The following is a 57671-nucleotide window of genomic DNA, read 5'->3' as shown; positions in this document are numbered from 1 at the left end:
AGATTATTTTACACTCAGGGAGATTATGGTTTGTTTCAAAGTTTGAATCCGGCAATTAGGGAAAACTTTGATAATGAAGACTGGGTGATGAATGCCATGAAATCTCAGGGATTTGTTAAGGATGGGGATGGAATTTTTGCAATATATCCTGTTAAAAGAATCAGCCATATTGGAAGTACAGCGATACAGGGGATATGGGCTAAGAACATTGTTGATGTGATGGTTGAGATATCTGAAAAAGCCGACATGGAAGAAGTCGCTCACATTTTAGAGCAGAATGGATTTATCAGAATGTCCGATGAAAAAAGACGGATTTCATTAAATAAGGGATATACAAAAGAGGGCTTTGCGGATAAGGTTTATCACATTCATCTTAGATACACAGGAGATAATGACGAGCTTTATTTCCGAGACTATCTGAATGAGCATCCTCATATTGCAGAGGAATATGAAGCATTGAAGCTTGAATTATGGAAGAGATATGAGCATAACAGAGATGCCTATACCAATGCTAAAACTGAGTTCATCCGCAAGTGGACAGCAGAAGCCCGCATGAAATATGTCGACAGATACTTATAAATTCAGAATTTGTCGAGATGATCGTTAGAACATAATATTTGAAGTTATGATATGTGTGCTTGACAAAAATACTCCTATATCGTAGTATAAAACTACGATATAGGAGTATTAAATTATGAAGACAAATGGTGGATTTCTTGTTACAAAAATAAAACAGCTGGGTGATCGTATATTTGAAAGGATACTGGCAGAAAAAAACATTGATGCATTTAACGGAGCTCAGGGAAGGATTCTTTATGTCTTATGGCAGGAAGATGGTGTTCCTATTAAAATTATTTCCGAGAAAAGCGGACTTGCAATTACTTCACTTACGACCATGCTTGAGCGGATGGAAAAAAACGGACTGATAAGCCGCAAAACTGATGAAGCTGATAAGAGAAAAACTCTTCTGTTCCTCACAGATAAAGCCAAAGAACTTAAAGAAGCTTATGACTCCGTATCCAATGAGATGGGGAATATTTATTATCGTGATTTTACGGATAAAGAGATTCTTCAGTTTGAAGAGTATCTTAACCGCATCAGGGTAAACCTTGAGGAATGGAGTGACAAATGAGTATTTGTATTAAAGATCAGATTCAGAACATGAATCTTGTTATAGGGTGCACTGTTGGATGTCCGTACTGCTATGCCAGAAACAATACGAGGCGTTATCACATCATAGATGATTTTGAAAAGCCACAGTTTTTTCAAGGAAAGCTTCGTATGATGGAAAAGAAAAAGCCGCAGAATTTTCTGCTGACCGGCATGAGCGATCTCTCGGGCTGGCATGAGGAATGGAGAGAGGAAGTTTTTAAAAAGATAGCAGAGAATCCTCAGCACCAGTTTCTTTTTCTTACCAAACGACCGGATCTTTTGTCTTTTGAAACAGATCTTGATAATGCATGGTTTGGTGTTACAGTTACGAGAAAGTCTGAGTTATGGCGTATTGATGCACTGCGGAGCAATGTGAAGGCAAAAAAATATCATGTTACCTTTGAGCCTTTGTTCGATGATCCGGGTAAGGTTGATCTTACAGGCATTGACTGGATTGTGGTGGGAACCATGACAGGTGCAAAGAGCAGGACTGTTAAAACAGATCCCGGGTGGGTTTATTCATTGACAGAACAGGCTCATGAACTGAACATTCCTGTATTCTGGAAAGAAGATCTTGTTCCGATTATGGGAGAAGAAATGATACAGGAAATGCCGGATGCTTTTAACAAAGTGTTGGAGGAACAGAGGATATGGAACAACCAGAAATCAAAGTAAATCATATAGAAACAAAAAGTGTAATGACAAAATCGAATACTCCTATTGGAGGATATTCGGTGAATCCCTATGTGGGGTGTCCCCATGCCTGTAAATACTGCTACGCATCTTTTATGAAACGCTTTACAGGGCATACGGAGGAATGGGGAACTTTCATGGATGTGAAAGACTGGCCTGAAATAAAGAATCCAAAGAAGTATGCTGGCCAGAAGGTGATCATTGGAACAGTTACGGATGGTTATAATCCGCTAGAGGAAACATATAAAAATACAAGAAGACTTCTGGAAGAACTAAAGGACAGTGGTGCGGACATACTTATCTGCACAAAGTCAGACCTTGTACTAAGAGATCTGGATCTGCTAAAAGAGATCAATGAAAATAGCAGACTTACAGTTTCATGGTCAATCAATACTCTCGATGAAGAGTTTAAAGATGATATGGATGCGGCAGTAAGCATAGAAAGAAGGCTTGCTGCAATGAAAGAGGTATATGCGGCAGGCATTCGTACAATTTGCTTCATTTCACCCGTGTTCCCGGGGATTACGGATATAGAAGCAATCATAGACAGGACAAAAGATCAGTGTGACCTTGTATGGCTTGAGAATCTGAATCTTCGCGGAGGTTTTAAGGCAGATATCATGAAATACATTTCTGATAAACATCCGGATCTGGTGCCGCTGTATGACGAAATTTATAACAAAAAGAACCGCAGCTATTTTGAAGCGTTGGAAAAGAAAGCAGAAGAGCTGGCTAAAAAGTATGATTGCAGGTTTGTTGATAATGAAACTCCGTATGAGAGAGTAGAGAAAGGACATCCAACAATCGTAGATTACTTTTACCACGAAGAAGTAAGAGGAACTGCCAATAGTGGAAAGAGAAATGTAATACATAATCCTTGATGGAAGAATAAACCGGAAGTTAATCGCAAAACTTCAAGTTTGTGCATATAGAAACACTTTTGTAAAAAGGGAGATACATTTTTATGATAGAGATCCCGTAAAAGAAGCTGATTGTCGATTATGGCAGTCAGCTTTATTTTTTGCATTGATATGCACGCAATGACTACATTAAAATGAGGGTAGATAAATACACGCATTGACTACATTGATGGAGGTAGCCTATGAAGAAAGATATTTATGATGTAGAAGGCATTCAGATTGAAGTTGAAAGAACTGACAAGGATGACAAAGAGGCTGAGCGTCGTAGGACAGCTTACATGTTTAAAGTAATCAGGGAACAGTCCGGTATGAATCGTACAGAATTTGCCAAGTGGCTTGGAGTTCCTTATAGAACTATGCAGGAGTGGGAGCTTGGACGTAGACAGATGCCTGACTATGTACTTCGTTTGATTGCCTATAAGGTAGCAAATGAAAAGCGTGAGGGGAGGATCTGACATGAGTAGAGCATTAGTAAAAAACCTATTGGCACCGATAATTCTTCCAACAGAAGCAATTTTCCCTATGCCGGTATTACTGATATCGACTTACAACGAGGACGGCAGTGTAGATGTTATGAATGCTGCCTGGGGAACTATGCTTGCGCGAGACAGAGTAGCGCTCAATCTGACGGAGAGCCACAAGACGGTTCAGAATATCAAGGAAAGAAAAGGTTTCGTCGTACATATCGCAGATGCAAAGCATGTCGTAGAGGCTGATTTCTTTGGAATTGCAAGTGGTAACAACATGAAGGACAAGTTTGAAAAGAGCGGACTTACTACAGTCAAGTCTGACCTTGTAGATGCTCCAATCATCAATGAGCTTCCTATCGCCATGGAGTGTGAGTTTATCGAATATCAGAGTGACGAGACAGGAATGGGAGTTATCGGAAAAGTCGTAAAAACCTCTATTGAGGAAGCAAATATGTCTGGAGACAAGGTTAATATAGATTCTCTTGAAGCTATCGCCTTTGATCCTTACACACATGGTTATTATAAGGTGTCCGGAAGAGTCGGAGAGGCTTTTTCAGATGGAAAGAAGCTCTTTTGATGGACAACAATTTACAATAATGAAAAAGCTGAGGGCTCAACCTTCAGCTTTTTCTATTTCTTTAATATATTCAAAGCCGAAAAGTTCAATCTGATCCAAGACCTTCCTGAATTTTTCGCCCATTTCGCTAAGACTATATTCAACTCTGGGAGGAACTTCGGCATATACCTTTCTGGTTATCAGTTTGTCATTTTCCAATTGTCTTAACTGTCTGGTCAGCATAGCTCTGGTGATGTCCGGAATATTCCTTTCAAGTTCGTTAAAACGTTGTGTTCCTGTACTAAGCTGAAAGAGTATAACTATGGCCCACTTACCTTGAAGGACTCTTTGAGTTGTGGCATAAGGACATTGACCGTAAATGCTTTTCATTAAAATTTTCTCCTTGTATTTCCGCAATAGTATCAAAAATGTGACTATGTATTATAAATGTTCGTACTTGTTTGAAATTGCCTAAGGGATAAAATGATGATACAGCAAACAAAAACAAATATCAAATACATGGAGGAAAACAAAAATGTCAAATTTCAAAAAAGTAAACGTAACAGAGGCTCCTAGAACAGAACTTCATGATGCTCTTGGTTTAACGGGAGCAGAGATAAGTATCAATCATCTTCCTGCAGGAGCAGGTGTTCCCTTTGTACACTCACATAAAAATAATGAGGAAATCTATCTTATTCTTTCCGGAAAGGGTAAGGCTGTAATTGATGGAGAGGATGTTGAAATCGCTAAAGGTGATGTGGTTAGAATTTCACCTGAAGGAAAGAGACAGTTTCTTGCTGCGGAAGATTCAGAGTTAAGCTATGCATGTATCCAGGTCAAGGCAGGTTCAATTGGTGGATTCACTGCAGAGGATGCAGTGATGTACTGATCCTCAAAAGACACCAGCTTTTTCCATAACCATGGACGAGACTACGAACAGCCGACCGCCGTTCCAATGCTTACTGAAGCTTATAATCTTCCAGCAAAGAAAGTAATTCATATAGTAGGACCAATTGTTCAGTACAAACTTACTCCTGAATTGGAAAAGGATTTGGAGAACTGCTATAGAAACACTTTGGATATGTGTGCTGAAAATAGCTTGAAGAGCGTTGCTTTTTGCTGTATTTCAACAGGAGTATTTCATTTTCCTAACAAAAAAGCAGCTGAGATTGCCGTTGCGACTGTATCAGAATGGCTCAGTGATAATCTTGGTAAGGTAGAAAGGGTGATATTCAATGTTTTCAAAGATGAAGATAAGGCCATTTATGAAAAACTTATATGATGATATGCCTAATGGTTATCAGGAAACTATAGAGAAAGGGCGCTGCATGTCCGGTGGACATGCGTTTAGCGCGGACCGGAACGGAGTGGAGACATGAATGCTGTGAGATACTTTACTACAAGCATGTCCTATGGTAAGGGAAGCAAAGAAGAGCAAATAAAAAGGCTTTTGCATGAAATCAAGGAAGCAGAAGCAATTGTCATTGGAGCAGGAGCGGGACTATCAACATCTGCTGGCTTAACATATAGCGGCAAGCGTTTTGAAAAATACTTCTATGACTTTGCAAAAAGATTTGGAATAAGAGATATGTATTCAGGTGGTTTCTATCCGTTTCCGAGCGAAGAAATACGCTGGGCCTGGTGGGCAAGACATATTTATTTTAACAGATATATTGATGCTCCAAAGCCAGTGTATAGGGATATTCTTAAGATGGTTTCCGATAAGGACTATTTTGTGATTACCACAAATGTAGATCACCAGTTTCAAAGAGCAGGGTTTGACAAGAAAAGACTGTTCTATACTCAGGGTGATTATGGTTTGTTTCAGAGCGTGAATCCTGCTATTCAGAAAACCTTTGATAATGAAGAGTGGGTAATGAAAGCTATGGAAGCACAAGGCTTTGTAAGAGATGATCAGGGAGTATTTCAGGTACCGATTGATGGTTAGCTACTGATGGAAATTCCTTCTGAGCTGATTCCAAAGTGTCCTGATGACGGCTCTGATATGACTATGAATTTGAGAGCTGATGATTCTTTTGTCGAGGATGGAGGATGGCATAGGGCATCTGCGGCATATTCTGATTTTATTCGTAGACATGAGAATCTTCATGTTCTTTATCTTGAGCTGGGAGTAGGAGCTAATACGCCCGTAATAATAAAGTATCCGTTCTGGCAGATGACATTGGCAAATGAGAAAGCGGTATATGCCTGCTTAAATTATGGTGAATCATTCTGCCCAGAGGAAATTGCAGATAGAAGTATATGCATTGATGGTGATATAGGAGAAGTATTTGAAACGCAGATTTCTTAAATGTCTGCAAAATGTCCGCATAATGTCTGCAAAATGTCCGCTTGCTGTCTGTTTTCAGGCGTTTTTGAGTGTGTTATATTTACAATGGACAAAGAAATGAGGAAAACAAAAAGCACCTCACTTCCGAGTCCATTTCTTTTGCAAAAGAATAAAGGCATATTGAGCGTCAGCTCATGAGAATTAAAACTCATGGGTCTGGCGCTTTTCTTATGTCAGTAACCAGCCAGCGGATGACGATCCAAGGCTAAGCGCAAACAGAAAGGGAGTTTGACACCTGTAACGTTACAGGTTATCGATAAAGAAAATGGAGGATTGGTTATTTCGGTCTGATAGCACCGGTGCTAATCTTTGCTCAGCACTATTGTTTTTTAATTTAGCACCACCGATCTGCAGCTAAGCCCCACGAAGGGGTATGTTATACTTAATAATGCAAACAGACATTATCTTGCGGTTGAATTAGTGGGGATGAAAAGTGTAACTACACGTCGAATGCCACAAAGCAAATAAGGTCAAGTAGCATAAATTGCCATTCAGGCAATAACTACGCGAAAAATGGTCAAACAGGGATTTCTCGCGTAGGAAATGACCACCTAAAAGCAATCGACTACGTGAAAATTGCTTAGGAATAGATAAGACTCGTAGGAAAGAGCTAATACGAAGGCAGAAACTACTTGATAAATACTAAAACCCAGGCAGGGACAAGTAGAAAAGACAATATTGCTGCTAAATCCTACGCGAAAATAGTCGAAAGTAAGTATTTTTCAAGTAATAACGACCTTCCGGGAATGTTTCCCAGAAGAGTTATAGATGGAAATAATATCGCAATATATTTTCCTAAAAACAAAGTGGTGTTATTGCGTGAACAGATGGTGCTCAATTGAGAATTGGGTGGGCTCACAGTCCGAAATATTCAGGATTACGGATGAGCTACGAAAACGCAAAAAAGAGCTATGCTGCAATTGGTGTTGATACCGATGCTGCGATAGAGAAACTTAAAAAGGTGCAGATTGCGCTGCACTGCTGGCAGGGGGATGATGTCAGAGGTTTTGACACTGATCCCGAAAAGCCCCTTACAGGCGGAATTCAGACAACGGGCAATTACCCCGGAAGAGCCGGAACCCCTGAGGAACTGATGGCTGACATTGATGAAGTATTAAAGCTTATCTCTGGAAAGGCCAAGCTTAACCTTCACGCCAGCTACGCCATTTTTGACGAGGAGAACGGAGGATGGGTAGACAGGGATAAGCTTGAGCCTAAGCACTTCAAAAAGTGGGTGGATTTTTGCAAGCAGAGAAACCTTGGCTGTGACTTTAATCCCACTTTCTTTTCCCATCCCAAATGCGATCCACTGACTTTGTCTTCACCGGATGAAGAGACAAGAAAGTTCTGGATAGAGCATGGCAAGGCCTGCATTCGCATTTCCTCATATCTTGCTAAGGAGCTTGGGGAAAACTGTGTCATGAACAGCCCTGGATGGTTCCCGGGGGAAAAGAGATTGCTGTTGCCACCAGCAGACTGATGGAAGACTACGATGTTGCAATCTGGGCTCATCACGGAATGTTCGCCGCAGGAGAGGATTTCGATCTAACCTTCGGTCTTATGCATACCGTGGAAAAATCTGCAGAGATACTGGTTAAGACCCTCTCAATGACAGGGACCAAGAGACAGACCATCACCACCGACAATTTAAGACAGCTGGCAAAAGACTTTGGCGTTACACTGCCGGAGAAGTTCCTGTAAGGCCTTTTACCTGTTCCTACTGGATGCAGACTCCTTTCGATAAGCGGAAGGAGTCATTTTTGTGTGCTTTTTAAACTGGCGGATATAGTGCTCCGTGGTGTCATATCCAACAGCTTCAGCTATGGTGGCAACACTCATGGTAGAGTTGGCAAGAAGATCCTGACTCCGCTCTATTCGCACGGTCCTGAGGATCTCGGTGTAGGTCATTCCCGTAAGCTCTTTTATCAGTCTTGAGGTGTACTCGTTGGAATAATGGAATTTCTCGGAGAGGTCCGAGAGAGTTACCTCCTTGTAATTCTCCTGAATATACTGGATAAGAGCATATCGCTGTACATCTATACGGCTGTCAAACAGCGGCATCTGAACAGATTCCGAGTAGTTTCTTATTATCAGATAAAAATCAAGAAGCAGGGTATTTGTGATGGCCTGGTAGTGGTATTCCTGCCTGTTGAGGGATTCTGTCAGCATCCAGATAAAGGAAGTAGCTATACCATCATCGGAGCCTGTATGGAACATGATGTAGTCGTTGGCCTTCTTGGCATATATATTGTTCAGGAAAAAAGAGCTGAGTATATTCGGGGTGTTCAGGAAGGAATAGAACATGGAATGTAAAGTATCCCTTCTAAGCATTATGTTTATGACTATGGTGTCGTCAAACACGCTGATGGAATGTTTGATCCCGGGAGGAATAACGCAAAAATCTCCCGTACGCATCTCTATGGTTCTTCCGGAGATGGTCTGGGAGCACTTGCCGTCATAGACGTAGCTCAGCTCAAAAAAGGTATGACTGTGCTCAATGGCCGGTGAATACCTCTCATGTTTTTGTACCACTATACTGTCATTATTTGACAGATCGAAAAAGAAGGAATCTTCGAATACCTCTGGTATTGTCTCGGGCTTTTCCAGAACCAGAAGGTGTCTGTCTAGAACAAACTTCATATCAAGACCATTAAGAAAAGCCTTCAGGCTGTCTTTGTCCATCCTGGCAAAATAGTAGTCTCTGTAAAATTTCTCAACTTCGGTAATGTCGTATATGTGCTGCTTTACCGCTGTATGATCCATATCCTTAAGTCCCTTATATATCTGAAATGAACGTCTGATTAAAACAGCTAAATAATACCCCTAATGAAGGAAAATGTCAAAAAAGTTCATATTAGTATCAGAAAAAGTATATTTACATCATATTAAGTAAATAAAATTGAGCGATTATGTGAATTATGTAAAAGCCATTTACTCAATATAATGAATCCATAAACAAGCAATGTCTCAGACAGAAAGGATTCATTGGTTATGAATACTCCGATTCTGGAAATGAAAAACATAACAAAAAAATTCGGAAGTGTGACTGCTCTAAACGGAGTAAACCTTGAGGTTTACCCTGGAGAGATAAGAGGTCTCATAGGTGAGAACGGTTCGGGCAAATCCACCATATCATCCATCGCGGCGGGAATGCAGAAGGCAACCTCGGGACAGATGTTGTATGAAGGAAAGGCCTGGGAGCCCGAGAGCATGATCGATGCTCTGAACAAAGGTATAGGAATGGTGGTCCAGGAGAGCGGAACTATAACGGGGATCACCGTTGCGGAAAATATTTTTCTGGCAGAGATGAAGAAGTTTAAGAAGGGGCTTCTTGTGGATAGAAAAAGACTCTTTGAGGAAGCGGACAGAGCCCTTTCCAATATAGGAATAACCTCCATTTCCGGAAGGGATATGATGGACAGCCTTTCCTTCCAGGAGAGGAAGCTGGTGGAAATCGCAAAGGTCATACTTAAAAAGCCCAGGATCCTGGTGATAGATGAAACCAGCACGGCACTATCTCATGACGGAAGACAGATCATGTACGGCATCATGAAAAAGATGAAGGAAGAGGGCGGATCAGTAATTTTTATCTCCCATGATCTGGAGGAAATAATGGAGGTCTGCGACACTCTGACAGTCCTTAGAGACGGTAATCTTATAAGGACCTTCGCTAAAGAGGAATTTGATGAAGATCTTATAAGGACCAGCATGATAGGAAGAGAGATAGATGGTGATTACTACAGACCGGACTTTAACTGCAGCTTCCTTGATGAAGAAGCCATTGTGGTAAAGAATCTGTGTTTTAATGACAAGCTTAAGGATGTGTCTCTGACACTTCACCGGGGAGAGATCCTGGGAATTGGAGGACTTGCGGACTGCGGGATGCATGAGCTTGGAGAGGCTATATTCGGAGCGCTTAAACCCGAGAGCGGAGCTGTCATATCCCCAAGAGGAAGGCAGATAAAGTCTCCCCACAACGCAATGACTGACAAGATAGGCTATGTATCCAAGGACAGAGACAGAAAATCCCTTTGTCTTGAGGCCAGCATCAAGGACAATATCGCAGTTGCGGGAATGAACATATTCAAATCCGGGGCGGGACTAATAACCAGGTCCGCGGAAAGGAAATATGTAGACGAGCAGATAGATGCCCTGAGGATCAAATGCTCGGGGAGAGATCAGGTAGTAGCACAGCTCTCCGGCGGCAACAAGCAAAAGGTAGTCTTTGGAAAATGGATAGGTTGTGGCAGTGAGATCCTGATACTGGATTGTCCCACGAGAGGTGTGGACATCGGTGTCAAACAGGCAATGTATCAGCTTATGACAAAGCTTAAGAGCGAAGGAAAAGCTATTCTCATGATAAGCGAAGAACTTCCTGAACTCATTGGGATGAGCGACAGGGTCCTTATTATGAAGAACGGTGAAATAACAGGAGAATTTAAGCGAAGTAAAGATCTGTCCGAGAGCGACATCATAGGATGCATGATCTAGGAGGCAAAAGAAATGAATATAAAGAAAAATATAAACAGGCAGAATATCATAGCTCTTTTGCCCCTGGCGGCGCTGGCGGTGCTCTTTTTGGTCTTCTGCACCGTGGTGAATGCAAAGGGTTACAGACTTGATATGTATCTGAAGATTGTGTTCAATGAGGCGCTGGTTCTGGCGATCGTAGCGACGGGAGCAACTTTCATCTATACCCTTGGAACCTTTGATATCAGTCTTGGCGCTTCCACGCTGTTTTCGGCAACTCTCGGAGTAATGGTCTACAACAAAACAGAGAATATAGCGCTGATGATGGCGGTGATACTCCTTACGGGAATTGTGTGTTCGCTGCTTAATTCTGTACTGGCCTCAATCTTCCACATACCGGCCTTTGTAACCACGGTCGCGATGATGTCAGTACTGTCAGCAGTATCAGCTCAGATAATTACGGTGAACGGAGGAGCGCTGGGCGGGATAAACATTCCCAGCAGCGTAGTAAAGCCCTTTGACAATATGCCCTTCAAGATAGCGGTTCTTTTGCTGTTCTTTGCAGTCTCGGTCTTTGTATTCGAGTTCACAAAGGCAGGAAGAAGGATGAAGTTTGTGGGAGGGAATCCCCTCTGCGCCTATCTTACAGGCATCAAAGCCGACAAGTATACGATACTGGCTTTTGTGATGGCAGGTATCGGTATAGGGCTCGGAGCATTCCTTACTCTTGTATATACCCCTTCGGTCACTACGACAACGGCTTCAAGTATAGGAATGAATATCTTTATAGCCATAGTATTTGGTGGAATGCCCATATCTGGAGGCGCAAGATCCAGGATATACGCCGCACTGGTTGGAGGCTTCTCATATATGCTGCTTAACGACATTTTGGAGATTGTGATAGATTCCAGTGCAGCATACGGAATAACACAGGTGATCAGCGCAGTTTTCTTCCTGATAGTGGTGTATATCACAGGAATGAATTACAAAACCGCACTATTGCCTAGATAAAGAACTTTAGAAAAACGGAGGAAAAATTATGAACAGGAAAGTAACAAAGGTACTCGGAATTGCCATGGCAGCAGCCATGACCGTAATGACAGGATGTGGCAGCAGCGCACCTGCTGCGGTTTCAGACACAACAGATAACAGCACTGATAATGCGGTTGCAAGTGAAGCTTCCGCAGATCAGGGTGAAACTCGTAAGATTGGTGTACTTGTTGCAGACGTCAGCGGCGAGGAAGCACTTGGATTTAGAAACTACTACGAGAAATATATTCAGAACAACTATAACGTAACCTTTGATTATACAGATGCTCTTGCCAGCGCTGAGGATGAGAAGGCAGCCATCGAGAAGTTTGCATCAAAGGGATATGACGCTGTTATCTCACTTTCAAGCAGTGACAGAGCTCAGCAGATTGAGACCTGCGAAGAGTATGGTATCTACTATGCAGTTGCATCCGGCGTACTTGATGAGAGTCAGTATGAGACCTACAAGACCTATGAGCATTTTGTAGGCCAGGTTGGACCTTCAAACGAGACAGAGTTTGAAGCCGGCAAGGAGATGGGCAAGTATTTTAAGGATAAGGGCGTAAAGAGCGTTGCCATCTACGGAGCGTTTATCCCCAATCCTATGCACGTATACCGCGCAGCAGGTGTGATCGCCGGACTTGGTGATACCTACGGCGGAACAGATGATATGAACGGTATGATCGGACAGATATTCCAGGATCAGGGTGTTGACCTTACAAAGATTTCTGGAGATGTTGAGGTGGTAGCTTACCTTCAGGGATATGGCGACACAACCACCGACGAGCTCAATGCAGCGATCCAGAAAGCACCTGAGGCATTTATCTCAGTGGGAATGGCAACAACCTTCTTTGCCCAGACACTTAGTCAGGAGAACATTCCTTTTTCAGATATCGACTCCTTTACAGCCATGAACAGCGAATCAATGAAGAATGGCTCTCTTGAGTATCTTGCTGGCAAATATTCATCTTCCATCGGACCTGTATTCGCACTTGTAATGGATGCGATTGACGGAAATATTATTAGAGATCCCGAGGGAAATGCTGTCTCCTTTACACAGGGCTATCTTGTGGCAACAGACGCAGAATCCTTTGACAAGTACTATGTAAACGACAACGGAGATACACCTATTTTTGACAAGGCAAGTCTTGATGGCATTATCGGTCAGGACGTTACCTATGATGATGTAAAGGCACTTATCGAGAGTAAGTGATGAATGGAGGCAGTTCATGAGCACCCTTAAGAAAATTTTAAAGACATTGGCAATCCCTGCTGCTGTGGCAGTGGTATTGGAAGGAATATGCCTTGCAAACGGGCAGACTATCATATCGGGAGCAAAGAGCTTTGATAACTTTGTGGTGTATACCGCCATCGTTATGATCACCACCATGGCGCTCTCCATAAACTTAAACAGCGGAAGATTTGATTTTTCCCTGGGAGCAATGGCAGGACTCTCATCTGTGATAGGTGCAAAGATTACCTACAGTTTTCTCAAAGGGGGATACGGTTCTGCACTTCTTATGATGGTGATAACGGTTCTTGTGGGAGCACTGCTGGGACTTATATCGGGAGTCGTGTACTGCGCTTTGAGGCTACCGCCCATCATCGTCTCTCTTGGTGTGACCCTGGTATATGAGGGAATAATGTATACCATAACAGGCGGAAAATACCTTATGAGTGAGGTTCAGAACAGATCCATGGCAGGATTTATGGGGACCTGGGTCTACGCAGCCGTTATCATTGCGTCGGTTCTTATCTTTATAATCATTGTCTTTGAGCGGACCTCCTTCGGCTATGATTACAACGCCCTTAAGTCAGGACAGAAGGTAGCTGTAGCCACCGGCATCAATGAGGCTAAAAACGCCCTTATCTGCTACACGATCTGCGGCGGACTCATGGGACTTGTGGGTATGCTGAATGCCGCAAGAAATACCACTATAAACGGAGGTCAACTGAATTTCGGAAGTATAGCCATAATGTTCACGGCCTTCCTTCCAATGTTCATTGCAGGCTATATCGGAAGATTCGGAAATGAGAAGGTGGGCTTTTTACTTTCTGCTCTGTGTATGTCCCTTCTGAATTCCACCTTTGCGGTTTTCTCAAACCAGATAAATGCCACGACTCAGTCGATCATAAACGCAGTACTGCTGGTGATCTTCTTAATCTATTTAAACAATAATCATTTGATCAAGAGAATATTTGCACATGTATAACGAGAAATTATTAGGGGAAGCGACAGCTCTTTTCCCTGAAATAAAGAAAAATAAGATAAACGAATGTAAGTGTATCGACTTAATGAAGGATGGGGATGTCATAAAAAGAGATCCCCGTCCGGCATATAGGTCTATCGCACTGAAAAAAGACGACTCCATCATCCTGGATTTTGAGGACCACTATGTGGGGTACCTGACCCTGGATCTTGGCTATGAAGGGGCTCACCCCGACTCTCCGGTACTTCTGAGGATCCGTTTTGCGGAAAGAGAGATCGAGCTTTTTGAGGATGCCTCAGAGTATAAGGGCTGGGTATCACCGGCCTGGATCGAGGAGGAGCTGATCCATGTGGACATAGTGCCCTCTGTTGTGGAACTTGACAGGAGATACTCCTTCAGATACGTCAGGATAGAGGTGGTCGATATCAGCTCCAGATTCTCCTTAAGGGTAAATGATGCAGCAATCACAGCAGTATCCTCTGCCCCGGATGAAGCTCTTTTGCCCTACTACAGCAGTGATGAGCTGGACATGGAAATTGACAGGGTGGCTGTAAAAACACTCCATGACTGTATGCAGACAGTCTTTGAGGATGGGCCCAAAAGGGACAGAAGACTATGGATCGGAGACCTTCGAATTCAGGCTCTGGTGAACTATGTCACCTACAACATGAATGACATGGTAAAGTCAAATCTTTATCTGTTTGGAGCTTTAACCCAGGAGGACGGACGGGTGGGAGCATGTATATTCCTTGAGCCGAAACCTGAGGTCGATGACACGAACATGTTTGACTATTCCCTGTTCTTTATCGTGATTCTTCTGGATTACTACAAAAAGACCGGGGATAAAAAAGCTGTGCTGGATCTTTTTGATGTATGCAAAAGACAGATTGAGCTGGCTAGGCAATGCTTGGATGAGCGCTTTGTGGTAAGGGACTCGGATGTTCTTGGCTGGTGCTTTGTGGACTGGAATCTTGCCCTCAATAAGCAGGCCTCCGCGCAGGGAATTTTCATGTATGCTCTTGAGGCGGCTATCGAGCTTGCCCAGTGCGCAGGAGATGTTCTTGCGGAAGAGGAATATGCGCAGCTTTACCTCAAGCTCAAAGAAGCTTCCAACAGATTCCTTTTTGATGTTGAGAAGAAGCTCTATGTAAGCGGAGCAAAAAGTCAGATCTCTTTTGCCTCGCAGATATGGATGGTGCTTGGAGGAGCAATGGAAGGTAAGGCAGCAGAACGCCTCTTTGACAGAATGGAGGCCTGCCCTGAAGCGATTACCATGGTGACTCCCTACATGTACCATAACTACATAGATGCACTTATTAAAATTGGAAAAAAAGATGTGGCTCACAGGAAAATGTCAAAGTACTGGGGAGGGATGGTGGCAAATTCCGCCGATACCTTCTGGGAACTGTATAATCCGGAAAATCCCAACGAGTCGCCCTACGGGGGCACCATTGTGAACAGCTACTGCCATGCATGGAGTTGCGGACCGGCATATTTTTTGAGAACCTATTTTAATGATACAAAGGATGAACTGTAAATGAGCATAAAGTATGAAAGAAGACAGCGCAAGAAGCTTGAAGAGAAAATAAGTAACTAATGATTTTAGAATATATTTATTGGTTCTTTAGGTTGGATTAAGTTAACTCGTCTATAATGAGACTGTAAGTTGAGAACAGGGCACGTTTTGATCCAGTGAATATGCTTACTGCGAATGGTAGCTCACAATATAAAATACTCCAAAACTTTTATGATGAACAGGAACAAATATATGGAGGATTTTTATAATGTTCAAGAAATTAGCAACTATTTTGACAACCTGTGCGATAACCGTATCTGCAGTAGCTTGTGGAAGCCAGGCTCAGCAGGTAGACAGTATCCAGACCGATTCATCGGAAAGTACAGAGGAAGAAAGTGCTTCTTCTGAAGAGGTAAAAGAAGAAGCTTCAGATTCTGCTGCAGAAACTGAAACAACTACAGATACCGGTTCTGCTGTAGAGCTGGGACTTGTCAGTAACACACTTGCTGAAGATGAAGAGAGTCTAGTGGAAACATATACAGATCTTTTTGATCAGCTCACCTATACTGATGAAGAAACAGGTCTTTCTATTACATATAATCTGTACCTGCCTGAAGGATATGATGAAAATTCAGAATACCCCATGGTTGTGTTCATAGGTGATTCGACAACTACAGGAACCGATGCGGAGTATTCGCTTACACAGGGGCTTGGCGGCCTTGTATGGGCGACCTCAGAGTGGCAGTCAGTATATCCGACCATAGTAGCTGTACCAACATATCCTGAAACAATTCTTGATGACCATGATGGATATAGTACAACAGAATATGTTGAGCTCACCAAGAGATTTATTGATTATATGTCAGATGAGTACGCAGTAGATACTGATAGAATCTATGGAACAGGTCAGTCCATGGGATGCATGACGACACTCATACTTGCATCGGAATACCCGGATTTATATGCTGCGTGTATGTTTGTTGATGGTCAGTGGGATACGGAACTTCTTTCAAATCTGGAGGGGCAGACCTTAGTTTATTTTGCAGCTGAAGATGATACAAGTGCATGGACCGGAGCGCAGGACCTTATGGCCAGATATGACGCAGATGGCGTCACCTACACATATGCACAATGGGACGGAACATGGTCGGCAGATGAGCTTTCATCAGCTGCATCAGAATTACTCAGTGGAGAAGCTACAGGAGCATACTTCATATCCTGGAAAACAGGAACTATTGATGCAGGAACAGGCAATTCACCCATGGGCGGTGGAGATGGCAGCTTTGGCGAAAGAGGAAACGGCGGGCAGATGAGTCCTTCTGAAGAAGGAGGCCTTTCAAATCCCGAGGCTGCTACAGACGCTTCTTCAGATGTAAGTGAAGATAAGCCGGCAATGGAAATGACCGGCGAGAAGCCTCAAGGAATGATGGGCGGAAATGGTGGAGGCGCCGGAGGCGGAGCTTCATACCATATGGCTTCATTCGACTACGCCTATAACTGTATAGCAGTTATGGAATGGCTATTTCAGCAGTAACAGATCATAAGATTTTAATGTGAATCATTACAAAATTACAGCAGCTATGGAGAAATCTGTAGCTGCTTTTATTTAAGTAAGGTAAATTGTGATATCATTTTAGTATGAGTCTACAGGTGTTAGGAGAGCTTTGCTATGAACAAGAATGAGAGCAAGTATTTTAAGTCTGCGGAAAAAATGCATACAGCGTTACTGACACTTCTTGACAGTAAAGATTTTGAACTCATTTCTGTTAAGGAGATATGTGAAACTGCTGGCGTAAACAGATCCACCTTTTATCTTCACTATGATAATGTAAATGATCTTCTGCAGGAAACTGTGGAGGCTGTGTATAAAGATTTTTTTAGGCGCTTTGGTGCTGTGGGGCCGGGAGCACTTGATGTTGATGAAAAAAATGAGGATGAGCTATTTCTTGTAACACCCAAGTATCTGATGCCATATCTGGATTTTGTGGAAGAGAATCGCAAGCTCTTTTACCTGATGTATGAAAAGAATGAGATGATGGGCGCTGAAAAGACCTATGAAACATGGTTTAAAACTATATTTGGCCCCATTCTTACAAGGTTTGGAGTTCCCCAAAAAGAACAGCCACTTATCATGGTCTTTTATCTTAAGGGCATTATCGGAGTTGTCACTGAGTGGGTACGAGGTGGATGCACCGAGTCAAAAGATGAGATCATAAGCGTCATACAGAAGTGTATCATCAAGCCATAAAGCAGTAAAAACACTATATCGAATTTACAAATCAACACTTTTTACAAAACGTGTCGGGACCTGTACTCCCGAAATCAACACATTTTGCAAAAAGTGTTGTTCTTTTTGTGTGCTCATTTTCCTATAATGACTTCAAGCTAAAAGCAAAGAGCAAAAAAACAAATTGAGAATAAGAAAGGAAAAGATAAATGAGCAAAACAAATAAGATGTATCTGGTAACAGGAGCAGCAGGATTTCTTGGAAGCACAATGTATCAAAGCTTGTTTCAGAGGAGAGCGGTTGCAAGCAGATGAAGTTCTTTTTACCAATATCAGTAGCAAACCTGATTGCCGGGGTACTTGAGAAAAAGGCTAAGAAGACTGGAAAAAAGCCTCTTATGACAACCTTCTCTGTTTACAACCTGGCAAGGAACAACCGCTTTGATTCAAGCAAGGCAAGTAAGGATCTGGGTTATACCACAAGGTCATATAGAGAGACCATACGTGACGAGATCAGATGGCTTAAAGAAACAGGAAAGATCGCATAAAAAGACATTGAAGAAAAGGAGAAAAATACTATGAACGATTTAGATAAGGTTTATGCAGAAAGCGTTGCAAAGGATTACATGCCAAAGGAAACCAATAAAGTAAGGCAGCTTAAAAAGCTCGATGAAAGAGCAAAGCTTCCGGCATTTATAACAGCCATGACACTTGGAATTATTGGGACTTTGATCTTTGGCGCAGGGATGTGCTTTGGACTTAGCGTCTTTGGAACAGGAGTAATTTTCATGGTCATCGGGGTGCTTCTTGGAATAGTAGGTGCTGCTGTCTGTATCATCAACTATCCTTTATACAATAAACTCCTTAAAAAGGGTAAGGAAAAATATGCCTTTGAGATTCTGGAACTTGCTAAAGAGATAACAAATGATGAAATACTAAGATCAGATAGGTGAGGAGGAGATGTGGCAGACAAGGAGCCTTGAGAAGGCACTGATGCGGTTTTTCTGAGCAAAGCAATATCCGTGCATAATTGGACTTAATAAGTGTAATAGGAGATGCAGCGCGACTTGATATGTAATATAGAGTCAGATACATGTGGGACTTATCTGTGATTTGGTAAGTCCCGATTATTTGGCAATCAGACCGACAATCTGTAGGCGAGGGGGTAACGCATGGAAAAGCAAATGAAAAGGTATGTGGCATTAAGCTATATTGTGTTCTGGTTTATGGTGCTGGGCTTGTGTGGGACCGCAAGTATGGTGTTTCACTGCTCACCGGTTGTAATGAGAGTTTTGTCAAATGTCTGTGCATGGGCACCTACAATTGTGCTGCTAATAGGTTTTAAGTATTTCTGTCCGGGACAAACAATAAGTGAGTTTTATAAAAAAGCCTTTGGCGGAAGGATCAACATAGTTACATTAGTGGTTTCAGCCATTATAACTCTTGGGGCGACTCTTATTACGGTGCTTTTGCTATCTTTGCATCAGGGCAGAGCATTTAGTGAATACTGGAGCTTTGGAGCATATCCATTTTGGGCATCATTTCTTTTTTCAATAACGACAGGACCTACAGGAGAGGAATCCGGATGGAGAGGGTATCTTCGCCCATATTTGAACGGAAAGTACAGCTTTTTTAAAGCATCTGTGATCCAGGGAGTTATATGGGCATTCTGGCATACAATACTATGGTTTGTTGATTCAGATTACATAGGGATCCAGATGATTCCATATATCCTATCCAATGTCATCGTAATGACCGGACTTTGTTTTATCATGAACTATTTCATGGAGAAAAACGACAATCTGATTTATGGCATAGTGATCCATTTCTGTTTTAATTTCCTGTACTGTTTCCTGCAGGTTGATATATGGTTCTACGCCATCTTGTCAGTAGTGTATATTTTGATAATTGCGCTCATATGTTTAAAAAAGAAAGCTGAGGTAGGTCATGATGAAAAACAATTTGATTGATAGCATGCTTGGGTGGGCAAATGATAAAATCGGAGAAACAAAATACGCTGGATGGCTTTTAAATAGAACAATTATGATTGTGTAGGAGGTCACTTTGAGCAAACGAACTATAACTAAAGAGGAACTAAAGTCGGCATTGCAAAAGCTTGGAATTGAAAAAGGAATGACTTTGGAAGTGCATTCTTCACTTAGCAGTTTTGGAGAACTTGAAGGTGGTGCAGAGACAGTCATAGATACATTAAAAGAACTGGTTACTGAAGAGGGCAGTATCTTTATGCCTGCACTCAGGCTGAGTAAAGAGTTGGATCTCTCAGAGGAAGATAAGAAGCTTGGGATTACTGTTAAGATAAAGATATTGGAGGCTGATGCTGAAAAAACAGCGATGGGTATTGTGGCTGATACTTTTAGAAAGCTTCCTGACACTTATACCGGAGCAGATACTATAAGTACATCCGGATGGGGTAAACATGGCAAGGAAGCTCTAAGTGGCGGCTTGGATTATCCGATTCATAATGGCGGGAAAGCTCTTTTACTGGGAGTTGATATTTACAAGCTTACGGCAATGCACTACGTGGAAGGAATAACCCCGGATGATATAAATGATATCTATACTCCGTCAGAAGAAATTTGTAAAATCTATCCGCCAGATAAGTGGATGATAGAAGCCGGGCACCCGCCGGTGAAGGCATGGTACAAGATACAGGATATGGCCTATGAAAAAAAACTTATAAAAGAAGCGTTTATCGGTCCTTGTAAGGTGATGTTTTTTGATATATGGTCAGTAGTTTCTTTATATGAAAAAGAATTAAAGCAGGATCCATATGGACTATGGGGGTTGCGGAGTACAGAATGAAAGCTCCGATATATTATTACATTAGATGTTATAAATGTACCGATGAGTTTGTGAAATGGCCCTGGGTTCTTAAGCACTTCTACAGCCACAAGTGGGCAAGGAATATTACAAGAGAAGAGATGGACTAAATAAATTCAAAAAGGTACTATATATTTCTTTTCGAGCATATGATAACGTCATAATAGGAACACCTATAACGAATAAATAAAGCTTAAAAGGAGTATGCTTATGAAAAAGAATATCCGTACCGTTTTATTTGGAGAGCTTGTACTTTTCATCGTTGTATTTCTTATCAGTACCCTCGGAACCAGCTTTGGTTTTTCTGCTGTCGCATGGTTTCTTGATGTGCCTTCGCTGATTCTTGTTTTACTTATTCTGATTCCCGGGCTCATTATCATGGGTGAGTGGAAAGATTTTTTGAATTCATTCTCAGTAGGGATAAAAGATTACAGACTTCTTGAACTAAAAAATATTATAGAAGCCGTAGGCGCTGCCCAGAAGCTTACTGTATTTGGAGCTCTTTTTGCCATCATAACTTCAGCAATAATTCTTATGGGAAATTTATCTGAGCCGGAAACGTTTGGACCAAGCCTTGCTGTCTGCTTCCTTTCAGGCTTTTATGCAGTAATAATCGAGTTTTTTCTTCTGCCGCTTAAGTTAAATGCCGAGCGTAAGATGAATGAAGAGATGGACATGGAAGATGAATGATCCCGGAATTACAAAGGAGCAGTATCTTAATATAGCTCGTAAATTCGGATTTACGAAACGAGAGCTTGAACTCGGATACCTTAAAGTGTCGGGGTTTTCAAATCATAGAATTGCTTATATGCTCGGAATTTCTGAGCAGACGGTAAAAAATCATTTCACTCACATTTATGAAAAGGCGTGGGTTCCCGGAAGAAAGGAATTCCAAGAGCTGTTTACACAGGATGGATAGTGATTATGGAGAGATCAGTTAAAAGAGCTATCATAATAATTTTAATTGCAAACGTCATCCTGATAGTTGCTGCTATTTGCGGGAGAATACTGAGCAGATTCGTTTATGAAGATCATCTTGATGAGCCTTTGATCACAGTTGATGATACCGAGATTACCTTAAGAGAATTTGGATATTATATATATAAAGTAGAAGAGTTTGTGCAGAACCAGGCTCTTTTGTATGATCCTGAGAATCCAAAGCACTGGTGGAATACCCACTTTTCAGCCGGCATGGATTCTCAGTTTGTCTGTGATTACGCCAAGAAGGTGGCAGTTAACACTTGTATATCAGATGAGATTTATTATAAAAGAGCTCTTTCTGAAGGAGTTGTATTAAGTAGCGCGGAAGAAAAACAAGCAATGGTCGAAGCAAAGATGATCTTAAGCAGCATGACCGGGAATCAGCTTGCAAGAACAGGGTTGGATGAAAGCATCCTCACTAATATGCGGATAAAACATGCTCTTGCAGTAAAATATGCCAAATTTCTTGTAAATACCTGTGATTTAACAGGATATTCCGAAGACCCAGAAAAGCTTCTAAACTGGGACGGCGTGTATTATCAAGAAAAGATTCTACCGGAACATACAGTAAAGACTAATGATAAGGTTCTGGATAAAATAACGTTGGGAAAAATAACAGTGAATTATGAGTAATTCTATATGCCTTACAGAGGACCTGAGTATTTTCAGTCCGGTGAATATACTTATAAGTGCAGCGTTACCGGGGATTTCAGCTGGTTTCAGGGATGCGAGGAGATTTATTGCAACAATACCAGAGTTTATGAATGCTATTTCCATGGGGGAATAATGAAGTAGTCAGAAGGAAAAAAGACTTACACGAAAACAAAATATCTGCTATAATCTGCAATTGCTGATAAAAAATGAAGATTTCGAGGTATTATTGGAAACGCACATTCTGGCCGGGTGATAACGAACAACACGGAGGTCTTCCCCATTTAAGAAAGAGAGGAACCCCTATGTTACCACAGAGCAAATTACAGGATGTGTTTTTTACTGCCTTTATGGCATTTGTCATGGTTTATGCCATGATATGCTACAACATTTCACTGAATGTTGGCGGAATGCAGAACTTTATCTTCCTTGCAGCATTCAAGGAAATGCTTATCATGTGGCCGATAGCCATGGCGCTTGAACTTTTATTTGTAGGAAAACTGGCTCAGAAGCTGGCTTTTAGATTCGTCACTCCGGGAAAAGACCCTATGATAATGATCATACTTGCCATCTCATCAATGTCTGTGTGCCTCATGTGCCCGCTTATGAGCATGGCAGCGACAATCCTTTTTAAGGATGCAGGCAGTGAATTCGTGGCTGTATGGCTTCAGACGACAGCGTTGAACTTTCCTATGGCTCTTTTCTGGCAGATATTCTTCGCAGGACCGCTGGTAAGAAATGTCTTCGGATTTGTTATGAAAAGAATAAAGCAGAAATAAGAATTGATGAAAAACAGACTAAAATCCGTGTACGGAGCTGGTCTGTTTTTTATTTTACGTTAATATATAATTACAAGAGAGGATGACCATGAAAAAACTTACAGACTGCAAGAAGATCAGGCATTTGACCGATCAGATCAGCGTTGAAAAAGTATACCCGCTCTCAATATTAGAGGGGATTCAAAGTGGCGAGATATATCTAATGCTGATACAAGGGAACGAGAACTAAGGCCATATTTTAAGTTGAATGACCAGATACAGAAGATACTTGTTGTGAATAGACCGATTGGTGAAACATTTGATGAAAATGGTTTCACAATCATAGGAATTACTGATTTTTTACTGAGATACATAAGGTAGAGAAAGGCTTATATATGCGAATCGAAGTTTGCGGAGGATATTATGCTAAAAGATTATGAAATAAATAAACCTGTCCTTGAAACCAATGGAATATCGTAAGGCGTTTGACACAATTCCAGAGCAGTTTGATAAGTTCAGACCTCGTTACAGCCCTGAGCTGTTCGAATTTTTCATCAAGGAAGCCAACATTGGAGTTCAGACTAAGGTGCTGGAAATAGGTCCGGGAACTGGTCAGGCGACGGATCCGATTCTGGATACCGGCTGCGATTATAATGCCATTGAGCTCGGGGAGCATCTTTATGAAAAGATGAAAGAAAAATATGGAGCAAGACCGAATTTCCATATCGTGAACGACGACTTCATTACACACGATTTCGGGGAGCAGAAATATGATGTGATATATTCTGCTGCAACGATCCAGTGGATTCCGGAGAAGTTCGCTTTTTCCAAGACGTTTGAACTGTTAAAGCCTGGCGGAACGTTGGCGATGATGTTTCTGATTGGGGATTATAAGACGCCCAATGAGGAGTTGTACAGCAATATCCAGAAGGTTTACGACGAATATTATAAGCCGGTGACGGAATACAAGAACATGAAGGAGCCATTTGACTATCTTCATGCGACCGACTATGGTTATGTGGATCTGACGCGCCATGATTTCTATGGAAAACGCACTTTTTCTGCGGATGAATATGTGATGTATTGCGGCACGCACAGTGATCACATTTTAATCCCGGAACCTTATAAAACGAAGTTTTTCGAAGGGCTTCGGAGCGCGGCGCTTGCGGGCGGAGATAAAGTCGAGTTTTGGGATACCTATGTGCTGTATCTGACGAAGAAAGCGGCGTAAGCGCATGAAAAATCATCTCGGAATTTACCGAAAAATATTGGAGTGAAAAACAGACTTAAATCCGTGCAAGGAGAAGGTCTGCTAATGACAATTTGATTTTAATGTACCAAGACACAAATTAGATTTGTAGAGGAAAAATATTATGGAACACAAAGGAACAAAGAAGATAGAAACCGAACGATTAATTCTTCGACAGTTTACCAAAGAAGACGCAGAAGTTATGTTTAAAAACTGGGAGAGCGATTCAAAAGTTACTGAGTTTTTACGCTGGCCAACAGCAACAGATGTTAGTGAGGCGGAACAGGTTCTTGATGAATGGGTCCGGGGGTATGAAAATAATGATTTTTATCAGTGGGCAATCGTTTTAAAAGAGATTGGAGAGCCCATTGGTTCTATTAGTGTCGTAGATAAAAATGAAAACCTTGATATTGTTCATATAGGATATTGTATAGGCAGCAAGTGGTGGCATCAGGGAATAACAACAGAGGCATTTAAAGCGATAATTCCTTTTTTCTTTAAAGAGGTAGGTGTAAACAGAATTGAATCACAGCATGATCCCAATAATCCTAACTCGGGAAAAGTAATGGAAAAATGTGGATTAATATACGAAGGAACGCTTCGTCAAGCTGATTGGAGTAATAAAGGTGTTGTAGATGCTTGTATGTACAGTTTATTGAAATCTGAATGGAAGAAATAAGTTAATTCAAGTTTGAAAGAAGAAAAGATATGAGTGAATATATTTATGTTAATTTGAGAGAAAAGCAGGAATTAAGGGAAGAAGCAGCAAATTGGTTTCATGAAAAATGGGGAGTACCAACTGAAGCATATCAGGAATGCATTGATGCGTATATTGCTGGGGAAACAGAATATGGATGGTATGTGTGCCTTGATGGAGAGAAAATTGTTGGAGGTCTTGGAGTTATAGACAATGATTTCCATGACAGAAAGGACCTTACTCCCAATGTTTGCGCGGTTTATACTGAGGAAGATTATCGCTGCCAGGGCATTTCTGGAAAGTTGCTTAACATGGTAGTGGATGATATGAAGTCCAAGGGTATTACTCCAATCTACCTGGTTACAGATCATCTTGGATTTTATGAAAGATATGGATGGGAGTTCTTCTGCATGGCACAGGGAGACGGAGAGCCAGAGCCTACAAGGCTTTACGTCCATAGATAATGGGAAACTGTCCGTGGCAAAAGCGGAACTACACGTTGAATGTCACAATATAGTACAGAGCATGAAATATAGAGGTTGCAACAATCTCTATATTTTTTTGTTAAAAAAGATACGAAAAAGGATTGAATAGCTGTTGACTCTGATGTTAGGTAATAGTTTATAGTTTATTATAGCTTAAATAAAACGCTCAGGAGGTAAGGATGAAAGTCAACAGCGTATATTCGCCAGATGTTTATAAAAAGATAATGCTGGCTGATTCAGATAAAAAAGATGATATCTATCGCTATGATATGATGTTGCCCTTTCAAGGAAAATGGGAATGTTATCATATCCCCATGAAACCAAAGTTTCCAGGTGGATATGACATCATTATGGCTAACAATAGATTAGGAATAATGGCGCCATCTGATGTGGACAGCGACATTGCAGAGCAGATAGAGCAATTGGAAAATCAGGAGATGTGGGAGTCTTGCAATAGGGCTATAGAAGAAGCTCTTACCAGATTTGAAAATCAGGGAATAGAGCTAAAGGTGCAAGAATATCTTTTCACAATTCTTCTGGCAAATCCCCAGAATGCTTATACAATCATGAATGAAGGATATTGTGGTGACGGAGGAATCCCTGGATATATTATGGGATGGCTCGTTCCTTCAAAAGAGACCATCAAAAGACTTCCAGCCGCCCTTACACATGAGACTAATCATAATATCAGATACCAGTACATCAAGTGGACAAATGATATAAATCTTGGTGAGATGATTGTGAGTGAAGGATTAGCAGAGAACTTTGCCACAACAGTTTTTGGTGAAGAACTTCTTGGACCATGGGTCACCAAGACAGACATGGAGCTAATGCCCCTTATAAAAGAGATTATCTACGATGGTCTCGAAGTAACTGGTTTTGACAATATCACATCATATCTTTACGGCGATGAAATGGCCAGGATTCAGCATTTCCCGGAGGTTGGGCTTCCATATTGTGCAGGATATGCCACAGGCTATTATTTGATAAAGTACTATCTAGAAAAGACAGGGATTCCTATAGAAAAGGCAACGATAATTCCGGCAACTGAGATTTTGAATGAAGTAAAGGAATTTTGGAAATGAAAAAGCTGACTTCGTGGGGACGGGGTTATAGGGTCATAATAGAATACGATTAGTATTGAAGTGAAAAACAGACCTAAATCCGTGCAAGGAGAAGGTTTGTTTTTGTTTTGTGATACTTTTGTTTTAGAGTATTGTATTAAAATGAAGATATTACAAGAAGGAGAATGAAAAACAATGAGTAATTATATAATTCGTTTAGAAGAAAAGAAAGATTATAGAGAAGTTGAAAACCTTGTAAGAGAGTCATTTTGGAATGTGTACCGCCCCGGATGCAGTGAGCACTATGTAATTCATGTGCTCAGGGATGACCCGGCATTTGTTCCGGAGCTTGATTTTGTCATGGAGCAGGACGGAAGGCTTATCGGGCAGAACATGTTCATGAAAACTGTTATTGAAGCTGATGATGGCAGGGAAATCCCGGTACTTACCATGGGACCAATAGGAATCACGCCGGAGCTTAAGCGCAAGGGCTATGGAAAAGAACTGCTTGATTACTGCCTGGAGAAAGCAACAGAAATGGGATTCGGAGCAGTTCTTTTTGAAGGAAATATCGGATTTTACAGCCATTGCGGATTCGATTATGCAAGCAAGTTTGGAATTCGTTATCATGATCTGCCTGAGGACGCAGATTCATCATTTTTCCTGTGCAGAGAATTGATCCCAGGATATCTTGATGACGTAACCGGAGTATATCAGACCCCTCAGGGCTACTATGTTAAAGATGAGGATGTAGAGGAATTCGATAAACAGTTTCCACCCAAGGAAAAGAAAAAGCTTCCGGGGCAGCTATTTGACTGATAGAAATTGAAAATGATGATTGAAAAGACAGATGGAACACATATCGGAGAAGAGGGTCTCAGGTTTATTGTTTATAAGGAGCAGAAATAATGTATTTCAAGAAATATACGGATCATGATTATGAGGCAGTATGTGATTTCCTAATAGAACTAAATGATCGGGATACGAGCCATATTAATTGGAACTGGGCTAGGTTTGAGTGGATGTATGAGCATCCGGAATTTAATAAGGATTTATTGGAGGCCATTGGGCTTTGGATAGATCAGGAAAAGGTTGTAGGAGCTGCAATCTACGATATGTATTTCGGTGAGGGCTTCTGCGGTGTTATGCCGGAGTATAAGCTTCTGTATCCGGAAATATTAGATTATGCATGCGCTAATCTTAAAGATGATTCTGGATTTGCCCTTGCAGTCTGCGATGACAATAAAGATGAAATGGATATGGTCTTAAACAAAGACTTTACCAGGATTGATCAGACAGAAAATATTATGGAACTTGATCTTAATAGGGAATTTAATGCTACTTTGCCTGAGGGCTACAGCTTTGCAAATCCTGACCCGATAGAGGATCTTTATGAGCTTTCATGGCTATTTTGGCAGGGCTTTGATCACGGCGAGGATAAGACAGAATTTGAAAAAGAAGAACTATCTACGCCAAGGAAGCGTAAGCACTTTAACAGAGATCTTAGTATGGCGGCACGAGATAGTGAAGGTGAACTGGTTTCTCTCTGTGGACTGTGGTATAGCCCTAAAACAGACTACGTATATGTAGAGCCTGTCTGCACTATTCCCAGCCAAAGAGGAAAGGGTGTAGCCAAGGCTGTAATTCACGAAGCACTTAATAGAGCGAAGAAGTTGGGAGCTAAAAGAGCTTTTGTAATATCTGATATGGATTTCTATGCAAAGCTTGGATTCAGAAACAGATATCATTACACGTTTTGGAGAAAAATATAGCGAGATGAGGAGGAAGCCAACATTGAAGCGGATAGAGGAAATACGTATAATTTTAAATGTTGGGTATTGCATTTCCTTATTAGTTATTTAATAGAGACATTTGGGGAGAAAAGTATGAAATACGTTTTGTTATATGTTTTGGGATATGTGGTTTTGTTTTCAGTAGTATGGCTACATGAAGTTGGACATGCCATTTGGCATTATCGTTTTGGATTAAGAAACAACTGGTGGAAGGTTCAGGTTAAACCTTATATCTTTTTTTCAACACCTGGTCCAGTAGATGCCGATAAGTGGGAGAAGCAAAAGCCTATACAGCATGTGTTGGGTGCATATGGCGGAATTATGATGAATGCAATAATTGCAATCTTATATGTGTTCCTTCTGATTTTTGCGCCGCACGAGTTTAGGATGTATCTTGTCCATCTGCGGTATGCCGGGGACAATGATGAACTGTACTTCCGTGATTATTTGAACGAGCATCCTGCCGTGGCAAAAGAATATGAAACCTTGAAGCTCCGGCTTTGGAAACAATATGAGCATGACCGTGATGCATATACAGATGCGAAGACGGATTTCATCTCCAAATGGACGGCAGAAGCACGAAAGGAATATGGAGACCGATACTGACATATTTAATCTTGAGGAGGAAAAAATGATCATACTGATTACGGGTGCATCTCACACTGGAAAAACGCTTCTGGCACAAAAGATGCTCGAAAAATACAAATATCCGTATCTGTCGATCGATCACCTGAAAATGGGTCTGATCCGCAGCGGTAATACAGAATTGACGCCGGAGGATGATGAGGCTCTGACCGGGTATCTGTGGCCAATCATACGAGAGATCGTGAAGACGGCGATCGAAAATAAACAGAACCTCATTATTGAAGGCTGCTATATTCCATTTGATTGGAGACGGGATTTTGAAGAGCGATATTTATCGTCTATTCGCTTCATTTGCCTCGCTATGAGCGAGAACTATATTGAGAACCATTTTGGCGAGATTATTGGATATGAGTCGGAAATCGAAGCCAGGATGATTGATGCAGACTGTACGAAAGATAGTCTGAAAGCAGACAACAGAGATATCATCAATGGCTTTCAACATGCAGGGGAAAAGGTCGTACTGATATATTCTGATTATGAGCAAACAATAAAAGGACTTCTGGACCGACAATCGGGGTTTGGAGGACAGTCATGAAAGTTGCAGTATGCTAGGATACAGACTGGCTGCTATCAGAAGAAGCATACTCGATCTATGCTCCCTGCATGTATCATCCTACATGCGAGGACTATAGGACACAGATGGAAGGCTTTTTACAAGCTTCATCGGTGAAAGTATTTGTATGTGAAGATCGAAACAGGAAAGCCGGCATGATGGTTCTGAAGTTTTCAGAAGCCGCCGCGGAGATCATCGGAATTGCCGTGTCTGAAAAGCTCAGACGTCGGGGGATCGGAAAACAGCTGATCTTAAGCGCGATGGAGTTGGAAAGAATAGGAAGAATCGAAGCGCAGACGGACGATGATTCAATTGGTTTCTACCGCAGATGCGGCTTTTCTGAGGAGAAAAGCATCATTGATTATCCCGATGGGTCAGTCGTTCGTTATAACTGCATTCTGAACAAATAGACAAATTCCAGATGGATTCAGAATGATCATCGAGTATAAGAAATCCCCCATCGGATATGCACAGGCTTATCAATTGAGTGGTGAATTGTTCGATGAATATGACTATCCTGACGATGGACATATAGTGTTTGCTATGGATCAGTTTATAGGTGAGCCGAAATATTGGAGTAAGGGAATAGGCTCATCTTTTTTGAAAATGATGGCTTCTCATCTGAAAGAAAATATGGCTGCGGAACGAGTTCTTCTTGACCCGCACCAAGATAATAAAAGGGCTATAAGGGCATACGAGAAAGCCGGGTTTAAAATCATTAAATCACTTCCGAAACATGAGATGTTTGAGGGAGAAAAAGTAGATTGCTGGCTGATGGAATTAGCACTGTAGATTCCCGTTTGCAGAGATGCCGTTGGTAAGAGAGGTATGCCATGATACTTGAAACGAAAAGATTGATCCTCCGACCGTGGGAAGAAAGCGATGCGGAGAATTTATTTAAATATGCAAGTCATCCTGATGTGGGACCAATCGCAGGATGGGCGGTTCATACAAGTGTAGAGAATAGCCGTGAAATAATCCGGAGGGTTCTTTCAGCGCCGGAGACCTATGCTGTAGTATTAAAAGAATCAGGCCAGCCTGTTGGCAGCATTGGACTTATGCTTGGGAAAGCCAGCAATATTGGCCTTCCTGATTCAGAAGGTGAAATCGGCTACTGGATCGGAGTTCCGTATTGGGGACGAGGGCTGATACCGGAAGCAGTCAGGGAATTGATGCGCTACGGTTTTAAAAACCTAAAACTTAATAAAATATGGTGTGGTTACTTTGATGGGAATGAAAAGTCAAAGCGTGTTCAGGAGAAGTGCGGTTTTCATTATCATCATACGGTCTATAATGTGCCATGTGCCATAGAGGGTGTTCTCCGAACGGAACACATAACATGCCTTTCCAAAGAAAGAAATATGAAAAATGAAAACAAATACTACACACAAAAACTTTCTATTTGACCTCGACCAGACACTGCTTGATTTCAATGCATCCGAGCGTATAGCGCTGGAGATTGTGCTCAGGGCAGGATAGCGTCAACAGGCTTAGACAGATATATAGACGGAATCTTTATAAGCGAGGATATGGGCGTCCACAAGCCGTCAACAGAGTACTTCGATATGGTGCTCGAGGAGATAGGAGAGCCCAGAGAAAACTGCATCGTTATCGGAGATTCCCTCACATCAGATATGCTTGGGGCAAAGAACGCCGGCATGAGATCTGTGTGGTTCATGCCTTCAGGCGATATCGAGAGCGCCATGAAGGAATATGACATCGATTACTGCGCATCATCCTTCGACGAGTTGTATGAGATACTGAAGAATATGTAAATTTATTGAGACTGTCGCATATTGCGGCAGTCTTTTTGCCGTTAACGGTATTTCCTGACCGCTAAGTGGCATACAGAAAATATCATCCTTTTTGGAGTAATCCTGGATTGATTATCGTTTGAGTGCGGCTTGAGCATCGCGGGTGGATGCAACCGGTGAGGGCTGATTAGAGTATTCAGGCGTAATTCCGACTTGAGCATCACGAGTGAGTTCAACCTGTAGAGGATGGTCGAAGAGAACAGGCGTAACGCTTGAATATAAAACTTGACGTAATTTCGTTTGCGTTACACCGGTAAACATCATTACAAGATTTCTGACTGAAAAAAACAGGTGTGAAGAGAGTAAAATAGCATGTATGTGGGAATAATTCATCAAAAAGTTCAACCAGTCATATGGTGAGCAAGAATTCCGGCGTAAAGGGGATAAAAATGGTAGTCTGTTCTTCGTGAAGTGGTAAGTCAATACTGTTAAAAATAAGGTTTCTGATTGAAACAGTTAATGAAAGGCATACACCTGAGCGACAGAAGCAGTACCTGCAAAAGAAGATGGCTGCCGGAAGCGAAATATTCATGATGATCAGAGACATACCTTTGGCTGTCGTGACCATAAACAAAGATGTAATCGAGGATCTTTACGTGCTGCGGCAATCATAGTGGAATAGAGCATATTGTTACTGACGAAAGAGTATAAAGGGAGGCATGATATTCCCGCACTAGATGTCTTTCCATAAATCAATAAAAACAGATTTAATACTCTTTTTACATAATGAATAAACGTAAAATGATAAAATTATATTGTATTTCATCGTTTGATATTTTGAATGGTACACAGTATGAAAAACAGTACATTCTATCAACACTGGGAAAAATTGGGTGAACCTATCGGCAAGGGCAGGACCGCTGAAGTATATGCTATTGGAGAAGATAAGGTATTAAAACTTTTCTATCCGTTTATTTCATTTGAATCTATTAAAGATGAAATGATTCACACGCATGCTGCCTACATGTCAAAAGTTCCGGTAGCGGATGTCTATGAGATTGTTCGCGCAGGTGACAGATATGGACTTTTGATGGAGAGAGAAGAGGGAAGTAGTCTGGATCAGTTTATCTACGAGTACCCGGAAAAAAGGGTGGAGCTGATTTCACGATTTGCCAAAGCAGTAAAGGTGTTACATAAGATACCGATTACTGATCCGGGACTGCCTGACGCGAAGGAGCTGGCTATTTATTATATAGGCAAGCTCAATAAGGAGTACTGTTCAGAGGAGGACGCGAAGAAAATTCGCTCGATTTTTGAAAGTATTCCCGAAGCGCAAACCTTCGTCCATTGTGATTGTCATACAGGTAATGCACATATTGTCGGAGAAGAAATACGGTATTTGGATTTGATGTTTTCAGGAAAAGGGCACCCGGTTTTTGATCTGCTTGCAATGTATGCGCATTTTGTATTTCTTCCATCATTTAGTTCAAAAGAAGATTATAAGACAAAGAGTAACATGACGCAGGTTGAGGCAGAGACGCTGTTTGACAGATTTCTTGAAAAATATTTTTCCAAGGCAGATACAGAGAAACTTTCCGGAATCAAGACAGTAGTAAGGGGAGTTCACGCGGCGCAGATATGCCTTGCATCGGTTCGAATGCCGGGAGTATTTACAGAAGATATGTTGCTTGAGGTGAGAAGAAGAGCTTTGGAGTTTTCGGAGCAGTATCATGTTGATGACCTGAACATAGAAATGATTGGCTGGAATGATTTAGTTTAATATGTGGATAAAATGTTTGCACGTACAGATAAGATCATAGTCAGAAATTACATAAAATATCTTTTTCCGGCGATTCTTGTTGGACTTGGCGGGGCTATTCAGCAATTTGTTGATACCATAATTGTTGCAAAGCTCATTGATTCTAATGCTGTTGCCATAGAAAACTATGCCGGCCCGATGGTCCAGTATACGCCATTTACTGTAAAGCTTATTGGATGTGGAGGCGCAGTAATATATGCCACACTTATGGGAAAAATGGAACGCGAGAAGGCTGCAGGTATCTATAGTACAGCTATGATTTTGGCAACGATTATGAGCTTTATTGTAACCATTCCCGGATTATTCTTTATTGGAGAACTTGACATGGCACTGGGATGCAGCCAGGAGCTTATGGGAGATTTTCAGACATATATGATTCCAACACTGATACTTATTCCCGTATCTATAATAATGATGACCTTTGCTTCCTTTTTGCCTGCGATGGGATATCCCGGGCTTACCTTCAGAATCGTTTTGACTGCAAATATTGTTAATGTGTTACTGGATGTAGTCTATATAAAATTCTTTAAAATGGGCATTGCGGGAGCTCAGTGGGCTACCATAAGCGGCTATGTGGTTGCGCTTATAGCTATGATATTCGCGTTAAAAAAGGATCATTTCGTTTTTTCATCTATCAAATATTTTAATGTTGCTGCAATAAAAGACATATTCATCAGAGGATTGCCATCCGGGTTATCTCAACTGGGCCTCCTTACATACTATTGGTATTTTAACCGTCTTGTTACCCAAATGGGTGGAACGGAAGCAATGAAGGCTTTTTCTATCTGCTTGCAGCTACTGGCTGTATGTGCAATTTTGATCAATGGCGTATCTGAAAATGTGAGAAACTTTGTGAGTATGCTAAACAGTGCAGAAGATAAACAGTCAGTGCGATATGTTATGAAAAATTCCAGCATTATATTAGTGCTGTGGGGAGTGGTTCTTTTGGCGGTGATCCAATTGTTCCCTGGCATATTTGTGGATTTATATAGTATTCAGGACGGAAGAGAATTAGCGATTCATGCACTACGAATATATTCGTTTATAGTGCTTTTCAAGGGAATGGCGATAATTGCAAGAGATTACCTTAATACAACCGGCAGGCCATACCATGCAATGGTGGTTACTTTAGCCGAGGGCTCTGTTGGCGTAATTATCCTTGGCACAATACTTGGCGGTCAGATTGGTCTCGATGGAGTATGGATGGCCTTTCCGTTAACCTCCTGCATCTGCTGCATATTGGTTGCCATATATCTTTTTTCATGGGGGAAAAGTCATGTCCAAAATGATTCAGCGGGCTACGAGAAAATGTATATGACTTTACCTGTTAATAGCGCAAAAACAGTTTTACCCTCACAAGAAATATCAGATTATTATAAAGCTAAGGTTCAGAATAAAACGATTACTGAAAGAACAGCGCTTCTGGTAGAGGAGATGTACATATACAGCGTTAATCATACGAAAAAGCTCGATTATATTGATGTGATGTTGCAGATTCATGATAACGAGAGCCGGATACTTTTCAGAAGCCTTGGTGAACCTTTTGATCCTATGAATATGGCAAATGAAGAGGAAAAGGCTAACGTCCTGCTTCTTAATAAGATCACTTCAGAGATTAAATACGAGTACATCATGGGGATGAATACCACATGCATTAGAGCATATGGACCATGGGGACGGGGTTAGCGGTCCATTAATAAGGAGGAAAAATCCAAATCCGTGTAAATCAGTGTAAAATAGAAACATGACATATAGATGACATGTTTACCGTGTTACTCTCAATCCAGAAGGTGATCGAATGAAGATAGACAGACTGATTGGTATACTTTCAATCCTTTTGCAAAAGGAGATGACAACTGCACCGGAGCTGGCTGAGCACTTCGAGGTATCGAGGCGCACAATCAACAGGGATATTGAAACACTGTGCCAGGCGGGGATACCTATCCAGACTGCGCAGGGCGTGGGCGGCGGAATCAGCATCATGGATGGCTATCGGATGGATAGAACGCTTTTGACATCCCGGGATATGCAGATGATCCTTGCGGGGCTCCGAAGTCTCGATAGTGTCAGCGGCAGCGGATATTATGGTCAGCTCATGGAAAAAATCCAGGCCGGTTCGTCAGAGTTTATAAGCGGAAGGGATTCCATCCTTATCGACCTGTCCTCATGGTATAGGGATACCCTGGCACCGAAGATTGCACTAATCCAGGATGCTATAGAACTTGGTAAAAGAATGGAGTTTTCCTACTACTCGCCGAAGGGCGACACTAAAAGAGAGATTGAGCCGTATTACCTTATCTTCAAATGGGCCAGCTGGTACGTGTATGGATACTGCCTGCTGAGGAAGGATTTCAGGCTTTTCAAGCTTAACCGAATGGACGGAATTGTCCTTGGAAATGACTTTGAGAAAAGAAGCGAGATCCCTGCACCTTCCATTTCGAATGATGAGATTTTTCCTGCAAAGGGCAGAGTAAAAGCTGTTTTCGACCCATCCATGAAATGGCAGCTTGTGGAAGAGTATGGAGTTAATTCCTTTACGGAACAACCGGATGGGACACTGCTTTTCGAGCATGAGTATCCGGATGATGAGGGATTGATTGCATGGATACTTTCGTGCAGGGATAAGGTCACAGTACTTGAGCCTGAGTCTGTCAGGGAGAAACTTTACGAGATCACCAGTGACATTGCACGAAAATATGAAAAGGTGGAGAGAAAACATGGAAAACAAGGCACTGGTCGTAATCGACATTCAAAATGACATAACCAAGAATTACAGGAAAATCGTTGACGGTATCAACAGGGCAATCGACTGGGCAACGGCAGAGGATATGCACGTTGTTTACATCAAGCATAACAACCTGTCGCCAGGAACCAGAACCTTCAAGCCCAATACAAAAGGCGAAGAGCTTGTCCCTGAAATGAAGGCTGTATCGGATAACGTTTTTACCAAGACAAAATCTAATGCGCTGACATCAGAATCGTTCGCGGGATTCATCAATGATAATGGAATTTCGGAATTCTATGTTGCAGGCGCAGATGCTACAGGCTGCGTGAAATCGACCTGCTACAACATGACCAAATCGGGATACACAGTTCATGTGATATCTGATTGTGTCACAAGCTATGACCTTAAGAAGCTGGACGAGATGTACGCGTACTATGCAAGCAAGGGGTGCGAGGTAAAAGAGCTTGATGAGTATATGGAGGTAAGGTAATAAGCCCTATGAGAAAAAGGACTTACCTGAAGCATAACATTTCGTTGAAATTTGTTTTGTGAAACCAAAGAGAAGAGGGGATGATTATGGCGTTCGATTACAAGAAAGAGTACAAGGAATTTTACATGCCTAAGGGCACGCCTTCGATAGTGACGGTTCCGAAGATGAATTACATCGCAGTCAAAGGGAGTGGTGATCCCAACGTAGAGGGCGGCGAGTACAAGCAGGCAATAGGACTGCTTTATGGCATCGCATTTACAATTAAGATGAGTAAAAAAGGAGACCACAAGATCGATGGCTACTTTGATTATGTTGTGCCGCCGCTAGAAGGATTCTGGTGGCAGGATTCTGCTCCTGAAAAGAGTAATGATAGCGGAGCAGGCGAGAATAATACTAGCGGTGCAAGTGAGAACAATGCTAGTGCCAATCGAAAGATTGTTGGCGGAATAGACTATACTCGCAAAGATGATTTCAATTGGATCTCCGTCATTCGCTTACCTGACTTTGTTACAAAAGAAGATTTCGACTGGGCGATTGCTGAAGCGACTACCAAAAAGAAAACGGACTTTTCAAAGGTGGAATTCCTTACATACGATGAGGGTCTATGCGTGCAGTGTATGCATATTGGTTCCTACGATGATGAGCCTGCCACTGTGGAGGCAATGCATCAGTTCATGGAAGAGATGGGTTATATTTTGGACATCAATGAGAAGCGTTTGCATCATGAAATATACCTCAGTGATGCAAGAAAGGTAGCACCGGAGAGACTTAAAACGGTAATTCGACATCCTATAAGGAAAGCTTGAGGCGTTAGTGCCCATCCTTTTTGGCGGGAGACTATGCGAAAAATGTTTTTTGGGATTGCTTAACATAGCTTTTAATTGAGGATGAAGTGGTACTACTTGACCTATTGGGATTATAGGAAAATATCAAGTAGTCTTCTTAGGCGGAAAAGCAGACGCTACTTGAACTATTATTATTCCAGGAAACATGTCACGTAGTATTTCAGGGCAAAAACAAAGACACTACTTGAACTATTTTTATTCAGAAAATATATCCCGTAGTATCCTCGGAAATTAATACCAATCCTACTTGACCATTTTTATAGAGAGAAAGAAGGTCACGTAGACCACCTGGAATTAAACCCCAGGACTACGCGACCTAACAAGCATTTAGAGCATTCATCAAGTAATATTCCCGGATATAAAGAAAATACACTAAAACCTACCAAAATCAGCCCCAACAACACTTACTTTTAAGCCCTAACATCTATACTTTAAGATTCTTATCCTAATAACCTAATAATAACTTATCCAGATATCAAAACTGAACCAAAACCGCACCAAACCACCCCACTCCAACCCTATAAAAAGGAGGCATAAAGATGGAATACATACGACTAACCAAAGACAATCTCGATAAAGAGCACATCTGCTGCGCGATCTCAAATAACAAAGACGTGCAGGTATCATCCAAGAAAGCCTGGCTTGCAGACAGGTTCGATGAAGGCCTGGTTTTTCTAAAGAGCGCAGAGCGCGGGAAATGCTTCATTGAATACATACCTGCTGAGAATGCATGGAATCCCATAAACGCGCCTGGATATATGTACATTGATTGTCTGTGGGTGTCAGGTTCCTTCAAGGGACATGGCTACTCAACAGAGCTTCTTAACGAGTGCATAAGAGACAGTAAGGAGAAAGGTAAGAAGGGACTTTGCGTATTAGCAGCAGCAAAGAAGAAGCCCTTCCTTTCAGATCCGAAATTCCTCGCAGCAAAAGGCTTCAAAGTTTGTGACGAAGCAGACAACGGCATACAGCTGTGGTACCTGCCCTTCGCCGACGGAGAAGTAACAACAACCCCAAAGGATGGAGAAGCAACCACAACCTCAAAGACCGGAACAGAAACCCCAACCAGCAAGGACAAAACAGAAACCCCAACCTTCAATCAATCCGCCAAGCACCCCCACATCGACGATCCCGGCTACGTTCTCTTTTACACAAATCAGTGCCCCTTCAATGCCAAGTACGTGCCGGTTCTGGAGGAGACCGCCGCAAAGAACAAAATCCCATTCAAAGCAATAAAAATCGACAGCAAAGAAAAAGCCCAGAGCGCACCTACGCCCATCACCACCTATGCGCTGTTTTGCGATGGCGAATATGTGACCAACGAGCAGATGAATGACAAGAAGTTTTTAAAGCTTATAAATGGGTAAGCTGAAGTTTCGGATTTGTACATAAAGTTCATGCATTTTTAATGCTACTTTATTCTTACGTAATACTATGGTAGAGGTCTTTTTCATATAATATTTGTATCACCCTAAATTGATTATCTGGCTAGTTGTTGAACCGGGAATGATACTATGAAAAGACTTTTATCAGCATTACTCATCATGATATTGATTATTCCGGGCACGATATCCTACTATCCCCTGAAAGCGAAGGCTGAGGCGGGGAGCAGCGGGATTTTGGCCTATTATAATGATGCCGGTGAGATCGTCTATGATCTGAACGGCTTAGAAGGCCTTGATAAAGATTTTGCCATGACACTTTACCTTGTGCTTGATGACGCATGGGTCAGATATTTAGAAGATCCTTCACAGTACTTCAGAGTTATTGTGCCGCCGGGAACATACTTTATAAATCCGGATACCAAGTCCATCAGGCTTGGAAGTAATGTCACTCTCGAGCTGAACGGAGTGAACATCATTTGTGATGAGGATGATGTGATAATCCAGACCAAGACCAGGCCCAGCAATAAAAGAGACGGAGTGTACGCAGAAGAGGGTGTGGGCGGATATGATGATTATCAGAACATAAAAATCGTAGGCGGAACGATAGATCTAAACAGTAACAGCAGAGTTCCAATCAGGTTTGCTCACGTTACAGGGCTTACACTTGAGAACCTTACCGTAAAGAACAGCGCTGCGACACACATGGTGGAAATTGCAGCCTGCAGAGATGTTTATGTTACGGGATGCACCTTTATGGATTCTATTAAAGAGGATCCCGAAAACATGCCGCTGGAAGCTTTTCAGATAGACGCAGCTAACAGAGAGACCATGTCATACAGTAAGGATCCCGTTTATGATGACTGCCCCTGTGATAACGTTGAGGTTGCGTATTGCACCTTCAAAAATCTGTACAGAGGCTTTGGAAGTCACACGGTAATTCCCGATGTTTATCAGAGCAACATAAGAGTGCATGACTGCAGCTTTATCGAAATAGAGAATGCAGCTATAATGTGCACCATGTGGAAGGATTCCAACATCTACGACAATGAATATATAAACGTGGGGAAGGAAACCGATGATACGGAATACGAGTGGTATACGCATGAGCCTTCCTACATGCAGGACGCAGAGTAATCCTGAATTTTTATCCTAATTTTATAAAAGCAGTAATCTTCATGTGGTATATTCAAAGGAGTTGAGGCGTGAAGTGACAATCGTTTGAACTAAATAGAATATGAAAAAGTGTCTGAGGGGGCATTATGCGAAAACTGAGTAAAAAAGGTAACATGAACGACAGAATTGATACAGTTCTGCGAAAGGTCAGGGGAAGGATGACATCCTATCCCCCGGGCATGTGCCCGCTTACTCTTTACAGGTCGATACTTCAGATCTCCATGAATCAGTCCTGCGGAAAATGTGTGCCCTGCAGGGATGGCCTTGTTGAAGTATACGATCTTTTAAACCAGATAATAAACGGAGATGCGACATTCGCGACTTTGGATGAGATAGAGGATAAGTGCCGAATGATCGCAGAAACAGCCGACTGCGCGGTAGGTGTTGTCGGCGCCAATATGATCCTTGAATCACTTTCCGAGTTTGAAGATGAGTACAGGAGTCATATTGAGAGAAGAAGATGTATTGAAAACACAAGTCAGACTATTCCCTGTGTGACTTTGTGCCCTGCTCACGTGGATGTGCCGGGTTATATTGCCATGGTTAAGGAAGAGGATTACGAGGGCGCTATCAAGGTGATACGCGACAAGAATCCCCTTCCCACAGCCTGCGCAATGATCTGTGAACATCCCTGTGAGAGGAAATGTCGCAGGTCTCTCATCGACGATCCCATCAACATCAGAGGACTAAAAAAATATGCGGTAGACAGCGTGGCTGCAGATACAGTTCCCACACCCACACCAGGCCCTTCCACGGGTAAAAAGATCGGTGTTGTAGGTGGCGGACCTTCGGGACTGACTGCGGCTTATTTTTTGTCGCTCATGGGGCATGAGGTCCACATATACGAGGAGCATGAAAAGCTTGGCGGAATGCTAAGATACGGAATTCCTGAGTACAGGCTCCCCAAGGAGAGGCTTGATCAGGATATAAACGCGATCATAAACGCAGGCAATATCAAGGTTTACACAAACACAAGAATCGGAAAGGATATTTCCTATGAAGAACTGAAAAACAATCACGACGCTTTATACATAGGCATCGGAGCACAGATTGGAAACAGAATGCCTGTGGACGGAGCGGATTCTGAGAACGTAATTCCGGCGGCTGACTTTTTGCAGAAGGTGGCTAGAGGAGAGAAGATAGATCTTACAGGAAAAAAGGTTGTCCTTATCGGCGGTGGCAATGTCGCCATGGATGCAGCCAGAACCGCAGCCCGTCTTAACGCTGAGAGCATACATGTTTTCACAAGAAAAAGGGATGACTACACAGCACTTCAGAGTGAGATTGAATCAGCTATGCAGGAGGGTGTACGTTTCAGGACCCTTCTTAGCTTTTTGAATATTGAAGCAGATAAAGAGAGCAATCAGGTGAAGGCAGTGTGGCTGCAGCCTGAGATAGTAGCAGAGTATGACGAATTGGGATTGGTGAAAACCGAGCATTCAAGTAACTACCCCTATCGCTTTTTGTGCGACTATCTGATCCTGGGAGTCGGTCAGAGAAGCGACGTGGAGTGCTTTGAGAAGGCAGGTATTCCTGTGGAGAGAGGCAGGATACAGGCCGATGAAATGTGCATGATAAAAAATACTCCCGGAATATTTTCAGGTGGAGACTGCGTAACCGGGCCTTCCACTGCAATAAACGCGATTGCAGCAGGACAGGTGGCAGCCTTCAACATAGATGAATATCTTGGATATCACCACACGGTGAGGCTTGAAGCCAGCATTCCGCCTGCTTTGCCTAATCCATGTATACCAACAGGGCGCGCGGAGATTGAGGAAAAGGATCCCTTTGAGAGGCGTGAGAGCTTCGATCATGTGGAGCTTCCGATGACCTACGAGGAGGCAAAACGAGAATCGGGAAGATGCCTTAGATGCGATCACTACGGCTGCGGCGCTATGGAAGGAGGCAGGGGAGAATGATGAAAATTACTATCAATGGAAAGACCTGCCAGGTTGAAAAAGGACGAACAATTTTAGAGGCTGCAGGAGAAAATGGTTTTCATATCCCTACCCTGTGTTACCTCAAAGGAATAAACGGCATAGGGTCATGTCGCATGTGCGTGGTTGAAGTAGAGGGCTACGAGAGACTTCTTGCTGCCTGCAACACAAGAGTAAGGGATGGAATGGTCATCACCACGGAATCGCCCAAGCTCACGGACTATAGAAAGAGAATGTTAAAGCTCCTTCTGTCCAACCACAATCTCGATTGTATGAGCTGCGCTTCCAACGGAAAATGCGAGCTCCAAAAGCTGTGCAACGAATACGGAGTAGAGCGTGCTGACCAAGAGGGCAGCCGCGTTAATATAGAGAAAAAGCTTCCCTATCTGGATGCAAATCCTTACATAAGCTACGATCCCAGCAAGTGTATTCACTGCCAGAGATGCATCAGCATCTGCCACAGGATAGCATGTAACGGAACCATCAGGAGCGGAAGACTTGGTAACTACCACATTGTTGAGGCTCCCTTCGGAGAGGATTATAAGTCCACCTCCTGCGAGAGCTGCGGCAACTGCGCTTCTGTATGCCCTACGGGCGCTTTGATCTTGAAAAGAGAAAAAGAATACAGGGAGTGGGAAGTAAAGAAGGTACTGACCACCTGCCCTCACTGCGCGACAGGATGCCAATTCTACCTTGTGGTTAAGGATAATAAGATTGTAAATGTGGAGTCAGCAGACGGCCTCGCTAACCATAAGAGACTTTGCGTAAAGGGAAGAAATGCCAGCTTCGATTTTGTTCAGGCAGAAGACCGCTTAAAGAAGCCTCTTATAAAGGACAGAAGCACCGGTGAATTCAGGGAGGTGAGCTGGGATGAAGCCATTTCCTACACCGCAAAGCGCTTCATGGAGATAAAGGAAAAGTACGGAAGTGATAGCCTTGCCGGTTTTGCCTGCTCCAGATCATCAAACGAAGATGTATACATGGTTCAGAAAATGGTGAGGTGCTGCTTCGGTACTAACACCACTGATAACTGCGCCCGCGTGTGCCATTCCGCATCGGTTACGGGACTTGCCAAGACTCTTGGTTCTGGTGCCATGACGAACCCCATCCATGACATTACACACGACGTTGATGTTATCATGCTGGTGGGCTCTAACCCTGAGGAGGCGCACCCTGTTGTGGGCATGCAGATAAGACAGGCGGTGAAGCGCGGAACGAAGCTCATCGTTGTCGATCCAAGAGAGATTGGGCTCTCTAAGCAGGCTGATATTCATATTAAGCTTCGACCCGGAACCAACGTCGCCTTTGCCAACGGAATGATGAACGTCATGATAAATGAGGACCTCATAGATCATGATTACATAGATAAAAATGTGGAGGGCTTCGAGGAACTTAAAAAACTTGTCATGGATTACACACCTGAAAAGGTTGCTGAGATCTGTCACATCGATGAGGATATGCTTATCGAGGCTGCAAGAATGTATGCCACTGCAAAGAAGGCGCCCATCATCTACTGCCTTGGAGTAACTGAGCATTCTACAGGAACCGAGGGCGTAATGAGCATGTCTAACATGGCAGTTCTTTGCGGGAAAATCGGACGTGAGGGCTGCGGCGTTAACCCTCTTCGTGGTCAGAACAATGTACAGGGAGCCTGTGATATGGGCGCCATGTCTACAGATTATCCCGGATATCAGAAGGTCGATAACGAACAGGTCCGTCAGAAATTTGAAAAGGCCTGGGGCGTAAGTCTTAACCCTAATCCGGGACTTCGTGCGACGGAGGTTTTCCCTGCTGCAATTGGTGGGAAAATTAAAGGACTCTACATTTGCGGTGAGGATCCTATGGTATCTGATCCCGACACCACGCATATTATAAAAGCTCTTGAGAGCATGGAGTTTATCGTTGTGCAGGATCTTTTCATGACAAAGACGGCAAGGTATGCAGATGTGATTCTGCCGGCTAAGAGCTTTGCAGAGAAGGAAGGAACCTTCACAAATACTGAAAGAAGAATTCAGCGAATAAGAAAAGCCATCACTCTTGATGGTGAGATGAGGTCAGATACTGATATCATAATCGACCTCATGAATGCCATGGGCTACAAGCAGCCCTACCTCACACCCAAGCAGATCATGGATGAGATCGCAGAGCTCACACCAAGCTATCACGGAGTAAGCTACGAGTGCCTCGATGCAGGAGAGAGCCTTCAGTGGCCGTGCCCTGAAAAGGATCATCACGGAACGCCCATCATGCATGTGGGACATCCTGCCCGCGGAAAAGCTCTGCTGTATCCCGCTGAGTTCAAGGAGGCCAAGGAGCTGCCAGACGAGGAGTATCCCTTCATTCTTACGACAGGACGAATCCTCTATCACTACAATGCTTTCAGCATGACTTCAAGGTCAAAGGGTCTTATGGACATTGAGGGAGAGGGCTACATCGAGCTCAATTACAAGGACGCTGACAGGCTTGGAGTTAAGAGTGGAGATATGGTCGCTGTCAGCAGCAGAAGAGGAACGATTGAAGCTAAGGCGAGAGTCGGACGAAAAGTGTCTCAGGGCGAGACCTGGATGCCTTTCCACTTCCCAGATTCTCCTGTAAATATGATAACCAACGCGGCACTTGATGAGTACGCAAGGATTCCTGAGTACAAGGTGTGCGCGGTTAAGCTGGAGAAGAGATGAAGTTTTCTGCTTCTATATACAGATAGTTCAGATATGAGAAGAGATGAAATTTTCTAACCGGTTATTTGTATGTTGGCATCCAGAGATAGTACATGCTTTATTTGTGCATAATCTTCCGGAGAGTTGCAGTTTTGCAGTTCATTAGGATCACCATGAAAATCATAGTACTGGCAATCAAGTCTTTCTAAAAGGGCTCTGATTGCCAGCTTTTTATTGTCAATCAGCTCTTTGCAGAGAGCGGAGTGCGCGGTATTATACACGCCGATAAGTGGTTCCGGGCGACCGCTATAGGACAGAATTGTGGCGTCGGGATTCTTATCAAAATGAGCATTAAGGAGCTGCTGCAAAGTCTCTTTAGAGAGAAGTGGAACGTCAACACTCATGACGATTGCGCAGCTATGTTTGCACTTTGGAAAGCATGAATATAAGCCACCCATGGGACCGAGATCAGGGATGATATCAGAGACCGTATGGATGGTTGCTGTCTGATCTGCATCAACAGGTTGCTGCGAATCAGAAGATATAAGAATGTTATCTGCAGGTAACACCTTCCCCGACACGATAACATCATCACACCCCAGCGTGGTAAGTTTCTCCACCTGAATTTCCAGCAGAGTTTTCCCGTTCAGAAGAAGCCCTGCCTTATCAGTTTTCATGCGGCTGCTCTTGCCGCCCGCCAATACTATTCCGCTAAATTTCATTTCGCTAATTCTATCCTCACAACATCTTTAATCTGACGTTTGGAATTGCTGTCACCAAAAACAATCAGCTTGATTTTAGTTGCTCCATTATCATCTGCAGCACTTACAAGGTATGCGACTCCATCCGTAGAAATCTCGGTTGCTGAAATTTCTGCTGAGTACTCATCTGATGCAACGACTTTTGCTGTGGTGAAATCTTCAGCGGAGATATCTGCAAGACCAAGGACGCTAAGGACAGTCACACCGGTTTCGGATATCTGTTTTTCTTCGCCCTTTCCGTTTAAGGTTGTGCCCTGAACGTCAACTGCGGGTGCATTAAAAGGATCAACTGAAATGTTCTTGCCATCATAGGTGATGATCAGAGTTCCGGCCTGGGCTGCGGTCCGCTTCGGCAGATAGATGACCGTGATAACTGCAGTGATTAGAAGCAGTGCAACAACGATGAGCAGATTTCTTTTTTTCATGATATCTCCTTTTCAGAAAGTATTATTGGCTTAAGTCGTTTCACCAGTTCAACGGCAAGAAGTCCGGATACAGATCCGCTTGTGGCTGACACGCAGATGTAGAGCAGAAGCACAATTCCTGTCAGTCTGAACACTATGAAATTGGCGGTCAGGCAGGCGGTTATTGATGCTGCGATAGATGAAAGCATGATTCCGAGGGACATGTCCTTTGAAACTTTTCGTGTGATAAAAAGCACCATATCAATGGTAAGCCCGGGCAGAATATAACCGATTGGGGACAGCAATCCCATGCTTCCGGTCATTCCAAAGCATAGCGCCAGGACACTCTGCACGATTGCCATAAGAGTAGCACAGCCAGCCAGGGGGATCACAGCTGCGGCGATAATTAGGAACATTATGGAAAAACTGGTGGCGATACCACCGGGAATGTGCAGAAATTCTGTGATTATATTGGCAGCAGGCGATATGAGCCTTTTTGCAAACAGGCCAAGATCACAGCACAGGGCCATGAAGATATAGACCCTCAGTTTTGCATTTTTCATAGATTCCACCCTCATAAAATCTCAACTTAAAAAAGTCTGTTTATGGGAAGTATAGCACAAAAACATGTTGTTTTACCAAACGAAATAGTGTAGAATAATAAACTCACTATCGAATCGTCGTCAAATGAAAATTCTAGTTATCTGACTTGAGGAAAACATCTATGAGTTACATTGAAGTAAACGATCTAAAGAAAAATTTCGTGGTTAAAAAGAAGAGAGAAAAGGGAAAGCTTTTCAGAGAGAAGGAAACAGTTAAGGCTCTTAAGGGCGTTTCGTTTTCAGTTGATAAGGGAGAACTGGTGGGCTATATAGGCCCCAACGGTGCAGGAAAATCCACAACGGTTAAGATTCTCTCCGGGATCCTTACACCTGATGGTGGAAGCGCGAATGTTGGAGGGATTGTGCCCTGGGAGGAGCGAAAGGCTCATGTTAAAAACATCGGTGTTGTGTTTGGACAGCGAAGCCAGCTCTGGTGGGACGTGCCGATCATCGACAGCTATAGTTTATTAAAGGACATCTACAGGATTCCCCAGAGGGATTACGAGGCGAGATTGAAGGAGCTGACTGAGGCACTGCAGCTTGAGGAATTCATGAAAACTCCCTTAAGACTCCTAAGTCTTGGACAGAGAATGCGTGCAGAGCTTTGCGAATCACTTCTTCACAGACCGGAGCTCCTTTTCCTTGATGAGCCCACCATCGGCCTTGACGCTGTCAGCAAGCTTTCTCTCCGCGAGTTTTTAAAATGGGAGAACAAAGAGTATGGCACCACGATCATGCTCACAACCCATGACATGGAGGATATTGAAGCGCTGTGCTCAAGGGTAATGGTGCTTGGACACGGTCAGAAGCTTTTTGATGGAAAATTGAATGACCTTCTCGAGCGCTATGATACCGTTCGAAATGTTCATATCAAATATGACGGAGTAGTATCTGATATAAAGCTTCCAAATGGTGCTACTATTGCGCAGGCAGAGGATGGAATTGAGATTAGCTATAATCCTTCTGAAATTCCAACCTCAGAGCTTTTATCAATTCTTCAAAGCGCAGGTAATATCAGCGAGCTTACCCTGCAGCCTGAAAACACTGATCACATGATCGCTGCGATGTATAAGGAACTGGATTTGTAAGAATGTTCTAGTAACACTTTTGACAGCTACAGTAGACACAGTTTTAATTCGAGGTTTATTATGTCTTACTTTACAGTATTTAAAATGCGCCTTCGCATGGAGCTTCAATATCGCGGGGCTATGATTGGCGGAATTTTATGTCAGATGTTTTTCGGACTGATACTGATTGCTCTTTACAGAGCGCTCTATGAGGGCAAGCCCCAGTCAATTCCGATTGAAAATATTGCAACCTACGTATGGCTCCAGCAGGCATTTTTCCGAATGATGCTGGCTTCAGATAATGAGCTGGTGGATAAGATAAGGTCAGGCGATATCGCCTACGATCTGTGCCGCCCGGTGAATATGTATGGCTTCTACTATGCGAGAATCATGGCGCAGAAGCTTATGGGAAGCCTGATGCGCGCGGTGCCGATGCTGGCAATGGCAGCGCTTCTTCCTAAGGGATGGAGGATTGAGCTTCCGGCATCGCTCCTGGGATTTCTTGTGTTTATCCCGGCGCTTGGTCTGGGACTATTGTGCGTGTGTGCCCTTGAAAACATCACGGTTGCGTTCACCATGAAAACTCTTGACCCCAGAGGAATGCAGGGACTTCTTAATCTTTTGATGCTGACTCTTTCAGGAAATGTATTGCCACTCAATCTTTTCCCGGAGAGCTGGCAGAAGGTCATTACGCTTTTTCCTTATGCGCAGCTTCTTGATGCGCCCATAAGACTCTATACAGGAGAGTACCGTCCAATAGAGGCGCTGAGAATCTATGGGATTCAGGGCTTCTGGGTTGTTGTACTTATTGCGCTTGGTGTTTCTATGTGGAATGCGAACAGGAAGAGAATGATTGTGCAAGGGGGCTGATTTAATGGACATTTTTCGACTTTATATAAAATCAATAGGAATGCTTCTGAAAAGCCATCTGCAGTACACAAGCTCCTTTATCATGCAGGCTCTTGCGCAGCTTGTGATGGAGGGCGGCGAGATGATGGTGGTCATCCTTATCGTGGACAGATTTGAGAGTCTTAAGGGCTGGTCAGGAAGTAACCTTTACTTCTTCTTTGGAATGATGTCGGTTTCATTTTATCTTACAGAATTCTTTGGACGCGGTATCACCGGGGATTTCCCTTCAATGGTGAGAACCGGACGTCTTGATACTTTTCTTGTAAGACCCCGCGGCGTGCTGACTCAGGTTCTGTGCGCCGGAACTGATCCCAGAAGAATAACCTGTATCGCTGTTGGAACCGCAGCACTCATCATGGGCAGCAGACTTTCAGGAATATCCTGGAATCTTCTGAAGGTGCTAGTGCTTGTGGAATCCATCGCCATGAGCATGCTTCTGATTCTGGGGCTGTTCATGATTGAGGCGATTTTCAGCATCTTCAGCGTGAAGTCCGTTGAGCTTGTAAACGCTATCACCTATGGCGGCCGAAGCGCCTGCCAGTACCCGATTGACATTTACCCTGTTCCGCTTCGTGCACTGTTTACGGTTATCGCGCCCTTCGCGTTGACCCTTCACGTTCCTGCATCATGGATTCTTGATAAGCCGCTCTACGGCTGGCCCATGTGGACTGCATTTGTGATGCCTCTCTCCGGAGCTGTTGTGTTCGCGGTCATGACAGGGGTGTTCCATCTGGCGCTGAGACATTATAGATCTACGGGGAGTTGATGAGGCGGTTGGGGGTCAACCAGTTGGCTCTTCTTGGATATATAAACGTAATTTTGTTTGGAGGTTTGGGAAACTGTTCAACCGGTGGGCTTTACTTGGATATATAGACGTAATTTTGTTTGGAGGGTTTGGGGAACTGTTCAACCAGTGGGCTCTTCTTGGATATATAGACGTAATTTTGTTTGGGGGTTTGGGGAGGCGTTCAACCAACTTGCTTTGATTTTAATATTCTGGTCTACCACTACGTTTTAAAAGTTGACGTAATAACGTTTGCGGTAGACCAGTTATCATTATTGGCAAGCTATAGACTGAGAAAAGCAAGCACAAGGGATATTCTCACAATTCATATCACTCCATGAGCTTCAGAAAATTCAACCAATTTATTTAAACAAGATTATCTTGGCGTAATGGACCTCCAAAAAGCAGTCAGTTAATCGTAAAGCGTTACGCCGGTGGAGGACAATTATGGAATGCTGACTCATTTCTTTGTTATTCTTTTTGAGAATCGCTTGTGAATAGCGGAGAGGGTTCAACCAACTTGCTTTGATTTTAATATTCTGGTCTACCACTACGTTTCAAAAGTTGACGTAATAACGTTTGTGGTAGACCAGTTATCATTATTGGTAAGCTATAGACTGAGAAAAGCAAGCACAAGGGACATTCTCACAATTCATATCACTCCATGAGCCGCAGAAAATTCAACCAATTTATTTCAACAAGATTATCTTGGCGTAACGGACCTCCAAAAAGCAGTCAGTTAATCGTAAAGCGTTACGCCGGTGGAGGATAATTATGGAATGCTGACTCATTTCTTTGTTATTCTTTTTGAGAATCGCTTGTGAATAGCGGAGAGGGTTCAACCAACTTGCTTTGATTTTAATATTCTGGTCTACCACTACGTTTCAAAAGTTGACGTAATAACGTTTGTGGTAGACCAGTTATCATTACTGGTAAGCTATAGACTGAGAAAAGCAAGCACAAGGGACTTTCTTACAATTCATATCACTTCATGAGCTTCAGAAAATTCAACCAATTTATTTCAACAAGATTATCTTGGCGTAACGGGGCTCCAAAAAGGTGTCAGTTAATCGTAAAGCGTTACGCCGATGGAGGACAATTATGGAATGCTGACTCATTTCTTTGTTATTCTTTTTGAGAATCGCTTGTGAATAGCGGAGAGGGTGCAACCAACTTACCCTATTTTGATGATGTTGGTTTACTTCTTTCTTTGGGGGCCAACCAGTTGGCTTTTCTTGGATATATAGACGTAATTTTGTCTGAAGGTTTTGGGAGGCGTTCAACCAACTTGCTTTGATTTTAATATTCTGGTCTACCACTACGTTTTAAAAGTTGACGTAATAACGTTTGCGGTAGACCAGTTATCATTACTGGTAAGCTATAGACTGAGAAAAGCAAGCACAAGGGACATTCTCACAATTCATATCACTCCATGAGCTTCAGAAAATTCAACCAATTTATTTAAACAAGATTATCTTGGCGTAACGGACCTCCAAAAAGGTGTCAGTTAATCGTAAAGTGTTACGCCGGTGGAGGATAAATCTGGAATATTGACTGAACCGAGCGCGGAATATACCCAAAACTAAGGCTGATAGATGGTAGGAAGCATCTTTCTTTAATTTGCTATCCACATTTTGAAGAAATGGGATACTATATTAAGGAAATATGCGGTATATTTCCAAGCAGATGAATTATTAACGTTAAAAGCAAATAAAAAGGTGTCGTATCCAAAAGGTACTACACAAGAAAGAGGAGCATAAATGAAAAAAGTACTTATCGCAACAATTTTATTAACTATGGGAATCAGCTTAGCAGGCTGCTCAGCAAAGAAGGATAACATAGAGGTGACTGAAGGTGCAGATGGACCGACAGCTTACTTCGAGGCTACAAAGATAGATGAGACAGAAGCTTCAGAAGATAACTCAACAACAGAATCTAGTACAACAGAAGACAACTCATCCACAGAAGCTACCACAACAGAAGCTACCACATCCTCCCGGCTCACTGACGACCAGGCGCTTGAAGCAGTCAGAAACTACTGCATCGTAAGCAATCCTGATCTTGAAGGAATGACAGAGTCCGATGATTACACTATCTATTGGGTTATAGATTCAAGTGATGACAACCAGGTAGTGGTTCTGTACAGATCATATACAGCAGCACAGGTTCGCTACTACATTGACAGAGCTACAGGTGAGACTTATGTTACAGAGTTCGTTCCGGGAATAACTGAAGAAGAGGAACGCACTGATGAAACCTTCAATATAAACGACTATGTGAACTAACTTCGGAAAAATCAATAACAAACAACACTAGCCAATAGCTTGCAACAAAACCAAACAAAAGAAATAACAAAACTTTCCAAAAACGTATTGACCTTAACGTAGCGTAAAGGCTTAAACTCAGAAAAAACAAGATAAGAGGAGGCACTACATATGAGGTATACCGCTGGGGAATTGGCCAAGAAGCTTGGGGTTTCTGCACGCACTGTGAGATTTTATGATGAGAAGAAATTACTGCATCCATGCGAATATTCGGAGTCGGGGTACAGGCTCTTCGACGAGGACAGCGTGGTACGCTTGCAGAAAATACTTATGCTGAAGTACATGGATTTCTCATTGGAGCAGATCGCGAACATGATGCAAAATGACAGTTCGGATCTGCAGAAATCCTTAAAGGAACAGGAAGAACTTCTCCTTGATAAAAGAGAGCACATCACAAGACTGATTGCTGCCATAAGAAAAACCAAGGATTCCGCGGAAGAGGAATTCTGGCCGAACCTGCGACACGTCATCGAGCTGACAAGAGACAGGGAGGAAGTCATAACTCAGTACAAAAATGATGATAACCTGAACAAGAGAATCTCAATCCACGAGTACAGCACTGCTGAGGTTGAGTGGTTTCATTGGCTTCTGGAAAAGGAGAACATCTCTGAGGGAATGAAGATTCTGGACATAGGCTGCGGTAACGGACTTCTGTGGAAGCGTTTGGCAGGACTGCTGCCTGATAATCTTGAGATTCACATGGTGGATTATTCAGACGGTATGCTGGCCAGTGCAAGGGAGACGGTGGCTGAGATTCTTGCAAAATATCCGGAGAAGAACTTTAGCTTCGTGATTGATAAAAGAGATGCCACGGACTTTTCATATCCCACAGCGGGCTTCGACCTTATCATGGTTAACCATGTGCTGTTCTACTTAGAGAAGGAGAGCAGAATCAAGCTGTATAAACAGATAAAGAGTCTTCTTGCGAAGAACGGAAGATTCACCTGTACTCTGCTTGGAGAAAAGCACATGCAGGAAATTCATAATCTTGTGACGGACAATTACCCGGGAATGAAATTCCCCTTCCTGAATTTCGATTTCTTCCTGGATAATTGTAAAAACGAATTGCAGAATTACTTCCGGGTTCTGGATGTCGAGGAACATAAAAACGACCTGATGGTTCCGGATGATGAGATGATATTCAACTACATATCTTCCTTCTCGGAGGAGTGCAAGGCAGCAGTCACCAGAGACAGGGAAGAGTTCATGGAAAAAATTCATGAGCAGATGGACGACGAAGGATACATGTATATTCACAAATCTACCGGCGTAGCGATTTGCGCCGCATAAAAAAATGGGTGTCGCTTTAGATGTTTAAATGCATCAAGGCGATACCCTTTTTATGATATAGAAATTTCTCCGAAATTCCTATATCATAAAAAGCGCTCCGCTATGGATGCGCACTCGCGCGATAGGAATATGTTGCCTTCAGCAACCGCGCTCTGCGCGAGAATGTCGCAAGCGACATTCTTTCTTGTGACATGATTTCTGTACATCTGCAAGGATACGATTGTTAAACAAAATTTCATCTTTTTTTAATATCTATGGCAGTCCACTTAACATAGAATATTTTTATAGAGCATCTTACAAAAAGGAGGCAAAAATGAATAAAAAATATTTATCATTCTTTATGGCATTTTTGATTGCCACAACTCTTTTTGTACCCACAAAAATTACTACCCTTGCTGAAGAAACAGAGAAGACAGAAACAGCAAAGGCTGATACCTCTGAGGTCGCAGAACTGTCAGCCACCGCTGAATTAGACAAAATCCAGAAGTATGGAAATGTCGTTCTGTCTATGGAATGCAAAGAAATACTGGATGCAGGGTACGAATATGGTGATGTCGTTAATGTATCCTTCCTGGATCAGACTATGGAATTGCCGTTCTGCAGCAATTTCTCGGATGTAGATTCAGGAGTGCCGGTGATTCTGGCCCGCGAAGAAGATACAAATGTAGTGGTAGCCATAAATATGGGTGATTTTGCAACTACCTATGGACTTGCAATAAAAGAAACAGCCGAAGATAAAACAGTCACCTGGACAGCTGCTGATGGTGTGGAATTCCCGATTACCTTCACAATTTCTATGAATACCCCTAAAGGCTATTATGATGAATACCAGCTTCGCCAGATGTCATATACAACAGAGAGATCTGATTATCCGGATCTGACAGATGAGCAGTTTGCAAACTTCAGGGCTGTCACAACGACCGGAATGGGAGAAGGAAAGCTCTACAGATCTGCATCTCCCATAAATACAAGATATAACAGAAATTCTTATGCGGATGCTGCCATAAAAAAAGCAGGCGTAACTGTTATCATGAACATGGCGGATGATGAAGCGACTGCAAAATCCTTCGAAGGATATGATGATACCTATTACTCAAAACAAAAGGTTATTTTCCTTAATATGGGCCTTGATCTTAAAGCACAGGATTTCAAGGATAAGCTTGCCCAGGGTCTGAAGTTTTTTGCTAAAAATCCCGGCGTGTATGAAATTCATTGCACAGAAGGAAAAGACCGCGCAGGATATGCATGTGCTCTCCTTGAATGTTTTATGGGAGCAAGTTATGACGAAGTGGTCGAGGACTATGCAACCACCTACTATAACTATTATGGTATTAAAAAAGGTGATGAAAAATATACCTTCATCGTTAATAACGTTACCAAAAACCTTGAGAATGCATTTGGAATAACTGATGTGAAAAATGCAGACCTCGCAGCAGAAGCTGATAAGTTCTTCACAGCTATCGGACTTACAGATGCGGAGAAGGACGCCCTGAGAGCTAATCTTGGCACAGAAGATAGTAGTGCAGCTGAAGAAGTAACTGAAGCTACAGAAGAAACTGAAAAAGCAGATGAATCTGAAGCATCAGAGAAGACTGACGAAACTGAGGCAAAAGAAGAAGCAACTGAAGAAACTGAAAAAGCAGATGAATCTCCCGCTGCAACATACATTGTTCAGCCCGGTGATTACCTCATAAAGATTGCAAAAGAGCAGCTTGGTGACGCCAATAAATGGACCGAGATTTACAAGCTTAACAAAGATATCATCAAGGATCCCAGCCTGATCTATGTAGGCCAGGAGCTCAAACTCAAATAATATATGCAGGCCAGGAGCTCAAACTCAAATAATATATGCAGGCCAGGAGCTCAAACTCAAATAATATATGTAGGCCAGGAGCTAAAACTCAAATAATTTATGCAGGCCGGGAACTCAAATAATAATTGAATCTGACAACAGAGAAGGGAGCTGACACTCAAAAGCCAGCTCCCTTAATATTTTCCCTTATTATTATCCCTTCAGCTCATCCATCTCCAGCGAAATCTTACACACATCACTGAAATCCTTGGCTTCCCAGTTCATCTCGATTCTTTCCGTCACGATCTCAATCTCGGAGGGCAGCGTCTCCAGGAGAAGCACCATAACCTGATTATTGCCGTGCCTTGTTATGACATCACTCTGCCTAAGGGACATCTGTACGATGGACATGAACTCGCTCATGGCAGCTTCCATATCCACGCCCTGTCCATTTGGGGTGATCGTATAGATCATCACATGGATGTGCTTGTGGTAGTTGTTGACAACCCTCGCAAGGAACTGATATACAGTCTTGAAGTTGTCAGTGTTTAGTGAAAAGGCGCCGTTTCCGGGGCTTCTTTCAGCCATAAGCATCATGGCAGCCTTAAGAGCGGTTGCCTCACCCGGCTGACTGTCAGATACATTTTTATTTTCATGGAAAATCTTATAGCCGTGCTTTCCATTTTGCTTAACATCATATAAAGCTTTATCAGCCTTTTTGAAAAGTGTGAGGAAATCCTTACCTTCATCAGGAGCAAAGGCGCAGCCAATGGAAGCTCCAAGGGGAATTGTCATATCGGGACCCATGAGCTCCTTTGCGGATAAAACTATCTGCTCATTGATGTAGGCAGCCTTCTCGGCGATAACCTCCTCATCGAGGATATTCTTGCAGAACAGGATAAATTCATCGCCGCCCATACGACCTGCAAGGTCAGTGGAGCGGATTGCAGTGCGCAGAATCTCTGCAAAGCGGATAAGAACATTATCACCCATGGCATGGCCATAGATGTCGTTTACGGGCTTGAAGCTGTCAAGATCTACCATCAGAAGGGCACCGGAGCCTACTTTAGCCAGGGCGTCAATCTCCTCCTGGGAGGAGGTCTTGTTTAGAAGACCTGTCATCGGATCGGTGACGGCAGCCTTTTTAAGACCCTGAATCTGCTCGACGGTCTTTAGAATATTCGAGACTCTCTTTAAGAGAACGTCCGCTCTGAAGGGCTTTCTGATAAAATCGAGGGCACCTATGGAAAAGCCCTTACTCTCGGTTTCATCATTTTTATCTGCGGTCATGAACATGAAGGGAATCTGCTTCCCAAGCTCATCCTGAAGAGTCTTCTGCAACGTGAAGCCGTCAATTTCGGGCATCCTAAGATCCGAGAGCACCAGATCAGGTTTCTCGGTTTTATACATCCAAATGGCATCCCTGCCGTTTGTGGCACAGATGGTATCGTACTCACTTGATAAAATATGATCCGTCATCCTGAGGGATATTTTTTCATCATCAACGATCAGAATCTTGTGTTTTGCCATATTTTTCTATGTTCTCCCACAAATAAATCCTAGCAAAAAATAATAAACATATTCTTTAAAAAGTATATATTTTTACTTAATTTACGTTTTGGAAAAGATTATTGTGTATAATTAATATAATTGGCCGGTGATTCATGAAAAGGAGCTTGCGCTATGAACATTGATGGTTTGAGAGAGTTAGGGGCGAATGTGGATGAAGGTCTTGAAAGATGCATGGGCATGGAGGATTTCTACATGGAGATGATAGAGCTCGGCCTCTCTGATGAAAGGTTCGAGACTTTAGGCCAAACCCTTGAGGCCGGAGACCTTGATAATTCCTTTGAGCATGTGCATGCCTTAAAGGGTGTAATAGGTAATCTTGCGCTGACGCCGTTATATGAGACTATATGTGAGATCACGGAGCACCTCAGGGCAAGAGAGCAGATGGACTACAAGCCGCTATACGAAAAACTTATTTCTCAAAGAAACGCATTCCGCAGTTAAGATTTGTATCGATGTTGAACGGAGAGTAACGCCGTGAATACTGATGATAGACATGGAAGAAGCAAACTGGAGCGATATCTTTCGCCTTTGCATGTGTGGGCTCTGTCATTCGGATGTGCCGTTGGATGGGGCGCATTTGTTATGCCCGGCACAACGTTTCTGCCTCTGGCCGGACCCCTTGGAACCACGCTGGGCCTTATCATCGGCGCTGTCATAATGCTGATCATCGGCGTTAACTACCACTATCTTATAAACAAATTCCCGGATTCAGGTGGAACCCTGACTTATGCTGTAAAAACCTTCGGATATGACCACGGCTTCATGAGCGCCTGGTTTCTTATCCTTGTTTATGTTGCAATCATATGGGCCAACGCCTCTGCGCTGGGCCTTATCAGCAAGTACCTCTTTGATGGAACCTTCCAGTTTGGCTTCCATTACCAGATCCTTGGATACGACGTATATCTGGGAGAGGTGCTGATCTCAGTGGCTGCCATATGCCTGGCATCAGGACTTTGCATGAAGGGAAAAAGGATATCTGTCAATCTTCAGGCAATTTTGTGCTTTGTCCTGATTCTGGGAATCATAGTCTGCGCCGTAAATGTTTCCTCTCACAATCATGGAATAATCTTCGTTGCAAAGCCTTACTTCTCACCGAACAAAGGAAATCCGATAAGTCAGGTTATCTCAATAATCGCGTTATCTCCCTGGGCATACGTCGGATTTGAATCCATATCGAATTCAGCATCGGGCTTTAAGTTTTCATCTGAAAAGAGCCTGCCTATCATGGTGGCAGCACTCATAACATCGGTGGTTTCTTACGTGCTCCTCGCACAGATAGCCTCCGCAGGTGTTCATGAGAATTACTCCGGATGGGTAGAGTACATAGCTGACCTTCCGAATATCGGGGGCATTCTTGGACTTCCGACCTTTCATCTTGCGCAGGATTCCATGGGTAGTACCGGCCTTATAATTCTTGGCTGCGCCGCATTCGCAGGCGTCATGACAGGACTTATCGGTAACTTCATCGCTGCCAGCAGACTCCTCTACATCATGGCGGATGACGGCATTCTGCCCGGCTGGTTTAGAAAGCTGAATGACGAAAATGTTCCGCAAAATGCCATTGCAGCTGTGACTGCAATTTCAGTGTTTATCCCGCTCCTTGGAAGGACAGCCATAGGATGGATAGTCGATGTCACCACCATCGGCGCGATCATAGCCTACGGATATACATCGGCAGCAGCAACAGTCAACGCCAAGACTGATAACAATAAAAAAATAATGGCCACAGGCATTCTCGGACTTATCGCATCGGTGCTGTTTTTTATGTACTTCATGGTGTGGTCTGCGGGAGCCATGTCAACGGAGAGCTACTTCATCCTTGCAAGCTGGAGTATCATCGGCTTCGTGTATTTCATGTTTGTGTTTGAGCACGACAAGAAAAAGAGATTCGGACATTCCACCATCGCATGGATCACCTTTTTGTGCATGACGTTTTTCGCATCTCTTGTATGGGTGAATAACGCAACCGATGATATCACCAAGGAGGTGGTAAGCAGCATAAGTGCCCACTATGAGCAGCTAAGCGATGAAACGGAATTAGAGGATCCCGAGAAAACAAGCAAATTTATCAA

General features: G+C 42.8%; 61 protein-coding genes and 4 pseudogenes (2 of these 65 only partly in view). 59 read left to right on the top strand and 6 right to left on the bottom strand.

Going from position 1 to position 57671, the window contains the following annotated elements; translation table 11 throughout:
- From G601_RS27040 to G601_RS0118880, 6 genes are all read left to right on the top strand, one after another.
- Positions 1–579 carry the 3' portion of a GrpB family protein gene (locus G601_RS27040; RefSeq protein WP_242834455.1) on the top strand. The gene continues 477 nt to the left of window position 1, outside the view, so only the last 579 of its 1056 coding nucleotides appear in the window; its start codon lies beyond the left edge, outside the window; the stop codon is at positions 577–579.
- A gap of 115 nt (positions 580–694) precedes the next feature.
- On the top strand, positions 695–1132 hold the full coding sequence (locus tag G601_RS0118900) for a radical SAM mobile pair system MarR family transcriptional regulator (protein WP_013282512.1): 438 nt from the start codon (positions 695–697) through the stop codon (positions 1130–1132).
- Positions 1129–1827, top strand: a complete 699-nt coding sequence (locus tag G601_RS0118895; RefSeq protein WP_022766768.1) for a radical SAM mobile pair protein A — start codon at positions 1129–1131, stop codon at positions 1825–1827. Before G601_RS0118900 ends, G601_RS0118895 begins: the two co-directional genes overlap by 4 nt.
- On the top strand, positions 1803–2726 hold the full coding sequence (locus G601_RS0118890) for a radical SAM mobile pair protein B (RefSeq protein ID WP_022755164.1): 924 nt from the start codon (positions 1803–1805) through the stop codon (positions 2724–2726). The genes G601_RS0118895 and G601_RS0118890 overlap by 25 nt, the downstream gene beginning before the upstream one ends.
- Before the next feature lie 221 nt (positions 2727–2947).
- Entirely contained in the window at positions 2948–3220 is a 273-nt protein-coding gene (locus G601_RS27035) for a helix-turn-helix domain-containing protein (RefSeq protein ID WP_035791078.1), read from the top strand.
- 1 nt (position 3221) lies between these two features.
- Positions 3222–3812 (top strand): flavin reductase family protein, encoded by a 591-nt coding sequence (locus G601_RS0118880; protein WP_051206054.1) that lies wholly within the window; start codon positions 3222–3224, stop codon positions 3810–3812.
- Positions 3813–3848: 36 nt separating this feature from the next.
- Here the strand turns inward: G601_RS0118880 and G601_RS0118875 are convergent, their stop codons facing one another.
- Positions 3849–4181: a winged helix-turn-helix transcriptional regulator gene (locus G601_RS0118875; protein WP_013282515.1), complete on the bottom strand. Its 333-nt coding sequence runs from the start codon at positions 4179–4181 to the stop codon at positions 3849–3851.
- A 145-nt stretch (positions 4182–4326) separates the two neighbouring features.
- Here G601_RS0118875 and G601_RS0118870 point away from each other — a divergent pair, with 145 nt between their 5' ends.
- The 6 genes and pseudogenes from G601_RS0118870 to G601_RS25455 all read left to right on the top strand — a co-directional run.
- On the top strand, positions 4327–4680 hold the full coding sequence (locus G601_RS0118870) for a cupin domain-containing protein (RefSeq protein ID WP_013282514.1): 354 nt from the start codon (positions 4327–4329) through the stop codon (positions 4678–4680).
- 30 nt (positions 4681–4710) lie between these two features.
- Positions 4711–5073 (top strand): annotated as a pseudogene (locus tag G601_RS24180) (macro domain-containing protein); the annotation flags it as partial.
- Positions 5074–5166: 93 nt separating this feature from the next.
- Positions 5167–6102, top strand: a pseudogene (locus G601_RS27385) (SIR2 family NAD-dependent protein deacylase).
- Between the two features lie 671 nt (positions 6103–6773).
- A complete protein-coding gene (locus G601_RS26675) occupies positions 6774–6983 on the top strand; it encodes a hypothetical protein (protein WP_026666262.1) in 210 nt (69 codons plus the stop codon).
- 41 nt (positions 6984–7024) lie between these two features.
- Positions 7025–7567: pseudogene (locus G601_RS24170) on the top strand (L-rhamnose isomerase); the annotation flags it as partial.
- Positions 7568–7572: 5 nt separating this feature from the next.
- Positions 7573–7842: pseudogene (locus G601_RS25455) on the top strand (class II aldolase/adducin family protein); the annotation flags it as partial.
- A gap of 6 nt (positions 7843–7848) precedes the next feature.
- Here the strand turns inward: G601_RS25455 and G601_RS0118835 are convergent.
- Positions 7849–8904: an AraC family transcriptional regulator gene (locus G601_RS0118835; protein WP_026493125.1), complete on the bottom strand. Its 1056-nt coding sequence runs from the start codon at positions 8902–8904 to the stop codon at positions 7849–7851.
- Between the two features lie 249 nt (positions 8905–9153).
- Here G601_RS0118835 and G601_RS0118830 point away from each other — a divergent pair, with 249 nt between their 5' ends.
- From G601_RS0118830 to fdhF, 39 genes are all read left to right on the top strand, one after another.
- The gene (locus tag G601_RS0118830) at positions 9154–10632 is read left to right on the top strand and encodes a sugar ABC transporter ATP-binding protein (RefSeq protein ID WP_242834454.1); all 1479 of its coding nucleotides are present in this window, start codon (positions 9154–9156) and stop codon (positions 10630–10632) included.
- Positions 10633–10644: 12 nt separating this feature from the next.
- Positions 10645–11622 carry an ABC transporter permease subunit gene (locus G601_RS0118825; RefSeq protein ID WP_026493127.1) on the top strand — a complete coding sequence of 326 codons (978 nt, stop codon included), beginning with the start codon at positions 10645–10647 and terminating at the stop codon, positions 11620–11622.
- A 28-nt stretch (positions 11623–11650) separates the two neighbouring features.
- A complete protein-coding gene (locus tag G601_RS0118820; RefSeq protein ID WP_026666260.1) occupies positions 11651–12853 on the top strand; it encodes a substrate-binding domain-containing protein in 1203 nt (400 codons plus the stop codon).
- Between the two features lie 16 nt (positions 12854–12869).
- On the top strand, positions 12870–13853 hold the full coding sequence (locus G601_RS0118815; protein WP_026666259.1) for an ABC transporter permease: 984 nt from the start codon (positions 12870–12872) through the stop codon (positions 13851–13853).
- Complete coding sequence (locus G601_RS0118810) at positions 13846–15387, top strand: alpha-L-rhamnosidase-related protein (RefSeq protein WP_051206051.1); 1542 nt, start codon at positions 13846–13848, stop codon at positions 15385–15387. Before G601_RS0118815 ends, G601_RS0118810 begins: the two co-directional genes overlap by 8 nt.
- Before the next feature lie 247 nt (positions 15388–15634).
- Positions 15635–16900 carry an alpha/beta hydrolase-fold protein gene (locus G601_RS25450; RefSeq protein ID WP_051206049.1) on the top strand — a complete coding sequence of 422 codons (1266 nt, stop codon included), beginning with the start codon at positions 15635–15637 and terminating at the stop codon, positions 16898–16900.
- Positions 16901–17035: 135 nt separating this feature from the next.
- Positions 17036–17614 (top strand): TetR/AcrR family transcriptional regulator, encoded by a 579-nt coding sequence (locus tag G601_RS0118800; RefSeq protein WP_026528406.1) that lies wholly within the window; start codon positions 17036–17038, stop codon positions 17612–17614.
- 289 nt (positions 17615–17903) lie between these two features.
- Entirely contained in the window at positions 17904–18140 is a 237-nt protein-coding gene (locus G601_RS0118790) for a hypothetical protein (protein ID WP_026666257.1), read from the top strand.
- Between the two features lie 30 nt (positions 18141–18170).
- Complete coding sequence (locus G601_RS0118785) at positions 18171–18545, top strand: dihydropteridine reductase (RefSeq protein WP_026493133.1); 375 nt, start codon at positions 18171–18173, stop codon at positions 18543–18545.
- Between the two features lie 219 nt (positions 18546–18764).
- Positions 18765–19562, top strand: a complete 798-nt coding sequence (locus G601_RS0118780; RefSeq protein WP_026493134.1) for a CPBP family intramembrane glutamic endopeptidase — start codon at positions 18765–18767, stop codon at positions 19560–19562.
- Between the two features lie 94 nt (positions 19563–19656).
- On the top strand, positions 19657–20415 hold the full coding sequence (locus G601_RS0118770; protein WP_026666256.1) for an AAC(3) family N-acetyltransferase: 759 nt from the start codon (positions 19657–19659) through the stop codon (positions 20413–20415).
- On the top strand, positions 20412–20543 hold the full coding sequence (locus tag G601_RS27125; protein WP_255346225.1) for a hypothetical protein: 132 nt from the start codon (positions 20412–20414) through the stop codon (positions 20541–20543). The genes G601_RS0118770 and G601_RS27125 overlap by 4 nt, the downstream gene beginning before the upstream one ends.
- A gap of 100 nt (positions 20544–20643) precedes the next feature.
- Positions 20644–21123 carry a hypothetical protein gene (locus G601_RS0118760; protein ID WP_026493136.1) on the top strand — a complete coding sequence of 160 codons (480 nt, stop codon included), beginning with the start codon at positions 20644–20646 and terminating at the stop codon, positions 21121–21123.
- A complete protein-coding gene (locus tag G601_RS24160) occupies positions 21095–21352 on the top strand; it encodes a helix-turn-helix transcriptional regulator (RefSeq protein WP_079484333.1) in 258 nt (85 codons plus the stop codon). Before G601_RS0118760 ends, G601_RS24160 begins: the two co-directional genes overlap by 29 nt.
- Positions 21352–22047 (top strand): hypothetical protein, encoded by a 696-nt coding sequence (locus tag G601_RS0118750; RefSeq protein ID WP_196808925.1) that lies wholly within the window; start codon positions 21352–21354, stop codon positions 22045–22047. The genes G601_RS24160 and G601_RS0118750 overlap by 1 nt, the downstream gene beginning before the upstream one ends.
- A gap of 6 nt (positions 22048–22053) precedes the next feature.
- Positions 22054–22209 (top strand): DUF5680 domain-containing protein, encoded by a 156-nt coding sequence (locus G601_RS25890; protein ID WP_196808924.1) that lies wholly within the window; start codon positions 22054–22056, stop codon positions 22207–22209.
- Between the two features lie 161 nt (positions 22210–22370).
- Positions 22371–22844 carry a DUF2798 domain-containing protein gene (locus G601_RS0118740; protein ID WP_026666254.1) on the top strand — a complete coding sequence of 158 codons (474 nt, stop codon included), beginning with the start codon at positions 22371–22373 and terminating at the stop codon, positions 22842–22844.
- A gap of 88 nt (positions 22845–22932) precedes the next feature.
- Positions 22933–23073, top strand: a complete 141-nt coding sequence (locus G601_RS26315; protein ID WP_155829602.1) for a hypothetical protein — start codon at positions 22933–22935, stop codon at positions 23071–23073.
- A 216-nt stretch (positions 23074–23289) separates the two neighbouring features.
- The gene (locus tag G601_RS0118730) at positions 23290–24054 is read left to right on the top strand and encodes a class I SAM-dependent methyltransferase (RefSeq protein WP_026666253.1); all 765 of its coding nucleotides are present in this window, start codon (positions 23290–23292) and stop codon (positions 24052–24054) included.
- A gap of 142 nt (positions 24055–24196) precedes the next feature.
- Positions 24197–24751: a GNAT family N-acetyltransferase gene (locus tag G601_RS0118725; RefSeq protein ID WP_026493141.1), complete on the top strand. Its 555-nt coding sequence runs from the start codon at positions 24197–24199 to the stop codon at positions 24749–24751.
- A gap of 29 nt (positions 24752–24780) precedes the next feature.
- A complete protein-coding gene (locus G601_RS0118720) occupies positions 24781–25233 on the top strand; it encodes a GNAT family N-acetyltransferase (protein ID WP_026493142.1) in 453 nt (150 codons plus the stop codon).
- 200 nt (positions 25234–25433) lie between these two features.
- A complete protein-coding gene (locus tag G601_RS0118715) occupies positions 25434–26339 on the top strand; it encodes a DUF2268 domain-containing protein (protein WP_026666252.1) in 906 nt (301 codons plus the stop codon).
- Between the two features lie 174 nt (positions 26340–26513).
- Positions 26514–27137, top strand: coding sequence for a GNAT family N-acetyltransferase (locus tag G601_RS0118710; protein ID WP_026666251.1), 624 nt, complete (start codon positions 26514–26516; stop codon positions 27135–27137).
- An 89-nt stretch (positions 27138–27226) separates the two neighbouring features.
- Entirely contained in the window at positions 27227–28090 is an 864-nt protein-coding gene (locus G601_RS0118700) for a GNAT family N-acetyltransferase (protein ID WP_035791076.1), read from the top strand.
- Positions 28091–28204: 114 nt separating this feature from the next.
- Positions 28205–28717, top strand: coding sequence for a GrpB family protein (locus tag G601_RS27030; protein ID WP_242834453.1), 513 nt, complete (start codon positions 28205–28207; stop codon positions 28715–28717).
- A 25-nt stretch (positions 28718–28742) separates the two neighbouring features.
- The gene (locus tag G601_RS24150) at positions 28743–29291 is read left to right on the top strand and encodes an adenylate kinase (RefSeq protein WP_026666249.1); all 549 of its coding nucleotides are present in this window, start codon (positions 28743–28745) and stop codon (positions 29289–29291) included.
- A 29-nt stretch (positions 29292–29320) separates the two neighbouring features.
- Positions 29321–29719: a GNAT family N-acetyltransferase gene (locus G601_RS0118685; RefSeq protein ID WP_330368878.1), complete on the top strand. Its 399-nt coding sequence runs from the start codon at positions 29321–29323 to the stop codon at positions 29717–29719.
- A gap of 4 nt (positions 29720–29723) precedes the next feature.
- Positions 29724–30101, top strand: coding sequence for a GNAT family N-acetyltransferase (locus tag G601_RS24145; RefSeq protein WP_255346226.1), 378 nt, complete (start codon positions 29724–29726; stop codon positions 30099–30101).
- Positions 30102–30142: 41 nt separating this feature from the next.
- Positions 30143–30715: a GNAT family N-acetyltransferase gene (locus tag G601_RS0118675; protein WP_026666247.1), complete on the top strand. Its 573-nt coding sequence runs from the start codon at positions 30143–30145 to the stop codon at positions 30713–30715.
- Positions 30716–30745: 30 nt separating this feature from the next.
- Complete coding sequence (locus G601_RS0118670; RefSeq protein ID WP_081673626.1) at positions 30746–31084, top strand: HAD-IA family hydrolase; 339 nt, start codon at positions 30746–30748, stop codon at positions 31082–31084.
- Between the two features lie 832 nt (positions 31085–31916).
- Positions 31917–32843: a phosphotransferase family protein gene (locus G601_RS0118665; protein ID WP_026666245.1), complete on the top strand. Its 927-nt coding sequence runs from the start codon at positions 31917–31919 to the stop codon at positions 32841–32843.
- 12 nt (positions 32844–32855) lie between these two features.
- Positions 32856–34568 (top strand): MATE family efflux transporter, encoded by a 1713-nt coding sequence (locus tag G601_RS0118660; RefSeq protein WP_026666244.1) that lies wholly within the window; start codon positions 32856–32858, stop codon positions 34566–34568.
- Between the two features lie 112 nt (positions 34569–34680).
- Entirely contained in the window at positions 34681–35640 is a 960-nt protein-coding gene (locus G601_RS0118655) for a helix-turn-helix transcriptional regulator (RefSeq protein ID WP_026666243.1), read from the top strand.
- Positions 35600–36097: a cysteine hydrolase family protein gene (locus G601_RS0118650; protein ID WP_026666242.1), complete on the top strand. Its 498-nt coding sequence runs from the start codon at positions 35600–35602 to the stop codon at positions 36095–36097. Before G601_RS0118655 ends, G601_RS0118650 begins: the two co-directional genes overlap by 41 nt.
- Before the next feature lie 86 nt (positions 36098–36183).
- Positions 36184–36903, top strand: a complete 720-nt coding sequence (locus G601_RS0118645) for a GyrI-like domain-containing protein (RefSeq protein WP_026666241.1) — start codon at positions 36184–36186, stop codon at positions 36901–36903.
- Positions 36904–37481: 578 nt separating this feature from the next.
- Positions 37482–38309 carry an N-acetyltransferase gene (locus G601_RS0118640; RefSeq protein WP_026666240.1) on the top strand — a complete coding sequence of 276 codons (828 nt, stop codon included), beginning with the start codon at positions 37482–37484 and terminating at the stop codon, positions 38307–38309.
- 147 nt (positions 38310–38456) lie between these two features.
- Positions 38457–39461, top strand: coding sequence for a hypothetical protein (locus tag G601_RS0118635; protein WP_026666239.1), 1005 nt, complete (start codon positions 38457–38459; stop codon positions 39459–39461).
- Between the two features lie 125 nt (positions 39462–39586).
- Positions 39587–41419: an NAD(P)-binding protein gene (locus tag G601_RS0118630; protein WP_026666238.1), complete on the top strand. Its 1833-nt coding sequence runs from the start codon at positions 39587–39589 to the stop codon at positions 41417–41419.
- Positions 41416–44115, top strand: a complete 2700-nt coding sequence (gene fdhF, locus G601_RS0118625; protein ID WP_026666237.1) for a formate dehydrogenase subunit alpha — start codon at positions 41416–41418, stop codon at positions 44113–44115. Before G601_RS0118630 ends, fdhF begins: the two co-directional genes overlap by 4 nt.
- 53 nt (positions 44116–44168) lie before the next feature.
- Here fdhF and mobA read toward each other — a convergent pair whose 3' ends face one another.
- Genes mobA through G601_RS0118610 form a run of 3 tightly spaced genes read right to left on the bottom strand, consistent with a single transcriptional unit; the run spans position 44169 to position 45822 of the window.
- Positions 44169–44816 (bottom strand): molybdenum cofactor guanylyltransferase, encoded by a 648-nt coding sequence (mobA, locus tag G601_RS0118620; RefSeq protein WP_026666236.1) that lies wholly within the window; start codon positions 44814–44816, stop codon positions 44169–44171.
- Complete coding sequence (locus tag G601_RS0118615) at positions 44813–45280, bottom strand: hypothetical protein (RefSeq protein WP_026666235.1); 468 nt, start codon at positions 45278–45280, stop codon at positions 44813–44815. The genes mobA and G601_RS0118615 overlap by 4 nt, the downstream gene beginning before the upstream one ends.
- Positions 45277–45822, bottom strand: a complete 546-nt coding sequence (locus tag G601_RS0118610) for a hypothetical protein (protein WP_026666234.1) — start codon at positions 45820–45822, stop codon at positions 45277–45279. The genes G601_RS0118615 and G601_RS0118610 overlap by 4 nt, the downstream gene beginning before the upstream one ends.
- 161 nt (positions 45823–45983) lie before the next feature.
- On the opposite strand from G601_RS0118610, the gene G601_RS0118605 reads away from it, so the two are divergent.
- The 6 genes from G601_RS0118605 (at position 45984) to G601_RS27025 (ending at position 54048) form a co-directional block, all read left to right on the top strand.
- Positions 45984–46949 (top strand): ABC transporter ATP-binding protein, encoded by a 966-nt coding sequence (locus tag G601_RS0118605; protein ID WP_026666233.1) that lies wholly within the window; start codon positions 45984–45986, stop codon positions 46947–46949.
- 60 nt (positions 46950–47009) lie between these two features.
- Positions 47010–47798 (top strand): ABC transporter permease, encoded by a 789-nt coding sequence (locus tag G601_RS0118600; protein ID WP_026666232.1) that lies wholly within the window; start codon positions 47010–47012, stop codon positions 47796–47798.
- Positions 47799–47802: 4 nt separating this feature from the next.
- Positions 47803–48603 carry an ABC transporter permease gene (locus G601_RS0118595; RefSeq protein WP_026666231.1) on the top strand — a complete coding sequence of 267 codons (801 nt, stop codon included), beginning with the start codon at positions 47803–47805 and terminating at the stop codon, positions 48601–48603.
- Positions 48604–50381: 1778 nt separating this feature from the next.
- Positions 50382–50906, top strand: coding sequence for a hypothetical protein (locus tag G601_RS0118590; protein WP_026666230.1), 525 nt, complete (start codon positions 50382–50384; stop codon positions 50904–50906).
- A 150-nt stretch (positions 50907–51056) separates the two neighbouring features.
- Positions 51057–52235, top strand: a complete 1179-nt coding sequence (locus G601_RS0118585) for a MerR family transcriptional regulator (RefSeq protein WP_026666229.1) — start codon at positions 51057–51059, stop codon at positions 52233–52235.
- A 313-nt stretch (positions 52236–52548) separates the two neighbouring features.
- Positions 52549–54048 (top strand): tyrosine-protein phosphatase, encoded by a 1500-nt coding sequence (locus tag G601_RS27025; protein ID WP_035791074.1) that lies wholly within the window; start codon positions 52549–52551, stop codon positions 54046–54048.
- Positions 54049–54240: 192 nt separating this feature from the next.
- Here G601_RS27025 and G601_RS0118575 read toward each other — a convergent pair whose 3' ends face one another.
- Positions 54241–55557 carry a GGDEF domain-containing response regulator gene (locus tag G601_RS0118575; RefSeq protein WP_026666228.1) on the bottom strand — a complete coding sequence of 439 codons (1317 nt, stop codon included), beginning with the start codon at positions 55555–55557 and terminating at the stop codon, positions 54241–54243.
- A 153-nt stretch (positions 55558–55710) separates the two neighbouring features.
- Here G601_RS0118575 and G601_RS0118570 point away from each other — a divergent pair, with 153 nt between their 5' ends.
- A complete protein-coding gene (locus G601_RS0118570; protein ID WP_026666227.1) occupies positions 55711–56040 on the top strand; it encodes an Hpt domain-containing protein in 330 nt (109 codons plus the stop codon).
- A gap of 33 nt (positions 56041–56073) precedes the next feature.
- Positions 56074–57671 carry the 5' portion of an amino acid permease gene (locus G601_RS25445; protein WP_051206047.1) on the top strand. Its footprint extends 1309 nt past the window's final position, so the window shows 1598 of its 2907 coding nt (coding positions 1–1598); its start codon is at positions 56074–56076; the stop codon falls past the right edge of the window.

Source organism: Butyrivibrio sp. FC2001 (assembly GCF_000424125.1).
Lineage (GTDB): Bacteria > Bacillota > Clostridia > Lachnospirales > Lachnospiraceae > Butyrivibrio.
This window is presented reverse-complemented; position numbering and strand designations above follow the sequence as displayed.

Coding starts and splice junctions, on each gene's coding strand:
- G601_RS0118635 (WP_026666239.1), top strand. CDS start 38,457: ATGAAAAGACTTTTATCAGCATTACTCATCATGATATTGATTATTCCG.
- G601_RS0118830 (WP_242834454.1), top strand. CDS start 9,154: ATGAAAAACATAACAAAAAAATTCGGAAGTGTGACTGCTCTAAACGGA.
- G601_RS24160 (WP_079484333.1), top strand. CDS start 21,095: ATGAAGAGATGGACATGGAAGATGAATGATCCCGGAATTACAAAGGAG.
- G601_RS0118875 (WP_013282515.1), bottom strand. CDS start 4,181: ATGAAAAGCATTTACGGTCAATGTCCTTATGCCACAACTCAAAGAGTC.
- G601_RS26315 (WP_155829602.1), top strand. CDS start 22,933: ATGAAAAAACTTACAGACTGCAAGAAGATCAGGCATTTGACCGATCAG.
- G601_RS25450 (WP_051206049.1), top strand. CDS start 15,635: ATGTTCAAGAAATTAGCAACTATTTTGACAACCTGTGCGATAACCGTA.
- G601_RS25890 (WP_196808924.1), top strand. CDS start 22,054: ATGCCTTACAGAGGACCTGAGTATTTTCAGTCCGGTGAATATACTTAT.
- G601_RS0118820 (WP_026666260.1), top strand. CDS start 11,651: ATGAACAGGAAAGTAACAAAGGTACTCGGAATTGCCATGGCAGCAGCC.
- mobA (WP_026666236.1), bottom strand. CDS start 44,816: ATGAAATTTAGCGGAATAGTATTGGCGGGCGGCAAGAGCAGCCGCATG.
- G601_RS27035 (WP_035791078.1), top strand. CDS start 2,948: ATGAAGAAAGATATTTATGATGTAGAAGGCATTCAGATTGAAGTTGAA.
- G601_RS0118720 (WP_026493142.1), top strand. CDS start 24,781: ATGAGTGAATATATTTATGTTAATTTGAGAGAAAAGCAGGAATTAAGG.
- G601_RS0118715 (WP_026666252.1), top strand. CDS start 25,434: ATGAAAGTCAACAGCGTATATTCGCCAGATGTTTATAAAAAGATAATG.
- G601_RS0118650 (WP_026666242.1), top strand. CDS start 35,600: ATGGAAAACAAGGCACTGGTCGTAATCGACATTCAAAATGACATAACC.
- G601_RS0118790 (WP_026666257.1), top strand. CDS start 17,904: ATGAAGTTCTTTTTACCAATATCAGTAGCAAACCTGATTGCCGGGGTA.
- G601_RS0118740 (WP_026666254.1), top strand. CDS start 22,371: ATGTTACCACAGAGCAAATTACAGGATGTGTTTTTTACTGCCTTTATG.
- G601_RS0118600 (WP_026666232.1), top strand. CDS start 47,010: ATGTCTTACTTTACAGTATTTAAAATGCGCCTTCGCATGGAGCTTCAA.
- G601_RS0118570 (WP_026666227.1), top strand. CDS start 55,711: ATGAACATTGATGGTTTGAGAGAGTTAGGGGCGAATGTGGATGAAGGT.
- G601_RS0118595 (WP_026666231.1), top strand. CDS start 47,803: ATGGACATTTTTCGACTTTATATAAAATCAATAGGAATGCTTCTGAAA.
- G601_RS0118615 (WP_026666235.1), bottom strand. CDS start 45,280: ATGAAAAAAAGAAATCTGCTCATCGTTGTTGCACTGCTTCTAATCACT.
- G601_RS0118585 (WP_026666229.1), top strand. CDS start 51,057: ATGAGGTATACCGCTGGGGAATTGGCCAAGAAGCTTGGGGTTTCTGCA.
- G601_RS0118890 (WP_022755164.1), top strand. CDS start 1,803: ATGGAACAACCAGAAATCAAAGTAAATCATATAGAAACAAAAAGTGTA.
- G601_RS0118675 (WP_026666247.1), top strand. CDS start 30,143: ATGATACTTGAAACGAAAAGATTGATCCTCCGACCGTGGGAAGAAAGC.
- G601_RS0118700 (WP_035791076.1), top strand. CDS start 27,227: ATGTATTTCAAGAAATATACGGATCATGATTATGAGGCAGTATGTGAT.
- G601_RS0118800 (WP_026528406.1), top strand. CDS start 17,036: ATGAACAAGAATGAGAGCAAGTATTTTAAGTCTGCGGAAAAAATGCAT.
- fdhF (WP_026666237.1), top strand. CDS start 41,416: ATGATGAAAATTACTATCAATGGAAAGACCTGCCAGGTTGAAAAAGGA.
- G601_RS0118640 (WP_026666240.1), top strand. CDS start 37,482: ATGGAATACATACGACTAACCAAAGACAATCTCGATAAAGAGCACATC.
- G601_RS0118725 (WP_026493141.1), top strand. CDS start 24,197: ATGGAACACAAAGGAACAAAGAAGATAGAAACCGAACGATTAATTCTT.
- G601_RS0118900 (WP_013282512.1), top strand. CDS start 695: ATGAAGACAAATGGTGGATTTCTTGTTACAAAAATAAAACAGCTGGGT.
- G601_RS0118665 (WP_026666245.1), top strand. CDS start 31,917: ATGAAAAACAGTACATTCTATCAACACTGGGAAAAATTGGGTGAACCT.
- G601_RS0118710 (WP_026666251.1), top strand. CDS start 26,514: ATGAGTAATTATATAATTCGTTTAGAAGAAAAGAAAGATTATAGAGAA.
- G601_RS0118785 (WP_026493133.1), top strand. CDS start 18,171: ATGAACGATTTAGATAAGGTTTATGCAGAAAGCGTTGCAAAGGATTAC.
- G601_RS0118590 (WP_026666230.1), top strand. CDS start 50,382: ATGAAAAAAGTACTTATCGCAACAATTTTATTAACTATGGGAATCAGC.
- G601_RS0118760 (WP_026493136.1), top strand. CDS start 20,644: ATGAAAAAGAATATCCGTACCGTTTTATTTGGAGAGCTTGTACTTTTC.
- G601_RS27030 (WP_242834453.1), top strand. CDS start 28,205: ATGAAATACGTTTTGTTATATGTTTTGGGATATGTGGTTTTGTTTTCA.
- G601_RS0118835 (WP_026493125.1), bottom strand. CDS start 8,904: ATGGATCATACAGCGGTAAAGCAGCACATATACGACATTACCGAAGTT.
- G601_RS0118895 (WP_022766768.1), top strand. CDS start 1,129: ATGAGTATTTGTATTAAAGATCAGATTCAGAACATGAATCTTGTTATA.
- G601_RS0118815 (WP_026666259.1), top strand. CDS start 12,870: ATGAGCACCCTTAAGAAAATTTTAAAGACATTGGCAATCCCTGCTGCT.
- G601_RS0118645 (WP_026666241.1), top strand. CDS start 36,184: ATGGCGTTCGATTACAAGAAAGAGTACAAGGAATTTTACATGCCTAAG.
- G601_RS0118810 (WP_051206051.1), top strand. CDS start 13,846: ATGTATAACGAGAAATTATTAGGGGAAGCGACAGCTCTTTTCCCTGAA.
- G601_RS0118605 (WP_026666233.1), top strand. CDS start 45,984: ATGAGTTACATTGAAGTAAACGATCTAAAGAAAAATTTCGTGGTTAAA.
- G601_RS0118610 (WP_026666234.1), bottom strand. CDS start 45,822: ATGAAAAATGCAAAACTGAGGGTCTATATCTTCATGGCCCTGTGCTGT.
- G601_RS0118655 (WP_026666243.1), top strand. CDS start 34,681: ATGAAGATAGACAGACTGATTGGTATACTTTCAATCCTTTTGCAAAAG.
- G601_RS27025 (WP_035791074.1), top strand. CDS start 52,549: ATGAATAAAAAATATTTATCATTCTTTATGGCATTTTTGATTGCCACA.
- G601_RS0118825 (WP_026493127.1), top strand. CDS start 10,645: ATGAATATAAAGAAAAATATAAACAGGCAGAATATCATAGCTCTTTTG.
- G601_RS0118575 (WP_026666228.1), bottom strand. CDS start 55,557: ATGGCAAAACACAAGATTCTGATCGTTGATGATGAAAAAATATCCCTC.
- G601_RS24150 (WP_026666249.1), top strand. CDS start 28,743: ATGATCATACTGATTACGGGTGCATCTCACACTGGAAAAACGCTTCTG.
- G601_RS27125 (WP_255346225.1), top strand. CDS start 20,412: ATGAAAGCTCCGATATATTATTACATTAGATGTTATAAATGTACCGAT.
- G601_RS0118730 (WP_026666253.1), top strand. CDS start 23,290: ATGGAATATCGTAAGGCGTTTGACACAATTCCAGAGCAGTTTGATAAG.
- G601_RS0118870 (WP_013282514.1), top strand. CDS start 4,327: ATGTCAAATTTCAAAAAAGTAAACGTAACAGAGGCTCCTAGAACAGAA.
- G601_RS0118780 (WP_026493134.1), top strand. CDS start 18,765: ATGGAAAAGCAAATGAAAAGGTATGTGGCATTAAGCTATATTGTGTTC.
- G601_RS0118880 (WP_051206054.1), top strand. CDS start 3,222: ATGAGTAGAGCATTAGTAAAAAACCTATTGGCACCGATAATTCTTCCA.
- G601_RS0118630 (WP_026666238.1), top strand. CDS start 39,587: ATGCGAAAACTGAGTAAAAAAGGTAACATGAACGACAGAATTGATACA.
- G601_RS0118660 (WP_026666244.1), top strand. CDS start 32,856: ATGTTTGCACGTACAGATAAGATCATAGTCAGAAATTACATAAAATAT.